51 protein-coding genes and 1 riboswitch (1 of these 52 running past the window's edge) are annotated in these 57,671 nt (G+C 36.1%); of the genes, 13 read left to right on the top strand and 38 right to left on the bottom strand.

Annotated elements, in window-relative coordinates:
* A protein-coding gene (locus tag BM121_RS05140) for a MerR family transcriptional regulator (protein WP_245780738.1) crosses the window boundary here: on the top strand, positions 1 to 651 show its 3' portion. 45 nt of this gene lie to the left of the window's left edge; 651 of the gene's 696 nt are visible here — the last part of the coding sequence; the start codon falls outside the window, past its left edge; the stop codon is at positions 649 to 651.
* 139 nt (positions 652 to 790) lie between these two features.
* Here the strand turns inward: BM121_RS05140 and BM121_RS05145 are convergent, their stop codons facing one another.
* Positions 791 to 2,722, bottom strand: coding sequence for a fructose-1,6-bisphosphatase (locus BM121_RS05145; RefSeq protein ID WP_091482064.1), 1,932 nt, complete (start codon positions 2,720 to 2,722; stop codon positions 791 to 793).
* A 215-nt stretch (positions 2,723 to 2,937) separates the two neighbouring features.
* Here BM121_RS05145 and BM121_RS05150 point away from each other — a divergent pair, with 215 nt between their 5' ends.
* Entirely contained in the window at positions 2,938 to 3,978 is a 1,041-nt protein-coding gene (locus BM121_RS05150) for an NAD(P)/FAD-dependent oxidoreductase (RefSeq protein ID WP_091482065.1), read from the top strand.
* A gap of 193 nt (positions 3,979 to 4,171) precedes the next feature.
* Positions 4,172 to 4,702 (top strand): GNAT family N-acetyltransferase, encoded by a 531-nt coding sequence (locus BM121_RS05155; protein ID WP_091482066.1) that lies wholly within the window; start codon positions 4,172 to 4,174, stop codon positions 4,700 to 4,702.
* 73 nt (positions 4,703 to 4,775) lie between these two features.
* On the opposite strand, the gene BM121_RS05160 is transcribed toward BM121_RS05155, so the two are convergent.
* The 5 genes from BM121_RS05160 to BM121_RS05180 form a co-directional block, all read right to left on the bottom strand.
* Positions 4,776 to 5,402 carry a spore coat protein gene (locus tag BM121_RS05160; RefSeq protein ID WP_091482067.1) on the bottom strand — a complete coding sequence of 209 codons (627 nt, stop codon included), beginning with the start codon at positions 5,400 to 5,402 and terminating at the stop codon, positions 4,776 to 4,778.
* A 213-nt stretch (positions 5,403 to 5,615) separates the two neighbouring features.
* On the bottom strand, positions 5,616 to 6,254 hold the full coding sequence (locus BM121_RS05165; RefSeq protein ID WP_091482068.1) for a hypothetical protein: 639 nt from the start codon (positions 6,252 to 6,254) through the stop codon (positions 5,616 to 5,618).
* A gap of 60 nt (positions 6,255 to 6,314) precedes the next feature.
* Positions 6,315 to 7,040: a gamma-glutamyl-gamma-aminobutyrate hydrolase family protein gene (locus BM121_RS05170; RefSeq protein ID WP_091482069.1), complete on the bottom strand. Its 726-nt coding sequence runs from the start codon at positions 7,038 to 7,040 to the stop codon at positions 6,315 to 6,317.
* 86 nt (positions 7,041 to 7,126) lie between these two features.
* On the bottom strand, positions 7,127 to 8,113 hold the full coding sequence (locus BM121_RS05175; protein WP_091482070.1) for a 3-oxoacyl-[acyl-carrier-protein] synthase III C-terminal domain-containing protein: 987 nt from the start codon (positions 8,111 to 8,113) through the stop codon (positions 7,127 to 7,129).
* 76 nt (positions 8,114 to 8,189) lie between these two features.
* Positions 8,190 to 8,558 (bottom strand): hypothetical protein, encoded by a 369-nt coding sequence (locus BM121_RS05180; protein WP_091482071.1) that lies wholly within the window; start codon positions 8,556 to 8,558, stop codon positions 8,190 to 8,192.
* A 545-nt stretch (positions 8,559 to 9,103) separates the two neighbouring features.
* On the opposite strand from BM121_RS05180, the gene BM121_RS05185 reads away from it, so the two are divergent.
* Positions 9,104 to 10,480: an alkaline phosphatase gene (locus tag BM121_RS05185; protein WP_091482072.1), complete on the top strand. Its 1,377-nt coding sequence runs from the start codon at positions 9,104 to 9,106 to the stop codon at positions 10,478 to 10,480.
* A 120-nt stretch (positions 10,481 to 10,600) separates the two neighbouring features.
* Here BM121_RS05185 and BM121_RS05190 read toward each other — a convergent pair whose 3' ends face one another.
* On the bottom strand, positions 10,601 to 11,566 hold the full coding sequence (locus tag BM121_RS05190) for a bile acid:sodium symporter family protein (RefSeq protein ID WP_091482073.1): 966 nt from the start codon (positions 11,564 to 11,566) through the stop codon (positions 10,601 to 10,603).
* A 335-nt stretch (positions 11,567 to 11,901) separates the two neighbouring features.
* Between BM121_RS05190 and BM121_RS05195 the strand changes: the two genes are divergently transcribed.
* Positions 11,902 to 13,167, top strand: coding sequence for an FAD-binding protein (locus BM121_RS05195; protein ID WP_091482074.1), 1,266 nt, complete (start codon positions 11,902 to 11,904; stop codon positions 13,165 to 13,167).
* Positions 13,168 to 13,296: 129 nt separating this feature from the next.
* Here BM121_RS05195 and BM121_RS05200 read toward each other — a convergent pair whose 3' ends face one another.
* From BM121_RS05200 to BM121_RS05240, 9 genes are all read right to left on the bottom strand, one after another.
* Positions 13,297 to 13,740: a GNAT family N-acetyltransferase gene (locus tag BM121_RS05200; RefSeq protein WP_091482077.1), complete on the bottom strand. Its 444-nt coding sequence runs from the start codon at positions 13,738 to 13,740 to the stop codon at positions 13,297 to 13,299.
* 382 nt (positions 13,741 to 14,122) lie between these two features.
* Positions 14,123 to 14,587: a hypothetical protein gene (locus BM121_RS05205; RefSeq protein WP_091482079.1), complete on the bottom strand. Its 465-nt coding sequence runs from the start codon at positions 14,585 to 14,587 to the stop codon at positions 14,123 to 14,125.
* A gap of 183 nt (positions 14,588 to 14,770) precedes the next feature.
* Positions 14,771 to 15,076 (bottom strand): TIGR04104 family putative zinc finger protein, encoded by a 306-nt coding sequence (locus tag BM121_RS22645; RefSeq protein WP_091482082.1) that lies wholly within the window; start codon positions 15,074 to 15,076, stop codon positions 14,771 to 14,773.
* A 56-nt stretch (positions 15,077 to 15,132) separates the two neighbouring features.
* Positions 15,133 to 15,633: an NUDIX hydrolase gene (locus tag BM121_RS05215; protein WP_091482084.1), complete on the bottom strand. Its 501-nt coding sequence runs from the start codon at positions 15,631 to 15,633 to the stop codon at positions 15,133 to 15,135.
* A gap of 59 nt (positions 15,634 to 15,692) precedes the next feature.
* The gene (locus BM121_RS05220; protein WP_091482086.1) at positions 15,693 to 16,217 is read right to left on the bottom strand and encodes a hypothetical protein; all 525 of its coding nucleotides are present in this window, start codon (positions 16,215 to 16,217) and stop codon (positions 15,693 to 15,695) included.
* Positions 16,218 to 16,585: 368 nt separating this feature from the next.
* Positions 16,586 to 17,125, bottom strand: a complete 540-nt coding sequence (locus tag BM121_RS05225; RefSeq protein WP_091482088.1) for an HAD-IIIA family hydrolase — start codon at positions 17,123 to 17,125, stop codon at positions 16,586 to 16,588.
* Between the two features lie 116 nt (positions 17,126 to 17,241).
* Positions 17,242 to 17,631 (bottom strand): hypothetical protein, encoded by a 390-nt coding sequence (locus BM121_RS05230; RefSeq protein WP_091482091.1) that lies wholly within the window; start codon positions 17,629 to 17,631, stop codon positions 17,242 to 17,244.
* Positions 17,632 to 17,750: 119 nt separating this feature from the next.
* Entirely contained in the window at positions 17,751 to 18,077 is a 327-nt protein-coding gene (locus tag BM121_RS05235; protein WP_091482094.1) for a hypothetical protein, read from the bottom strand.
* 106 nt (positions 18,078 to 18,183) lie between these two features.
* Positions 18,184 to 18,699, bottom strand: a complete 516-nt coding sequence (locus BM121_RS05240) for a hypothetical protein (RefSeq protein ID WP_091482097.1) — start codon at positions 18,697 to 18,699, stop codon at positions 18,184 to 18,186.
* 339 nt (positions 18,700 to 19,038) lie between these two features.
* On the opposite strand from BM121_RS05240, the gene BM121_RS22765 reads away from it, so the two are divergent.
* Positions 19,039 to 19,365 (top strand): four-helix bundle copper-binding protein, encoded by a 327-nt coding sequence (locus tag BM121_RS22765; RefSeq protein ID WP_483866635.1) that lies wholly within the window; start codon positions 19,039 to 19,041, stop codon positions 19,363 to 19,365.
* A 99-nt stretch (positions 19,366 to 19,464) separates the two neighbouring features.
* Here BM121_RS22765 and BM121_RS05250 read toward each other — a convergent pair whose 3' ends face one another.
* Positions 19,465 to 20,907 (bottom strand): Na+/H+ antiporter NhaC family protein, encoded by a 1,443-nt coding sequence (locus BM121_RS05250; protein ID WP_245780749.1) that lies wholly within the window; start codon positions 20,905 to 20,907, stop codon positions 19,465 to 19,467.
* A 381-nt stretch (positions 20,908 to 21,288) separates the two neighbouring features.
* Here BM121_RS05250 and BM121_RS05255 point away from each other — a divergent pair, with 381 nt between their 5' ends.
* Positions 21,289 to 26,088, top strand: a complete 4,800-nt coding sequence (locus tag BM121_RS05255) for a DUF4450 domain-containing protein (protein ID WP_091482107.1) — start codon at positions 21,289 to 21,291, stop codon at positions 26,086 to 26,088.
* 136 nt (positions 26,089 to 26,224) lie between these two features.
* A complete protein-coding gene (gene fosM, locus BM121_RS05260) occupies positions 26,225 to 26,647 on the top strand; it encodes a FosM family fosfomycin resistance protein (protein ID WP_091482109.1) in 423 nt (140 codons plus the stop codon).
* 55 nt (positions 26,648 to 26,702) lie between these two features.
* On the opposite strand, the gene BM121_RS05265 is transcribed toward fosM, so the two are convergent.
* The 5 genes from BM121_RS05265 to BM121_RS05285 form a co-directional block, all read right to left on the bottom strand.
* Positions 26,703 to 27,887, bottom strand: a complete 1,185-nt coding sequence (locus BM121_RS05265; RefSeq protein ID WP_091482112.1) for an MFS transporter — start codon at positions 27,885 to 27,887, stop codon at positions 26,703 to 26,705.
* Between the two features lie 282 nt (positions 27,888 to 28,169).
* Complete coding sequence (locus BM121_RS05270) at positions 28,170 to 28,610, bottom strand: NUDIX hydrolase (RefSeq protein WP_245780739.1); 441 nt, start codon at positions 28,608 to 28,610, stop codon at positions 28,170 to 28,172.
* 99 nt (positions 28,611 to 28,709) lie between these two features.
* On the bottom strand, positions 28,710 to 29,000 hold the full coding sequence (locus BM121_RS05275; protein ID WP_091482114.1) for a hypothetical protein: 291 nt from the start codon (positions 28,998 to 29,000) through the stop codon (positions 28,710 to 28,712).
* Positions 29,001 to 29,254: 254 nt separating this feature from the next.
* Complete coding sequence (locus tag BM121_RS05280; protein WP_091482117.1) at positions 29,255 to 29,854, bottom strand: short chain dehydrogenase; 600 nt, start codon at positions 29,852 to 29,854, stop codon at positions 29,255 to 29,257.
* 60 nt (positions 29,855 to 29,914) lie between these two features.
* A complete protein-coding gene (locus BM121_RS05285; RefSeq protein ID WP_091482119.1) occupies positions 29,915 to 30,214 on the bottom strand; it encodes a hypothetical protein in 300 nt (99 codons plus the stop codon).
* Positions 30,215 to 30,518: 304 nt separating this feature from the next.
* On the opposite strand from BM121_RS05285, the gene BM121_RS05290 reads away from it, so the two are divergent.
* Positions 30,519 to 31,493, top strand: coding sequence for a tetratricopeptide repeat protein (locus tag BM121_RS05290; protein WP_091482121.1), 975 nt, complete (start codon positions 30,519 to 30,521; stop codon positions 31,491 to 31,493).
* Between the two features lie 80 nt (positions 31,494 to 31,573).
* Here BM121_RS05290 and BM121_RS05295 read toward each other — a convergent pair whose 3' ends face one another.
* The 3 genes from BM121_RS05295 to BM121_RS05305 form a co-directional block, all read right to left on the bottom strand.
* Complete coding sequence (locus tag BM121_RS05295) at positions 31,574 to 32,845, bottom strand: acetylornithine deacetylase (protein ID WP_091482124.1); 1,272 nt, start codon at positions 32,843 to 32,845, stop codon at positions 31,574 to 31,576.
* Complete coding sequence (gene tenA / locus BM121_RS05300; RefSeq protein WP_091482127.1) at positions 32,845 to 33,528, bottom strand: thiaminase II; 684 nt, start codon at positions 33,526 to 33,528, stop codon at positions 32,845 to 32,847. The genes BM121_RS05295 and tenA overlap by 1 nt, the downstream gene beginning before the upstream one ends.
* Positions 33,529 to 33,918: 390 nt before the next feature.
* A riboswitch (TPP riboswitch) is annotated at positions 33,919 to 34,016 on the bottom strand.
* 291 nt (positions 34,017 to 34,307) lie between these two features.
* Positions 34,308 to 34,808, bottom strand: coding sequence for a DinB family protein (locus tag BM121_RS05305; protein WP_091482129.1), 501 nt, complete (start codon positions 34,806 to 34,808; stop codon positions 34,308 to 34,310).
* A 387-nt stretch (positions 34,809 to 35,195) separates the two neighbouring features.
* Here BM121_RS05305 and BM121_RS05310 point away from each other — a divergent pair, with 387 nt between their 5' ends.
* The 3 genes from BM121_RS05310 to brnQ all read left to right on the top strand — a co-directional run bounded on the left by BM121_RS05310 (position 35,196) and on the right by brnQ (position 39,340).
* On the top strand, positions 35,196 to 36,179 hold the full coding sequence (locus BM121_RS05310) for a glycoside hydrolase family 43 protein (RefSeq protein ID WP_091482132.1): 984 nt from the start codon (positions 35,196 to 35,198) through the stop codon (positions 36,177 to 36,179).
* 18 nt (positions 36,180 to 36,197) lie between these two features.
* Entirely contained in the window at positions 36,198 to 37,454 is a 1,257-nt protein-coding gene (locus tag BM121_RS05315) for an oligosaccharide MFS transporter (protein ID WP_091482135.1), read from the top strand.
* A 566-nt stretch (positions 37,455 to 38,020) separates the two neighbouring features.
* Positions 38,021 to 39,340, top strand: coding sequence for a branched-chain amino acid transport system II carrier protein (gene brnQ, locus BM121_RS05325; RefSeq protein WP_091482139.1), 1,320 nt, complete (start codon positions 38,021 to 38,023; stop codon positions 39,338 to 39,340).
* A gap of 100 nt (positions 39,341 to 39,440) precedes the next feature.
* Here the strand turns inward: brnQ and BM121_RS05330 are convergent, their stop codons facing one another.
* Both BM121_RS05330 and sppA read right to left on the bottom strand, forming a co-directional pair.
* Positions 39,441 to 39,905: an RDD family protein gene (locus BM121_RS05330; protein WP_091482140.1), complete on the bottom strand. Its 465-nt coding sequence runs from the start codon at positions 39,903 to 39,905 to the stop codon at positions 39,441 to 39,443.
* A 12-nt stretch (positions 39,906 to 39,917) separates the two neighbouring features.
* A complete protein-coding gene (gene sppA, locus BM121_RS05335) occupies positions 39,918 to 40,919 on the bottom strand; it encodes a signal peptide peptidase SppA (protein ID WP_091482142.1) in 1,002 nt (333 codons plus the stop codon).
* 657 nt (positions 40,920 to 41,576) lie between these two features.
* Between sppA and BM121_RS05340 the strand changes: the two genes are divergently transcribed.
* A complete protein-coding gene (locus BM121_RS05340; protein ID WP_091482144.1) occupies positions 41,577 to 42,017 on the top strand; it encodes a YndM family protein in 441 nt (146 codons plus the stop codon).
* Positions 42,018 to 42,244: 227 nt separating this feature from the next.
* On the opposite strand, the gene BM121_RS05345 is transcribed toward BM121_RS05340, so the two are convergent.
* The 11 genes from BM121_RS05345 to BM121_RS05395 form a co-directional block, all read right to left on the bottom strand.
* Positions 42,245 to 42,658 carry a hypothetical protein gene (locus BM121_RS05345; RefSeq protein ID WP_091482146.1) on the bottom strand — a complete coding sequence of 138 codons (414 nt, stop codon included), beginning with the start codon at positions 42,656 to 42,658 and terminating at the stop codon, positions 42,245 to 42,247.
* Positions 42,659 to 42,803: 145 nt separating this feature from the next.
* Positions 42,804 to 48,035 carry a pectate lyase gene (gene pelA / locus BM121_RS05350; RefSeq protein WP_091482148.1) on the bottom strand — a complete coding sequence of 1,744 codons (5,232 nt, stop codon included), beginning with the start codon at positions 48,033 to 48,035 and terminating at the stop codon, positions 42,804 to 42,806.
* A gap of 455 nt (positions 48,036 to 48,490) precedes the next feature.
* Entirely contained in the window at positions 48,491 to 49,360 is an 870-nt protein-coding gene (locus BM121_RS05355) for a DMT family transporter (protein WP_091482150.1), read from the bottom strand.
* Between the two features lie 152 nt (positions 49,361 to 49,512).
* Positions 49,513 to 51,231 carry a CocE/NonD family hydrolase gene (locus BM121_RS05360; protein ID WP_091482152.1) on the bottom strand — a complete coding sequence of 573 codons (1,719 nt, stop codon included), beginning with the start codon at positions 51,229 to 51,231 and terminating at the stop codon, positions 49,513 to 49,515.
* Positions 51,232 to 51,401: 170 nt separating this feature from the next.
* A complete protein-coding gene (locus BM121_RS05365) occupies positions 51,402 to 52,280 on the bottom strand; it encodes a glycine betaine ABC transporter substrate-binding protein (RefSeq protein ID WP_091482154.1) in 879 nt (292 codons plus the stop codon).
* Between the two features lie 56 nt (positions 52,281 to 52,336).
* Positions 52,337 to 53,167 carry an ABC transporter permease gene (locus BM121_RS05370; protein ID WP_091482156.1) on the bottom strand — a complete coding sequence of 277 codons (831 nt, stop codon included), beginning with the start codon at positions 53,165 to 53,167 and terminating at the stop codon, positions 52,337 to 52,339.
* Positions 53,164 to 54,366, bottom strand: a complete 1,203-nt coding sequence (locus tag BM121_RS05375; protein ID WP_091482158.1) for a quaternary amine ABC transporter ATP-binding protein — start codon at positions 54,364 to 54,366, stop codon at positions 53,164 to 53,166. Before BM121_RS05375 ends, BM121_RS05370 begins: the two co-directional genes overlap by 4 nt.
* 35 nt (positions 54,367 to 54,401) lie before the next feature.
* Positions 54,402 to 54,878 carry a thioesterase family protein gene (locus BM121_RS05380; RefSeq protein ID WP_091482160.1) on the bottom strand — a complete coding sequence of 159 codons (477 nt, stop codon included), beginning with the start codon at positions 54,876 to 54,878 and terminating at the stop codon, positions 54,402 to 54,404.
* Between the two features lie 24 nt (positions 54,879 to 54,902).
* Entirely contained in the window at positions 54,903 to 55,844 is a 942-nt protein-coding gene (locus tag BM121_RS05385; RefSeq protein ID WP_091482161.1) for a 3-hydroxyacyl-CoA dehydrogenase NAD-binding domain-containing protein, read from the bottom strand.
* Complete coding sequence (locus BM121_RS05390; RefSeq protein ID WP_091482162.1) at positions 55,841 to 56,737, bottom strand: beta-keto acid cleavage family enzyme; 897 nt, start codon at positions 56,735 to 56,737, stop codon at positions 55,841 to 55,843. The genes BM121_RS05385 and BM121_RS05390 overlap by 4 nt, the downstream gene beginning before the upstream one ends.
* Before the next feature lie 273 nt (positions 56,738 to 57,010).
* The gene (locus BM121_RS05395; protein ID WP_091482163.1) at positions 57,011 to 57,553 is read right to left on the bottom strand and encodes a TetR/AcrR family transcriptional regulator; all 543 of its coding nucleotides are present in this window, start codon (positions 57,551 to 57,553) and stop codon (positions 57,011 to 57,013) included.
* Positions 57,554 to 57,671: the final 118 nt, after the last annotated feature.

A 57,671-nucleotide genomic window follows, 5' to 3' on the forward strand; every position in this document is an offset into this window, starting at 1 on the left:
ACCCTTAGACATTACGAGACTTGGGGAATCGTTCCTCAAACAGAAAGAAAAGAAAATGGTTTTCGGATCTATACTGAAGAGCATGTAGCCTATTTTGAATGCATACGAGCCATGAATACTGGTTTTGGCATGGGGTTTGTGAAAGAAATAATGCCCCTTATTCATGAAAAGAAATTTACCGAGGTTCTATGGTTAGTAAATGAAAAACAAGCAGAGCTACGTAAAGAAAAGGAAAAAACAGAAAAAGTAATAGAAGTATTGAAATTAGAGGATCCTGAAAAAGTTCCACTAAAAAAACAGAAGAATTCCTACACGATTGGTGAGGTAGCAGTAGCCTTGGATCTCCCTACAACCGTTCTACGACATTGGGAAAAGGAAGGATTAATTGAGCCAAAGCGTGATGAAGAAAATGGCTACAGAAGTTATTCAAAGAAGGATATCAGTAAACTATTAATTATTCGAACACTGAGGAAAGCATATTTTTCTATCCAAATCATCAGAGAAATGATTAAAGAATTTGATAACAATAACATTACTAAAGCTAAAAAAGTTGCCAAAGACTCGATTATTTATATGGACTATTTAGTGGAAGAGCAATTAAAGGGATTATATTATTTATATAAACTTTTTAAACAATTGAATAAGACTTAACCGTTCTTACTATTGTTCAAATCCCACAGGATAAATATAAAAAAGAAAAGAGCTGTCAAACCAAAAACCTCTTAAACATTGCATTTACAACATTTAAGAGGTTTTTGTAATGATCTCTTCTATTGGACTGAAATTTAGATTATTTCATATACCGGTATTCCATCAAACGCTTCAGCATGTCAATTTCCTCTAACAAGTCCTGTCCAACATTTGTTTCTTTTACTTTTTTTCGTTCGAGTTCTTTGTCTACTACTCTTCTAACGGATAAAACATCTGCACCATCTAATAGTACATTTTTCTTTGAATTAAAATGCTGATGAGAAACAAGCTGCATACCAAACGAATTATATAACAACGTGTAACCAGCAATACCAGTTGTGGATTGATATGCTTTGGAGAATCCACCGTCAATCACAATCATTTTGCTGTTTGCTTTGATTGGATTCTCTCCCTCCACTTCTTTAACCGGGGTATGTCCATTAATAATATGTCCTTGATCAGGATCAAGTCCGAATTCTTCCAACATTTTACGACATACTTCCTCATCTTCTCTCAAATAAAAATAAGGATTTTTTTGCTCTTTATGTGCTTCCTTATCATGAATGAAATAGCGCTCAAATGTTGTCATCGCACGTTTTCCAAAGAGCGATGAGTATTCACCTGTCCATAGATACCAAATCATATCTGTTGCCAGATCATCTGTCTGTTCCAAATTCGCAAAAGCATAGCGTAAGTATTTTTCGAATTTATCCAGTAATGCACGGCCTTTATATGATTTCCCTTCAATCTCCATTTGTTCCATATTACCCGCTTTATCAACCGGAATACAGCCATGAATTAATAAATTGCCATTGTATCTTAAATACAGACTCCCTTTTTTCATCAGAAATTTCATGTGTCTTGATAATTTCTCTGAATACTGGACCGAAAGTAAGAGTTTATCAATAACCTCTTCTTCTTCCTGTGACAGTTTGGCGGGATTCTCCGGATCCACTGTAGCAAAGCAAGTATTGTCAAGTGGATATGTTTCACCGTAAACCGTTACTTGGTTATTCTGATAATCTACTTGCTCTAATATAAGTCTATCCGACATGTTAAAGAATGGGCGGCGCTTAATAATCGGGCTTTCCAACTTAAATTGAATGATCGCTATCGCCTGATGGATTTTGGTAATTTGTAATGCCTCATCCCCAGATAATGGTTTATCAGGATGTTCCTTTGGTCTAAAAGCTGGATTATCATCATAGTATTTCTCTGCTAAATTAAGTAATGGCCTAAGATTGATACCATAAACATCTTCAATAATATCAAGGTTATCATAGCGTGCACAAATACGAATGATATTGGCAAGGCAGACCTTTGAACCTGCATAGGCACCAATCCATAAAACATCATGATTCCCCCATTGGATATCGAGAGAATGATAGTTTATCAGCGTATCCATAATTTTATCTGGATCAGGTCCACGATCATATATATCCCCTACTACATGAAGATGGTCTACTACCAGCTGCTGTATCGTATAAGCTAGCCCTGTAATTAATTTATCAGCTTGGCCTAGCGTAATAATTTGCTGGATAATTTTTTCATAATATGGTTTTTTGTTAGAATATTTATCTGATTTATAAAGTAATTCTTCGATGACATAGACAAATTGTTCAGGCAATGCTTTACGCAACTTCGAGCGAGTATATTTAGAAGATGCGTAAGGAATCAACTGAATCATATCGCAAATGATTTTCTCATACCAGTTATTTAATTCCTGTTTATTATTAAAATTATTTTTCACTAATTTCAATTTCTCTTCAGGGTAATATACTAAGGTCGCAAATTCATCTATTTCTTCTTGTGTCAGCTTATCCTTAAAAATGTCGGTTATTTTTTCTTTCACCTTGCCTGATCCATTTCTAAGTACATGTTGGAATGCATTATATTCACCATGCAAATCACTGACAAAGTGCTCCGTTCCCTTCGGCAAGTTAAGAATCGCCTCCAGATTAATAATTTCGGTTACCACTTTTTCTTCACTATCATATTTTTCAGCAAGTAAATCCAGGTATTTCGTATTCAATGTGAATATATCCCCTCTCAGTGATTTATATATAGTAAAACATAGCATTATTGTAACAATTAATGCAACATATATCTAATTATTAAGTTTTTTAATGCAACGTTTTTATAAAAAACTGCTACACTAAAATTATTTCTCGGGAAATATCGGCACCAATCCTCATCTATTTCGTTACAACGTTGATTTACGCTATAATAGCCTTCAGGAGGGATTACATGTCGACATTTACTGTCATTGGCGGTGGAATTGCCGGTGCTTCCATAGCTTATCATCTTGCCAAAACCGGTAATACTGTTACCGTCTTTGATCGCTCAGACAATGGACAGGCAACATCTGCTTCAGCAGGTATCATCTGCCCGTGGGTAAGCCAGCGCAGAAATAAAAAATGGTACAGACTTGTACAAGAAGGCGCCCGTTATTATCCAGATTTTATTCAAGAACTCGAGGAGACGACCAAGCAGTCTACAGGATACATAAGAAGTGGAGCAATATGCCTTTTTAAAGATGACCGTATTCAACAACTTGCATATGAGCGAATTTCGGCAAAACAGGAGGCTTCACCAGAGATGGGAGAAGTTCGAAAACTGACAAAAGCAGAAGTGAAGGAAATGCACCCTCATCTTACAACTGCCTACCCTGCCGTCTTTGTAGAAGGAGGCGGTCAAATAAGTGGAGATAGTCTGCTTTCCGCTTTAAAAGAAGGAATTCGTCTGCATGGCGGGAAGTGGATACAGCAGGACGTAAAGCCAGAAGATGGAGAAGGAACAGTTATCTATACAGCAGGTGCATGGGCTAGTGAATGTTATCAATTACCTTTAGTGCGTCATCAGCGCGCAGAACTATTGCACCTCAAGTTAGAGAATGAATACCATAAAAACGAAACTCCTGTTGTAATGGGGCTAGGGCCAATGTATATTGTAGGAACTGATACAAAACAATTTGCGATTGGGACAACGCACGAGGATACCACAGACTTTACCGTTGCCCCTTCCGAAGAGAATCAGCAATACCTACATAATGAAGCCACACGTTATTTTCCAGAAACAAATATTCAGGATCAATTTATGGCAGTAGGATTACGTCCCTTCACTAGGGATTCATTACCATATATCGGATGGACTAAAGATCATGTTTTTGCGGTGAATGGGCTAGGTTCTTCCGGATTAACGGCAGCACCCGTAATCGGGAGAGAAGTTGCAGCATATTTAACCGACAAGGAAACGGTTTTGAATTTGGATGATTATGCTTATTTTTAAATAAGTACAGTACTGACTTTGGAAAGATTCAAGTGTTCACGAGATATTAGATTCTGAGCGAAATCTTGTGAACAAACATATATTTCGCGAACAACATGCCGAGCTATTAAATCATTTAGAAGGGACTGAATAATGCGCAGATATCAATATTTTTCAGCCATTTGTTAATAAAGAAAAATGGGAGGTGAAAGTATTGATTCAACATTTACAAACTGAAAGATTACATTTAAGGAAAATGACTACTAACGATGCTGCTAGTTTGTTTACGATTTGGTCAGATCCAGAAGTGACGGAATTTATGAATATTAGCAATTTTACAACTCAAGACCAGACTGAAGAAATGATCACTTTTCTTGACCAGTTGGCACAAGATCATAAAGCTATCCGCTTTTCCATCATAGAAAAGATGACCGGCGAAATAATAGGATCTTGTGGTTATAACTCCCTTGATTTTGAAAATGAGAAGGCTGAAATAGGCTATGAGATAGCAAGGGATCACTGGGGTAAAGGCTATGCTCCAGAGGCTATTTCATCGCTTATCGATTACGCCTTTAATACATTGCACTTCCATCGAATCGAAGCCAAGGTGGGGCCGGAAAATGTTAACTCAATCAAAGTACTGGATAAGTTAGGTTTTATTCATGAAGGGACATTAAGACAGTGTGAGAAGTCTAAGGATAGTTTTATTGATCTGAACATGTATTCAAGGTTAAAAACAGATTAAGTATATTTTCATCACAAAAAGAAACCCTCAAAGCCGTTGATAACCAACGTTTTTGAGGGTTTCTATATTAATCTTAGTGCATACCTTGTTGTGGAGCTTTTGCATAAGCTTGTAACATAGTATTCATATCTTGAGTGTTTAGTTTTGGCAGTTGATAATAACCATGTTTGTTTTGATAAAGAAATAGCTCATAGCTCATTTCGATCATGTTCGGTACACTGTCAGCAACGATACGGCGCAACACTGGATTGTTCATCTCAACCGCTGCCATAGTAAGTCCAGAAGCTATTGATTTTGTGTGTCCTAACATAAAGGATGAAAAACATTCGTCGTTAAACTCATTTACAGACTGCTTTGGTTTTTTTGGTTGCCCAGGCTTCGTTCCGTACATAACCTCGTTATTTTCCTGCATTTTATATTGCTGAGTTGGCACTTGTGGATCCTGCCCAGTTTGGAAGCTTTCTACGATTGTGTTATACATTTGCGTAATAAAAGAAGATTGACGTTGAGATATGTCTTTTAATTCCTGATCCTGAATATGTTGATCATATAGCTTGTACTGTTCCAACATACCAATTAAGCCACCAATTAATTCATGGGAATCCATCATCTCGTGAGCGCCATGATTCTGACTAGTCCCTTGGTTCGCCATGTTTTGTGGCATTTGCGTATTGTTTTGCATCTGGTTTTGATTTTGCACTATAGTAACCTCCTGTATTTTAAATTCAAGTATATATTTTCCTGTAAGGGAACATTTATGTATAAAAATTTAGCTTAAAAACAAAAAACTCGTAAATGTAGTTTTTCAACTTTTACGAGAATTAATGAATGATGCTTTAGTTATTAACGTTAGGAGATATACACCTTGCTAGTCGCTGGATGGCAGAGTGCTATTTTTTCATACCAGACTTTTTTACACTTCTTCTATTATCTTTTCAAGGCTGGTTCTGGAATAACAACCATCTATTCCAGGTTTTGTAATTAAATAATGCAAAATTTCCGTATTATCTAGTGATACTGTTGTTTTTAAACCATGAATAATCATACTTACGTATTCTTTAGAAGGTGTAATGAAAGGCACATCTAAATCCCAGTCAGCTGTAAACGTTAAGATGGGGTAACCTTGCTCTTCACCTAAAAACAAGATCGTTCCGTACCACGAGTCTCGAAATGTCTTGAATCCGCTCTTCATCACTTCATCTAAATCGATATTTAGGTCAGCACCGTTATTTTCCTGTTTGACTACATCCATAAACTGCTCTACTGTTATTAAATACTTTGTACTGTATGTAAGGAACTGCTCATCTTTGCTCAATCCAATAAAAGCTACACCTTGTTTTTGCCAGCGCTGTGACTTTTTTGCGAAGTATAGAGGATGTCGCATGATATGTGTTCCCGCTGCTATTGGAAGGGATTGATCTCTACACCCGATCTCTCTTTTTTCAGAACCTTGCGGGCGCCCACCTTTTATATAACATAAAAACCTATCCCTACTTAAATTAGATCCATAACTGGCATACCAAACATAGGATACTTCTTTTGACGTAGACAATGTACATTCACCTCCACCCTATTTATACCATAAAGCAAAGACAATGGAAGCATAATAAGCTTAGTTTTTGCACGCCCTAATAAACGAATCAAATAGTCGTTGCATAGTTGGATCTTCACTGGCCATCTCTTCTGGATGCCACTGCACCCCCATTATCATTGATGATTTTTTGTCTACTCCTTCGACAGCTTCAATGGTACCATCTGGAGCAACAGCTACTTGTTTAAGATTGGATGCAAGTTGGTTAATCGCCTGATGATGTATGCTATTTACTTGAATATTCAAACTATCGAGAATTTGATATAACCTACTTGTTTCATCGATTTGAATATAGTGGGTTGGCTCAGGTCTCCCTGCTTGCTGATTATGATTAATCGCATTAGGATTACTCGTTTCGATATCTTGAATAACGGTACCACCTAATGCTACATTTAACATCGTTACACCTCGGCAAAGCCCTAAAATGGGTTTACTCTGTAATTGTGCATATTTAACCAATTCTATTTCTGTAACATCACGTTTTTTATTGGTATTTTGAATTTTGGGAGATGGATTAGCTCCAAACGAATGGGGATCGATATCTTCCCCACTGCTCAATATAATTCCGTTACAACTACTCACCCATACCTCCGCCATCGCTTCTGGACCAGTGGGGATGATAATCGGTACCCCACCCGCTTGTATTACAGACTGTATATGCTTCTCATGTAGATTATAACTAGGAATATTATTGTGAATAACCATAGAGCTAGTAATTCCAATAACAGGCCGAATAGATGGTCTCATGGTTTACACTACCTTTCCATACCTGATAATATATTTATCTTCAACATCTTTTTTATTTTACAAAAAGAGCGGTAAAAATATAATGCTTAATATTGGAATAACATAGTAATAAATTGATGTCCTGCTCCAACAGTCCAGAAAATGACATAATCTCCTCTTTTAATCTTTTCATTTTTTAAACCTTCTTGAAAAGCAATTAATGGACTACTTGTTCCTGTATAACCATACTCATTACCTACTAATATTACTTTTTCATCATTCAGCTTAAAATGTCCTTGCAGTTTTAATTTATCACTTAACGCGAATTGCGAAATACATACGGCAGATATATCAGAAATGGTTAATTGATTCTTTTCTAGAATATGTTCGATTTGTTCGATCATAATTTCTGGACCATAGCTAGCATCAAATGGTGCAAAATTAATATATTTTTGTTCAGGAATTTGTTGATGGAAGTGTTTCAATCCTTTTTCAGGGAACATAATTTTATCTACGTTTTGTGTATCAATCGTATATACTGCATCGATAAAACCTGTTTGCTCCTCTGTTCTTTCTAAAATGACTGCACAAGCAGCATCTCCATATGTTGCATAAGTAATTTCTTCTTCAGGATTAGCAAGCAGTGACAAATGATCTGAACCGACAACTAATGCACGATTAATAGTTGGGTTGCCCATCATATATCGACAAGTTTGTTCAATCGATACAACCATTCCAGCACAATTGGCATTGGTGTCCAGACTAATAGCATGCCTGTTTGCATCAATCGCTTTATGCACAAACATCGTATTGCTAGGAAAAGTATATTCAGGAACTTGCGAAGAAAAAACAATATAATCAATATCTTCCCCTGTTAAGCTTGATTTTTCTAGTACATTTTTTGATGCTTCCATTGCCATCGTTAATGAATTTTCTTCTCTATTATTAATGATATATCGCTTTTCTTTTCCCATTTTCTCCAAAAAAGAAGTAATATCTCTTCCTTTTTGTTTGAAATGTTCTATGTAAGGCTCATTTGTAACTAGATTTGTAGGATGGTACGTGGCAACCTTTTTTATTTTTATATTACTCATGTCATCTATCCTTTCCGTCTGTTTTCTATGTAAAAATAACGAAAAGCCCCTTTAAAGAGGGCTTTTCGTCTCATTTTTATGCTCCAACTATTTCGAAATTTGGTAGATCAACCGTTTTAGCTATTCGGTTAAGTTGCATTTTAATTACCACATTGTTATCAATTAAAAATTCTATTTTTTTAAAACCAGATTTTTTATATAATTCAAACGATTGAGTTAATTTTGGTGTCATCTCTTGATTGATAACCTTCATATCTTTGCAATCTACTTCTAAAACATAGTCAATGGTTGAAATCGAACCTATCTGTTTTTGATAATCTTGATGAAATTTCTCCGCTTGTTCTGGTGTGAATCCCCCCACTACATTCATATAAACGGTTTTACTTGTGGCTTTAATATCAATAATATAACCACCATTTTCTGTCATGTTTTCTATTTTTGCCATCTTTACCTCTTCCTTTCTGGATGTATCGGCGGAGAATCTAAGTAACTCCCCCGTTGATAGATTTAGTTTAATTGCATGAACGCAAACAGAAACAAGAATTATAAAATGAATCAAAATACCCACTAAACATTTGCTGTCCGTTGCGTTTTTCTACTCACAAGTAGCTATTATACAATATATCAAGGGAACCCGCAAAAGAAATGAACGACTTTTTATCCAGGATAAATGATCTACTTTTATTTGATAGAGGTTATCGTTGCAAATAGCATGGATGACCATAAAAAAATGGTAGAAAAATGGTAGGATCAATATGTGAAGTAAACCTCTTCATCAACCCATTTACCACAAATAATGATGAAAAGTTTCGAAGTTATGACTAGTCAATAAGATGGATAGTCGCGAAATTTTCCATAGAATAAGGTAATTAATCATAGATTTTAAGCCCGTATTTTCTTTATCTAACGTTTACCATCAGTTAATAGTCTATCAACATTCTTCTAGTATGGTTGTACTTGTAATCAAAATTATGAAGGAGTTGGTAGAGAATGTTTAAAAAGATTGGTGCTGTAGCACTTAGTACAGGTCTAGTTTTATCTGCTATGAGTGTTCCTGCTTTTGCTGAAAAGCCTGAATCACCAGGAAAAGGACACGGACATGCATATGGTCTTGGTAATGGTAATGGTAAGGACGAAAAGAAAATCGAAAATATCATTTACATGATTCCAGATGGATTTAGTACAGACTATGCTTCTAATTACCGTGTCTACAAAGGAGAAGACGCTGTTTGGGACGCTCATCTAAAAGGATTGTTTACTACTCATTCCGCAAACGCTGATGTTACAGATTCAGCAGCTGCTGGTACGGCAATGGCTAGTGGCGTAAAAACAAACAATGGCGTAATCGGTCTTGATTCAGAAGGAAATGATGTAACAACCATTTTAGATGCATCCGAAGAAGCAGGAAAAGCATCTGGATTAGTAGCTACATCCACGATAACTCATGCTACACCAGCATCATTTGCTACAAGTGTAGAAAATCGAAATAATCAAACGGAGATTGCAAGACAATATATTTCTGGTGAAGTAGATGTCCTTCTAGGTGGAGGAAAAAATATGTTTTTACCAGAAGCAGAAGGTGGCAATCAAGAGGAGTCAAACCTAATAGAGGAAGCACAAGATGCTGGGGTTACGTACGTGGAAACAAGTGAAGAATTACAAAACAATGCAGATATTGATGTAGAAGAAGAGAGATTGCTTGGCCTTTTTGCTGATGATGCCCTTTCTCCTGAATTACATCGTGATCAAACAGTAGAACCTAGTTTAGCAGAAATGACTGAAACGTCCATCGAAGTTTTAGAACAGGATAAAGATGGATTTTTCCTTATGGTCGAAGGAAGTCAAATTGATTGGGCTGGACATGCCAATGATTCAGCATGGGCTATGTCTGATGTAGCGGCATTTGAAAAAGCTGTTGAAGAAGCAATAGATTTTGCTGAACAAGATGGCAATACATTAGTAATTGTTGCTGGTGATCATGATACTGGTGGTATGACAACAGGTTCTGGTGCGTACTCAGGATTAAATGCTGATATTTTAAACAATGTAACAGCAACTGGAGACTCCATGGCTGCCCAGTTAAATGAAGATCGCTCCAATGCAAAAGAAATTGTCGAAGAATACACTAATGTAACGTTAACCGAAGAAGAAGTACAATCCATTCAGGATGCTAGTGATGCAGCATTTGCTATTAATACAGTAGTAAGTGACCATGCTGGTATTGGTTGGACAACTACCAATCATACTGGAGCAGATATTCCTATTTATGCGTATGGTCCACAAGCTGAAAAGTTTGCAGGATTCCATGATAATACAGATCTTCCTAAAACCTTGGCAGACATTCTAAGAGTGAATTTAGACAACTAATTTTGAAAAATCCCCCTTTTTCAAAATAGGATCATAACAAGAGCCTACTGTTGAGGTAGGCTCTTGTTTTTTTGATCACAGATAGAAACTTCCACTCCGAAATCTGACCCATCATTCTATTTATGCACTATGACTCTTATCGATAGCACTTTTATTTTCCTTCTCTTGCTGCTTTCTGAAAATAGTCGCTACAATTGGTCCCGAAATGTTATGCCACACACTAAAGATCGCACTTGGTACCGCTGATAATGGATTAAAGTGCGCAGCTGCAAGTGTTGCACCAAGTCCTGAATTTTGCATTCCCACTTCAATGGACACGGCTTTTTGTTGCTTCGGATCCATTTTCATTACTTTTCCTAGCCCATAACCAACTAGATAACCTAGCGCATTATGTAACACAACAATTAAGAAAATGATTAATCCTGTCTCCGCAATTTGTACATGGTTGACACTTACTACTGCCGTAACAATTGCCACGATACCAATTACCGATACTAACGGAATTGCCTTTACTCCCGCTTCCACTTTGTCCTTCAATAACGCTTGAACGATTAAGCCTAACACGATCGGCACTAATACGATTTGCACAATCGATACGAATAAAGACCCTGCAGATACTTCTAACCACTGACTAGCAAATAGATAAATAAGTGCTGGTGTCAAAAATGGTGCCAGAATCGTAGAAACCGCAGTAATCGAAACGGATAATGCTGTATCCCCTTTGGACAAATATGTCATGACATTGGATGAAGTACCGCCTGGACAACAGCCAACTAAAATAACACCGACTGCTACCTCTGTTGAAACAGGTAATAGCGTTACTAGTGCAAAGGCAAGCAATGGCATAATCATGAACTGCCCTACTACTCCAATCGCCACTTCTTTCGGACGTTTAAACGCTTCTTTAAAATCACTAGTAGATAGTGTAAGCCCCATACCAAACATAATGATTCCTAATAAAGGGGTGATATAGTCTGCTAACCACGTGAATCCTGAAGGTAGCAGAAATGATAAGACCGCAAATAGCACGACCCAAATGGCAAATGTATTTCCTACAAAACTACTAACTCTCTCTAATGCTTTCATATTACTCCCCCTCCTAGATACATATTTAGAAATTATATAATATTTTCAGAATTTTTTAAATAACATTTTAGGAATTTTTGTTTATCATATATTATCCATCAGTTATTTTACAATAATGAAAATCATACCTAACCAATCGTTTCACGAATAAAATAAACCGTGATACAAAGATTGGTAGCAATTATTGTCGTCTAACAAGCGTTTATTTTTATTAAAAATCATTTAATACATCTTTCTACATAATTATGATAAAATAAACTTGTTTAGTCTGAAAGCGTTCTTATTACATTCGATACCATAGAATACTTATCATCAATTAAAGGGGGATACTTAGAGTGGAGCAACAAAAAAACTGGGCAGGTAATTATACATATAGTACAGCAAACTGGCATGAACCTGAAAACGTTGTACAAATTCAAAATCTCGTAAAACAGTGTGATAAAGTAAGAGTAGTAGGTTCACGTCACTCATTTAATGGAATAGCAGATTCTAGCGAAAATATGGTTTCCTTACAAAAATTGAACAGAGTAATAGCATTAGATAGCGAAAACCAAACAATTACAGTTGAAGGCGGAATTATCTACAGTGATCTAAGTCACTTCCTTCAAGAAAATGGCTTCGCACTTGAGAATATGGCTTCATTGCCTCATATTTCAATTGCAGGTGCATGTGCAACAGCAACACACGGGTCAGGAGATCAAAACAGTTGTTTATCTAATTCAGTACGTGCGATGGAAGTCGTAACTGCAGATGGTGAATTGGTCGAATTTTCCCGAGATAAAAATGAAGAACAATTGAAAGGTGCAGTAGTAGGACTCGGTGGAATAGGAATAGTAACAAAGATGACATTGGACATCGTTCCATCCTTTCAAATCAGTCAATATGTGTTCGAAAATTTACCTTTGTCACAACTAGAACACCATTTCGATGACATTTTCTCAAGCGCATACAGTGTTAGTTTATTTACAAACTGGGAAAGCGACACGATTAATCAAGTTTGGTTAAAAAAACTATATACAGATGAAAATCAAACGAAGATACCTACAGATTTATATGGTGCACAGCCAGCGACAGCCAATTCTCACCCTATCGCTGGAATTGAAGCTGTAAATTGTACCGAACAGATGGGTGTACCGGGTCCGTGGTTTGATAGACTGCCACATTTTCGTATTGACTTCACACCAAGCAGTGGAGATGAATTACAAACAGAATATATCATTCCAAGAAAACATGCATATGAGGCGTTAAAAGAAATTAGTACAATTCGTGAGCAGATTGCACCGCTTCTCCATGTTAATGAAATCCGAAGCATTGCCAAAGATGATCTATGGATGAGCCCATGTTATAAGCAGGATTCGATTGGGATTCATCTTACATGGAAAGATGACTGGGAATCCGTACAAAAAGTGCTGCCAAAAATTGAAGAAATACTTGCACCTTATCAAGCTCGTCCGCATTGGGGCAAACTATTTACCATGCCAAAAGAAAAGATACAACCGCTCTATGAAAAACGAACGGACTTTCAGCAATTACTTCAGCACTATGATCCAAAAGGTAAATTCCGTAATGAGTTTTTAGATACTTATGTTTTTGGAGAATAAATGATAAAGTGCCTGTCATTATCGCGAGGATAATCGCAATAGTGACAGGCACTCTTCATAATACTTCGTTTGTTATTGAATAAAGAGTACCCCATTCTAGAGCATTGCCATATCATACATGAAACACTATTATAAATCTTTCTTTAGAACTATTCTGTTATTACTTATTAGATAATCATTCTTTTTGTAAAATGTTTCGGCAAGTCCCTCCTTTGAAGTTAACAGATAGAGGCTTTTAGTATCTCTTTTCTTTAGTTCAGTCTCTAAATATTTAAGTAGTTTAGTTCCATATCCCTTACCTTGAATTTCATTATTTACACAAAGTTCTGCTAAATAATATGTTAGCCCATGGTAAGACTTCTTTGTATTCCCTGCTATAAAACCAATTAACTTATCCCCATTGTAAAGTGAAAAACCTAGAAATTTAGGTGTATTGATCAAATCAGTAAGTCTTTCTTTAGCAATTTCATAACTCCAAGTTTCATTCCAAGGCTCACTATTAAAAACACTTATATATAAATCAATACATTGATTCAATTTGTCAATTGTCATTGTTTCTATTCGTTCTGGCATTATTATTCCTCCATTTGATGCATTGGCTTATTTTTATATCAATCATTTATTCAACATCAAATATACTTTCTCGATAGTACTGTCTCTTCTTTTTTCAACATAATATTCCATGCATTCTTCGAGGTATTCAAAATAAAAAAGGTGATCATTTGATAACCACCATGTTTAACTCTTGCATTCATAACATAAGTACCACTCTTCACCATTTGATTATTTTCTGGGAATTAGTTAGAGTTTACACTTTCTTTTTCTACCTTTATTTTCAGTAAAAGCACTCGGTCATCTTGTTTAACCATCCTGTTTATTGCTTCCTCATCTTTTAGATCAACTGGGCTAATCGAATTACCTTTTATTTCTCGATAAGCCGCTAATATTTTTGTTTCTACAACTTTAACTCTACTTCTTCTTTTCCAATGGCATATTCCAAGCTGCTTCCAATAGAAGTCATAGGTTTTAGATCAATTTTCGATGGTTGTGTACTTGCTCCCGGTCCATACAGGAATACTAAAGCGTCCTCTGAATTTTCATTTATCATTCCAAAACCCAAAGGCCCCTCGTCAACATCTTCTGGGCTATTACCGTAAGACAACTGAGTTAATGGTTGGGAATCTTTTTTTCCATCAATGTATCTTTCGACCCAAAGGGTTACCCACCTTTTATCCGCACTAGGTAAATAAAAGTAAAAGTTAAATAAAACTCCTAAACTTAAATCCCTAAAAGTTTTCTCATATTCAGAATTTTGGTTTATTGAGATCGTAGGTGCATCGACCTCGTCCTTATCAGAACAGCCAACATTAATTAGAACAAAGAAAAAAAGCATAATTAAAAACAAATAAGACCTTTTCAAAGAGTTCCACCTTCCTTATTCTTTTCTACTATCACTGCCCTGGATGTAAATTACTTATTCTCTACGAAAATTTCGATTACCCCTGTTCAACCATCCTGCTTTTAGACATCAATAAGAAAAAGAGCAAACCCTGTCTCTTATGGGTGGCAGTCGCTTGTTATAGTATTTGAAACTAAAATACATTTATCTTGCAACTCTCACATATCTAACAAAAAATGGTGCTATAAAAATGGTGAATGATCCGATCACCAAAAATACAATTAAACTAATACCGTTTGAGGTATCGTATTTCATCAAGAAATAAAATACAAGTATTGGAATGAACCTAAAAAACATTTCTAAAATATAAGATAGAATAGTAATCTTATATTCTTCACCACAATCGGAACATTCAATCTCTGGTCGTATAAACAAATTTCTAGTAGACTTTTGAACTTCTCGCCAGCTAAATTGTTTTTTGCATTTAGTACAGTACCTCTCTACCTTCATAATCTCCTCCTTTTTAAGTGTTTATTTCACCATAAAAATCCACTCTTGGAAAAATATTATCCAATAATCGGTAGTTGTTTTTTCGATAATAAATCATCGACAAGCATCTTATGTTCAGTAAATATATTCTCTGGTAGTTTTTTAAGTGAATAAAATTTATTCTGTATTGATTCCTCGTTACTTTCAATTAGCTCCCCACTATACTTTTTACAAATAAATGATATTAAAACCAGTGATACTTGGTCACCATTAGAAAAAGTCTTGTCATATTGAGGACCAGAATAAATCCCAAACAATTCAACTTCTTCTAATCTAAGTCCCGTTTCTTCGTAAACTTCCCTTTTAGCTGTATCTTGAACGTTTTCACCCAATTCCATAAATCCGCCTGGAAATCCCCATTGGCCATTATCAGAACGTTTTTGCATCAACACTCGATTTTCTTTATCAAATACAAATGCCCCAGCAACAACCATAATAACCTTCTCGTTTCCTACCATTGAATTAAAAAAACTTTTGACTATAACCTCTTTTAAATTAAAACTACCAATTATATCCATAAAAAAAGCGCACAATCCCTACTTAATTGAAGTAGCGTCCCGCTAGTGTAATAAGGTACTTATTCAATATTTAAAGAAAAAGAATAGCTTGCAGTACCTTGTTCCCATTGTACTAACACATCATAAATAACTTTGCCTTTACCAGTAAGAACTACTTTATCAGAATTGCTAATAATATTGTTGTCGTCATCCCATATTCTCACGATATAACTATCTGGCTGTTTTTCGAAGTCGAGTTCGACATTGCTGTCAGCTGTTACTTCCGTTGGATTATGATTTTTAACCAACTCTGGTGGTGCAAGAGAATCTGCATGAATTTCAGCCGATGTCCCATCTCCGCTTTCATAATTCCAATTGTAAGTACCAAGTGCTGGTCTAACAATTTCTTCTCCAACATAGACAGTTAAACCAGGGGGCTTTGGCCTAGTAGTTTTCGGAGGTTGCTCAGTAGTTTCCTTATTACTAGTCTTTATAGGCTTATTATCATTATCAGAATTACTGTTGGTTTCATCTACTTCAGAACATCCCAATATTGATAAAAAAGTTATAAAAGCAAAAATAGATAAAACTAATTTAAACTTCATCAAATCCCTCCTTATTTATTAGTCAACAAAAATATAAATAAGTTACATTACGAAATTTCTTAATTAACTCCACTGCCTTTTACTAAAAAAAAGCGAATACTCTTGTTCAGCATTCACACACATTCTTTAATGTGTAACACTTCACAAAGTGTCATTGCTTAAATCTAATCATGAAGGTGGAGTCATTCTAATTTTTACTTACTATTCTTGTTGATCACCCCTGTACTTAGATTTAATCAATTATCTTTACCCTTATAAAAATTCGAAGCAATCACTGAAATCACTCCAATTATAAAAACAGAAAAATACGATCATTTGTGGATCGCTATGTTTAACTCTTGCACCTGTTAATTGAAGAACTAGAACTATTATGTTGGTGACATTAATAAATTAACAGCTTCATTAAAATTCTTTGAAATAAAATCAGGTCTTATTTCACCCCATCGACCAAAAAATTGATTGTTTATGTATTTATAATAGGTTTCTTTTCCACTACCTGTTTGAACTAAAATTTTCATGCATCCAACTTCATCTGCTGCTATTAAATCCGTCCACCTATCCCCTATGACCACACATTTCTTTAAATCCAAATTATTATCGTTAGCTGCCTTTTTAAGCATTCCTGAAGCAGGCTTTCTACATTCACAACCTTCATGATGTTGGTGAGGACAAAGATATATTTTATCAAAACCAAAATCTCTTAGTTCTTTATCAAAACTATCAAATGTAACTTCTCCCATAGAAATTCCAGGTTGGTTAGTAAAAGAACAAATTAGAGCACCAGATTCTTTTAATTGATGTATTGACTTTGATACATTTGGAAATAGTTCAAATTCTCCTGGGTAAATCACCTTATCGCTACCTCCGATAGTACCATCCCTATCAAGGAAAACTGCTTGTATGTAAATATCTTTACACCTCCTAGCTCAATGGTTAATCAAGACTGCTATAAAACTATTCTACTCTATTATTAAGCTAAACAATTACTTGCTTAAAGCTATCGATAAGCACGATATTAATGGCATTATCCTTCTCTCAATCCTAAATATCGTATTTCCTTATCATTCACTTTTACTATATAAATACCACTTTTTTCAACAGGTTCGTATATTTTAGTTCCAACTGTCAATTTAGTTGCAGTAAAATTCTCAAACTCGTCACTATTGTTAGTTTGTTCTTTAATCTCACCGACTTCCTCGCCTAAAGTTAATTCTTTCTCATTTACCCATTCAAGATCTTCTGCATTACTATATACAATACCATTTAGGACAAATATATCTGCATTCTCATTCTTTGTTAAAATTTCTTCAGCAGTTGGGTTACCAATATGAATTTCCGAGTTTTCAGTTGTTTGATTATTACAAGCTACTAATATAATTGATAATAAAACGAAAGATAACTCTCTTTTAAACATACAAAAACCCCTTTACAAATTAGACGATTTACAAAAGACTTAACCTTCAACTTATTCAACCCTTCCGCCAGTTAGGATTGCTGGTCGTTCAGCAATCGTCCTAGATTGGTTAAAGCTCACTAAAAGTAATCTAACAATAATATATATACAGATACACTGAGAACGAAGATTGTAGAAAAAAGTAATAACATTAAATATTCTTTTTTACCGATAACTAGCATTTCAACAACCCGAACAGCACTAGATAATCCTAAGGTAAAGAGCATAGCAAAAATTAATAAAGTCGGAGAATCAGTTGACGGATTTGAACTTACTAATCCCGAAATAGATATGAATAACACTCGAACTGCAAAATAAATCATTAAGATACTTAAAAAAATATCTAAAGCTAAAAATAACTTATTTCTCTCTCTATACTTTCTTTGAATCTCTCCTACTATTTTCAACTTTACCAGTCCCCCTATTTTAAAAATTAAATTCCTCCATAGGCATACGATTAAACAAGTTAAAGATAGAAAATATGAAATTTCACTGATTAAATTAATAATTCCCTTACATTGAATTAGCAATTTTAATTAACTCTGCTTTCAATTCCTCATTGTTTTCACTAAAATACATCAGTTGTAAAGCATATTCTTTTTCTTCATAAAACCAATATAATTCTGCTCCATTGATTTCTTTATTAACCTTGAACAATCCTGTGATCCCATCTTTAATTTCGATTTCGTTATAACCATTCGTATCAGAATATTTGCTATAATATCTATCAAAATTTGCAATAGTATAATTCACATTTGGAATGGCTGCTTGAGTAATAGAACCTTCCTGCCATTTAGCACCTTCTTCTATTGAAGGATATCTGATAGATGTTACTACTCTTTCCTCACTGTTTTCCCAGCCAGTTATAACCACCTTTGTTTTTTCGTTCTCAAATGGGAAATAAGAAGGATACTTCATTTCATAAGGCAATGCTTCTTCTGCTATTTCTTTTTCTACTGGTTTATATCTGGTGTTTATATCTTCCTGCTCTACTTCGAGGTTCCTAGTATCCAATGCTCCATTAGACACGCAAGCACTCATAATAGGCAATATGAACATGACCAATATAATTCGTTTAAACAAAATCACACCCCGTTAAAATATAAATTCACTTACACTAAACTGTCAGTTCAATATCTTCTTGTATCATCTTAACATAATATTCCAATACTTTATTCTAATTTTAAGACATAAAAATAAGACGAGCGCTATGTTTTGTTTCTGTGAGTTCATCTCTAAAAATAACTGATTTTCAAAAAATAGATGGATGCCTAATACATAGGCAAGCATCCAAACATAATATGAAATTGTGTCAGTTTTAAAATTAGAGGAGGAAATGATATGCATCATAATATGGAACAAAGCCATATGTCACATTACGAAGTTTTAGAAGCTGTTCAACATTGTGAAGCTACTTGCGAATACACGGAGCATTCCATTCTACAAATGGAAGGTTCAAGCCATAGAAGTGAGCAACTAAGTTTACTTAGGGACTGTGCTGATATATGTACGTTAACAGCTAAATATCTGGCCCGTTGTAGCTATTTTGCAAAATCTATCGCTTCATTATGTGCACAAATTTGTGAAGTATGTGGAAACCATTGTTTACGTCACCCTGACGAAATCTCACAAAGGTGCGGCCAAATATGTTTACATTGTGCGCAAGTATGCCAAAAATTTGCAATGTCTGCATAAAATCTACTTACAGGAATAACGTCTTAAAAATGAAACGTTATTCCTGTTTTATATGAAATACATCTAAAGCTTTGTAGACAAATCGATCTTCATTAAAGATCAGATGATAAACGGAACAACAAAGAAAAGTAGAGCTGCAACCATTCCTGCCAGTAAATTATACGGCGACATTGCCTTGACATATTTCATGTGTTCTGCCTCTGCAATTCCTGCAGACATTGCCGTCATCCCCGATACTGGAGAAGTAACATCTCCAAAAGTACCTCCAGATAATACAGCAGCAAGTGCAATTGGTATAACGCTACCAGTCGATACAGCTAATGTAAACGCAATAGGTACCATCAGTGCCCAACTCCCCCATGAAGATCCAATAAAGTATGATACAGCACCTGTCACAATAAAAAGTAAACCTGGTACAAGTAAAGGACTTAAATTCCCTGCTAATGTATTTTCAATTAACTGACCAAGCCCTAGATCTTGTGATACATCAGATATCGGCCAGGCTACTGCTAATATTGCAATGGTAACTATTAGCTGATTACCACCTTTTATAAATCGATCAACCAATGTTTCTATCTTAATACCTTGCACTCTATATAATAATGAAGTCATAACCGTTGTAATTAATAACGCAATCAACATGGAGTGAGATGGTTCTTCACTACTCCACATTAAGAAAAAACTTAGTGGAATTAATACAGCTAAAGGAAGTATTAGGTTCATCAATCTTGGTTTTAAAATTGGTTTCTCATCCATATCATGATTATGTTCCATTCCCCCCTTTACTGCATTCCCTGTTTGGTCTTTAGCTGATTCCCCTTTTTCATGATATTTCTCGGACATTTCATCATGGTGAGCAGGTTTATCTGGCGAATGATTCACTTTTATTAATTCTTTCATCCCGCTAAAATTAAATCTAGGCATGATTGATAAAATGGCAATTCCTATCGCAGTATAACTAAAAAATTGAAAAGGTATGGATTGAATAAATAATGCTAATGCTGATCCCTCTATCCCTGATGCTTGCATTCCTTTTTCTACAACACCTAATACATAACCGATAAATGTAGTCGCTAAAGGAATTAAAATGATAACAGGACTAGCAGAATTGTTAAGCATATAAGCTAATCTTTCACTTGAAACATGATATTTTTGAGAAAGAGATTTCACAATTGATCCCGTAGCAACTACACGAAAACCGCAATCTATAAAGGTAATCGGTAGTAACCCCCATAGCACGCCAAATACTCTTTTAGAATTTGTAATATATTTTTTCATCCAGTTTCCAAATGCTTGGATTCCACCAGATATTTGAATAAGGGCTACTAACCCACTAAATATGTATAAAAACAGTAATACATTTATGTTTCCGGTATCAGTTAATACTCCAACAATATAGTCTACTGTTTTTGAAACAGACATAAACAAAGACTCGGTTAATAAAAAACTCCCTATCCATAAACCTATTAGTAGGGAAGGGATAACTTGTTTTGTCCATATTGCAATAATTATTGCGACTAAAGATGGGACGACTGAATACATAAGTTCCACTAAAATCACTTCCTCCCTTAAGATATAAATAGTTTTTCGCGAAAATGTTAATTTTATGCTAGTTCCAATTTATTAAAGACCTAGCAGATAAATTTTCATTCGACAAAACATTTCATAGACAATGGATAACTTTTGTGATAGTTTTTATGTTACCGGTATCATAACAGATCATTGGAGGTGAATAGAACGTACTTAAATCTAAATCAGATATTCTTATTGGTAATATCCAGTGGATCATGAGGAAAATCCAGAGTTATAATTTTTCTTTTCTAAGTAGTTTATGGAGGTTAAATTTGAAAGCGATTCCATTTCATTGTAGTGACGTTCTTTTTAAATGTTAAGGACACAATTCATGCGAAAAGGGGTTAAAGAATGACTAAGAAACAGCTAAAAGCACTATTTATTTTATTTTGTCTGACATTCACTTTTTCTATGTTTTTAAGTCTGAATAAATCAGTTACTGCAGAGACTGAGACAAGCTTATCCACTCCATTGAAATTTGATTTCGGTTGTGAATCGAGTCCCGTTACAGAAGGCTACCATCAAATATCGAATCAAACAATATATGATAGCTCCACAGGATATGGACTGGATAAAAATACAGATTGTAGGGACAGAGGAGCTCCCGACGACCTTCGTAGAGATTTCACAAACGGTGGTGGCTATTCCTTTAAGGTTGATATCCAGAATGGTGGCTACTATGTAAAGGTCATATCTGGAGATCACATAGCCGCCAACAAAACAGATGTGACAATTGAAGGGGTACAGCAGGAGAGAATACAGGCAACCACCAATCAATTTGCAGTAGAAATCTATCAGACCGAGGTAGAAGACGACCAGTTGGATATACAATTCGGTGAAGATGGACGCGTCAATGGTGTTGAAGTTATCTCCACCGAAGAAACGACTCCTCCAGTGTGGTCTGAGCAAACAAAACTCACATTATCCAATATTAAGAAAGACAGTGTTGATATGCAGTGGGCTACCCCAAGTGACAATGTAGCTGTCACTCAATATAACATTTATAAAAATGATACTTTGTTGGAAGTTGTAGAAGCAGACTCAACGCAAACAGAACAGGAACTAACCTCCTATCATTTAGAGGGGACAGACATTGATTTAACTGATGCGACGCTACGTGTAGAAGCTGGTGATGCTGCGGATAACTGGACAAACAATGGACCATCCGCCAGTACACAACTTGAAGCAAGTTCAATCAATATTGAGGGGCCTGATCGAATAAACATAGCTGAAAATGATAGTAGTGAAACTTCCTATCAGGCTGATGTTGTCGATCAGTATGGCTATGAACTTCCAGATGAATCAGTATCATGGGAAATCGAAGGTGATGTACCAAAGGGTGTCCATCTAAATCAAGAAGGAGTACTTACGGTTGATCATTCTCCATCTTCACCGAAAACGATTAGCTTAAAGGCTTCCACACAATCAAATCCCGACGTATCCTTGGAGAAAGAAATTATTATATATCGGCCTGAGGAAACTAGAGTTACAGTACTAGGACAAAAAGGTATAGCACAGCCTGAAGATGGTACCCAAACTTTTTCTTATCATTCCAATGTGATGGATCAATTTGGAAGCATCATGCAAAATGCTGAAATGAAATGGGAAATTGCAGGTGACTCTCCTAAAGGTGTCGATATGAGCACGGATGGAAAACTAACCATTTCTAGTACTGCTTCGGAGCAAATGGTTACTGTAAAAGCAACGTCCATTGAAAATGAGAAAGTATCAAAACAAGAAAACATTCACATCAGCAAAAAACAGTATAAATATTTGCCAATAGATGGCGGATTTTCCATAAATAATGGTGGAGAATCTTATAATCGGCCACTTTATGGTCCTCATAATTCTCCAAGAATTATTGCATTGGTCGGGGATAAACCTGATGGTCTGCTATTCCATAACAGAGGAAATAGTGCTCAACAAAAGTTAGGTCATATTTTCCTAGGTTTAAAAAACGGAAAATGGTTTGCTGACTTTGAATCGATCACTTCGCGTTATGTTTCAGGTCATCAGGAATACGAGCTTCGTGATCCGTCATTCGAAGGAACGATCCTATTAACCTACGTTCGCCCTGAAAATTTTGAAGGCTTACTAGTAAAAGTCACATTGCCTGATGATTACACAAACGACTTAGTTATTGCCTCTGGCGGACGTGACCAAGGAAGTTATGGATCTCAGGATTACGACTCCATGAAATTCACGCCATCAGATGCTTCGGGAACAGATGTAAAAATAGAAAAGAACCATTTTTCTATTGAGGGTGGAGGTCCAACTCTTTATGGAACAGCCAATATACCTCTTCATTTAAAAAGGGTGGATGCTTCTGCTTATAGTGAAGGACCAGATGCTCTTCTTGAAACAAAAGCTGATTCTCAGCCCATGGCAATTGGAACAACGGAAGGAAACTATGATAATGAAGTATTTTTCAATATCACTACAGATGATCTAGAATCTTCTGAGATAAAGAACTACTTAGCTGAGCCAGAAAAGGTTTTAGAGGATAGCATGGACCACTACCAGGAACTATCCCAGTCGGTTACAATCGATACTCCTAATCCTTATTTGAATGCAGCCCTTCCAGCCGCAACGTTGGCATTAGATGCCTCATGGAGTAGCCCTACCTTTATGCATGGGCCTATCAACTGGTTTGTTGCATTGCCAGGTTGGAGATCAACTTATGGGGCAACAACAGCGGGATGGGAAGACCGTGCCTTTGAAAATGCTGCTGCCTATTTTGATAAACAGGCATCCAATGGTAGAATTCCATCCAAGCTTAGTGGAGATTCTCATTACAACATGGGTGAAGTATTAGTTGATATGATGATGTACAACTGGGAATGGACAGGTGATTTAGATATGATGGCCAATGGCGGCTATGATTTTATTGCTAATCATCTAAATTGGATGGATGAGTATATGGAAACGGATGACGAAGGGTTATACGAAAGCCATCTAAATGCATGGAATACTGATAATAAATGGAACAATGGCGGTGGAGCAACGATTGCAAGTGTATATGCTTGGCGCGCCAATAAGGAAATGGTCGACATCGCAAAACGATTAGAGAAAGACCCAACTATCTTCGAGCAACGCGCAACAAAGATTGAACAAGCTATGGAAGACAAGTTGTGGGTAGAGGATATCGGAGTTTTTGGCGAATATAAAGATGTGGTTGGTTTGCAACGGGTACATGAATCTCCTGACCTCTCCAGTATCTATACACCAATTGATTTAGGATTCACTGATCCATTCCAAAGCTACCAAATGCTACAATTTACAGAACATGCTATAAAAAATGAGACAGGTACAACACCTAGGGATGGCCGATTGCCATGGACTTCTAATTGGTTACCTAACGTATATTCAAGTAGAGGCCTATACACTGCTGAATCTACTAATCTAATGCTTAATTACTATCGTCTTGGACTCGTGGAACAAGCAAAGGACTTGCAAGCCGGCATTGATGCTAACCTGTTTAAAGGTCCTGGACCTGGTGTTCTCTCGTATGTTCAAAATCAAGATGGTTCACAATCCGGTCACGTAGACTTTACCGATGTAACTTCCATGTATGTAAGGACAACTGTGGAAGGATTATTCGGAATTAAAATGGATGTACCAAATAAAAAAGCAACTATTCAGCCTGCATTCCCTCGTGATTGGGAACATGCTTCAATCGAAACAGATTACTTGGGATATGACTACAACTTTGCGGACGACAAGGAAACAATTATAATTAATAGTGAAAAGGCGTTGGAATATAACGTGAATCTCATAGCCCCCAGTACGAAGATAAAGTCTGTCAAGGTAGATGGGAAAGATGTCGATTACTCGCTGAATCCAGGCATAGGTCACACTTGGCTAGAGATTGAAACATCTGAAAGTAATAATGCAAAGATCGAGGTTATTTATAACCATGGGAAATCAAATTCTATGCCAGAGGTGAATGCTAGCTCTGTTGGGGCTATTGACGAGGAATATTCTTTCTCTATAAAAAATGGGAATATTATTCGTTTGCATGACCCTCAGGGAATCCTTGATATGGATCAAGCAACTGTAAAGAAATCAAAAGCGTCTGTTATTTTAAATAACAAGCCTGGTACCCACACCTTTTTCGTTTTAGTTGAGTCCGGTAATAGCGAAATGTGGTTACCTGTTGATATCACGCTCAAGCATTCCTTAGAAATTGTAGATGAAGATTTAGTTGTCAAAGACGGAGAAGCATTTGCTAAGTTTGCGATAGATAATAGTAGTCAGCAAAATATTAATCTAAAGGGAACGGTAAACATCGCGGGAACAACTTTTGATTTGCATACTACGATAAAGGCTAATGATAAATCTGATCTTATTACCTTTGAAATCAAAGACCCATCAAAGCTGACGCCTGGGAAAAATCTCTTAACTTTTGAAGGTGAGGATAATTCTGAGACAGAACTATCTACAAATCTGGAAAATTGGGAATTGAATGAACAGCTTTCTAGTGCGTATGAGAATTCTTTCAACACCCACACTATAGATTTAAGTGATCTTGTAAATCAAGATTTAGAATATCTACATCAGAATAAATATTCTCCTCAGCCTGATTTGTTTTATTGGGATAATATCCCGAGTACTGTTACGGAATATGGACTGAATTGGTGGCAATACCGGGATGGACAAGATAAGATTCAACCGAATTTGACCCAATTAGATTATGAAAGTAAGAATTTTGCATCGGATATAGGGATCCCATTCTCCATTACCAAGGAGGATGAAAATGCAGTATTTACATCCCTTTACGATAATTTCCCTGACAGTATTGAAATCCCCGTTAATGTTAAGGGAAATAAGCTTTACTTCTTTGTGGTAGCAGCAACGAATCACATGCAAAGCCGCATAGAGAATGCAAAAGTTACAGTAAATCTTAGTGATGGTGAACAGAAAATACTGCCTCTTGTTAATCCAGAAAATTTAGATGACTGGTTAAAGGAGAATACATCTAGTTCCTATGCACAAAGTGGATTCATCCAAGATCTAGGTGACGGTGCCCATGGAAATATATTAAGTATAGACCTTGGAGAATCAGAGCAAATAGAAAGTGTGGAGCTTGAGACACTTAGTAACGAAGTGTTAACTGGACTTCTTGGCTTGACTGTTCTTGAACAGAAATAGTATAGAGAAGATGATTTCTGTATCCACAGGAGTCATCTTCTTTCATTTTTAGATGCATAAGAAGTCCAAACAGTAACAAACGATAGTAATGCTTTTAATTTATAAAAAAGTTATAATATAACTCGGGGTGATAAAAATGTCTATAAAAGGACTAAATCATTTTTTGTTTTCAGTTTCTCACTTGGAAAAATCTATTGATTTCTATCAAAAAGTATTTGATGCTAAGTTGTTAGTTAAAGGCAGGAACACAGCATACTTCGATTTGAATGGTATGTGGATTGCTCTTAATGCAGAAAAAGATATACCACGTAATGAAATACATAAATCATACACACATATCGCCTTTTCAATAGAAGAAGCTGATTTTGATGAGATGTACAACAGACTCAAGGAATTGAATGTAAACATATTGCCGGGTCGTCCAAGGGACAAAAGAGATAAGAAATCTATTTATTTCACCGACCCTGATGGTCATAAATTTGAGCTTCATACAGGTACTTTAGAGGATAGATTGGATTACTATAAACAAGAAAAAACGCATATGGAATTTTTTGATTAAATTTTAAAAAAAGATCATACATGCTAGCATGTATGATCTACAATAGTATTGATATTTATACTTTTTTAGGAAAAACTGGAAGTAACGTACCGATTAAAGCTATACCTGCACATACAAAAAACATCATTGAAAAACCAGTTATCGCCATACCACTCACAGTTAGAAAAATAATAATATCAAATCCTGAATCTAATATCGATAATAGGGAGATAGTAGTCGCCCTAACATTAGAAGGAATGATTTCATTAGAAAGTTGCGAGTAAACAGGGTATCTAATAGCACTTACAAGTTTGAGGATTAATAGGATGCCTAAAAGTATCCCCAAATAGGAAGTAAAAGTTGCAATTCCTATCAGTCCTAGCACAGCCAGTAAGCCAGTAATAAACAGAAGGTGTACACGGCTTATTCTTTCTGTCATCCAACCAATTGTACGAGATGCAGTAAACCCTATTAAAGCAGCGCTTGCATAAACAATACCTATCGAATAAACAGGAAGACCTGCATCTACCAAAAGCTTCTGATCAAACTTTTCAAAAATTGCAGTCGCAGGTATGAATACAAGAGTTATATTCATAAACATCCATAAAACTTGAGGGTGTTTCTTTATTGTAAAGAATCCTTCTTTAAGTTGTGTTCTAATATCATTTTGATATGTGCCTTGATTGGGTGGATTTTTAATAAACAATAATAAAGTAAATTGCAAGGACATAAAAAATAAACTCAAAACAATTAATAGCTTAAATTGTCCATCAGATAAGTCTTTTGCCAGAATCGCACCTATTATTACTACAATGATGGTAACTAGGAATTTAGCTGAATCAATTTGTCCCATTGCCCTATCCATTTTGTTCTCTTCATTAGATAAAATTAATGATTCATATATTAGAGCTTCATCTGAACCACTAAAAAAAGTAGCAGCAAATCCAGTTAATAAGCTACTCAAAAAGAACACCCAAGGTTCATAAGCCCATAATAATAATGCATGACTACCAATTCCTAATAATGAGCCGATTAAGAAAGACATCTTAGCTCCAAATCGGTCTGCAAATATTCCTGTAGGCACTTCACCTATGAGTACTCCTAAACTAAAGAAAACCATAACCAATAGGATGAGCCTTTCATCTAATCCACGAGAAAAATAAAACAGAGTCAAAACTGGAGTAATAAATAGGATACTACCAAATATTTTAGACCAAAATAAAAACTTAATATTATGTTCCGCTAAAGTATTTTTCTTCATTGTACCTCCTGCTAATAAAATCAATTACGGATTGTTAAGCAGGAGTAAAGCATGCTAGATTATTAGATTTTAACTTGCTCTCACCCCTGCTATCATTGTGGAGTTAACAGTTAAAGTTTTTGACATATGAAATTCCTCCCTCATTATTCTATTATTCATTATATAATAATTCTTTCCATTCCATAACCTATAACAATTCATTTGCCAATTTTATAATGATAAAAGTAAGACCATCAGTGGAGGGTTTACCGAGGGTTAACATCGTGATAAATTTTTCTATAATTATTCTTGTATGAGCGTCATTAAACTTTCAGGTACAATCCTTAATTGACCATTTTCAAATTCGCTTAGAGGTTTCCAGAATAGCTTGAATGATGTTCCATCATCTTCTTTTCCTTCAAAGGAATTAATCTTGTAAAGTGAATCGTCAACAAATGATGCATCATAAACCATAACAACTTCATGTCCAATATCACCGTTATATGTAAAAATATTTTCAATGGTTCCTAAATATTTAAGATTAGTAATTTCTTTCTCTATCTCTTCTTGAACTTCTCTAATTAGTGCATCAGAGCTTAATTCTCCATATTCAATACCACCACCAATTGGACGATAAAAGTATTGTTTCTTTATAGAATCATAGCCTTCTGCAACAAGAATTGAGTCATTATTGCTAAATAAACAAATAACTATTGGTCTTATTAGCCCTTTTTTCATTTTCATTGGAACCTCCTATACTCAAAATATAAAAATGATCCCAGGCAATGTCCCTGTTTTGCCATAAGCTTACTGCAAATATTTTGCAGCTGTTATCTTAATAAGTCATATGGGTTCATCTGTTCTTTTTTTCTTAAATATGCCTACTAAGAGCATAGTTAATCCAATGATAAAGCCTATCGGAAACAATATTATAATTGTTCCAGGTATTACCCATCCGTTCTCAGAGACAAAAGCAAATGTTAAACCAATAGCAAAAGATAAGAATGGTGAGATTGCCACCATAAGAGTAATACCCCATACAATGTATTTTCTTTTTTTAGACTTATTTTCGCTTAGAATATAAGCTACAAGTGCTCCAAAAATAGCTATTCCATATCCTACAACAAATGCCATCTTACCACTCCTTTTCACTATTTTAACATAATATTCCATTATTTCGTTTTAATTTTAAGACATAAAAAAAGACGATCATTTGAGGATCGCCATGTTTGAAAAATATCTTTAAGTCTAATATTAAGAAGTATACGTTTCTACATTAGTCGGACATCTGATTCGTTATTTACTTAAACTCCTAAGAAATCCACTTCAACTTTGCCAAATAACGGAATAAATGTCCGTGTTAAAGCTATGTAATAGTGAAATGCATATTAATAAACTTTATACACTTGCCCTGTCTGAGCACCTTCAACACTTTTCACAAATGCATTCGCAACTTTATCAGCTGGTACTGGATTAAACCCTTTAAAAAATGCACCAAATTTATCTATGGATTCTTCTAGGACATTGGGACTTACAGTGTTAATTCGTATATTACGTTTCAATTCAATCGCTGCAGATTTGACAAAACCAGCTACCGCTCCATTAGCCATAGCTGCTGAACTACCTTTTAAAATAGGATCATCCATCATAATTCCTGTAGTTAAGGTAAAACTTCCGCCCTCATTGATATAATGTTGTCCAACTAATACTAGATTCACTTGGCCCTTTAGTTTACTATTAATAGCTATCTCATTTATTTCCGGTGTTAGCTCACTTAAATCACTAAAACGAGATGCTCCTGTTGCGCTTATAACAGCATCAATGTTTGGAATATCTTTATACATTTTTTCAATACTCTCTACAGACGTAAGGTCTACTTTATAATCTCCATTTGATTTACTAGCAATGATAACTTCATGATCCAGTTTCAACTTTTCAGCCACAGATTTTCCTATTGTCCCAGTACCACCAATTAAAAGAATTTTCATACAATCACTCCTTTTATAAAAATATGAACATTTTTCCTTTTTTTAAAAACCCAACCGTTTCTATACATTATCAAGATAAAAAACAGCAATTATTGTTAAAATCATAATAACAACTCCTATCCACTCTTTGACACTGGTTTTGATATCCATTTTTTTGTTATACCAATTCATTTTTATTAATTCTAAAATTAGTAAAAACACCAATACAGGCATAAATAAAATTCTATACACTTGAAAAGAGTCCGAAAGATTGATAGTTAAAAGTAAGGCTGTCAGCCAAAATATAAGCATACACACATTCTTTGCTACTTTATATTTTTTTTCGTTAAAAAGATATTCAATAACATTTTCCTTTATCAACATCCTTCCCCCTTATGACTTAAGTATAAAAGAGCGATTACTTGTTGTTTTTAGCCATTTTCAATATAGGAAATTAATTGCAAACAGCATATATATCGCGAAAATAGGCATAAAAACCTCATCATCCATACTAACATATAATTCCATTTTTTACAGAAGGGAAAATTACTCCACTGAATGATTCTTTTTATTCTTGACCCCAATTGGTTAATAATCACTACTTTAAACCTAGTTACTTGAAGTAGCATATCACTTACAATAGTTAAAGATGCTTCATAATTAATAACAACGAGGAAGTGAAATAATGAGTAAAAAATTTTGGTCTTTATTTATGTTTTCATTTATTATGCTTTCAGGCTGTAGCCTTTTAAGTGACACAGATCCTGAATTTTCGAGAGAAAAGTATGATGACTGGTATGAACAAGAACAATATGAATTAGCTTTAGAAGAAGTAAATCAACGATTGGAAAAATACCCCGAAGATCCATTACTGCATAATGAGAAAGGTTATGTTCTAAATTTAATGGGGCAACATGAAGAAGCATTACAACCGCTAGATCAAGCAATTGAACTAGATGACCAAATGGATAGTGCATTCAATAACAAGGCTCTGTCATTAAATGAACTAGGCGACTATGAACAAGCCATTGTTGCTGCACAAAAAGCGATTGATATTAGTGATAAGGAGCCTGAACAATTTATCAATATGGGAAATGCTCATTCCTTGCTGGAAAGGGATGAAAAAGCTCTAGAATATTATAATAAAGCTTTAGAGATTGATGATAGCGCTCCTAATGCTCTATACGGAAAAGGAATTTCACTTTACTTCTTAGCCGAATATGAGAAAGGAATTCCTTATTTAGAACGGTACATAAAGGCATATCCCGAAGATATCGACGGATTATGGTATCTTGTCTACTCTCATGATTTATTAGAGGAATATAGTGATACGATTCCTTATTTAGACAAGATTATTGAGCTTGAATCAGAACAACCATTAGATGCTTTAGATTATAAAGGCCTGATGCTTACATATGCGGGGAATTTTAAAGAAGCTGAAGAAGTCTACAACAATATTATCGAGCAATATCCAAATGAAGCACTTGGATATTACGGAAAAAGTATAGCACTTGTGCAACAAGGAGAAGTTGATCAAGGGTTGGAGGAATTGGATAAATCCATAGAATTAAATGATACATTTAAAGATACAGCATACAATGATCCACTATTTTCTCCTATTTATGAAGATGAAACATTTATTGAGTTAACGGAATATTAATTGAAATGACTGTCCGTAGTTAGTCACTTCATCACCGAAAAGTACCAACCAACAAAAGGATTGGTACTTTTTTATGCTTTTTACTGTTTCCTTGCATTACACCACGTTGGAATAAACGTTAGCATAGTCTTCGTAAATGTAATTAATTCACTCCATTCTATTTTTTCATCAACAGAATGTGCTTCATTTAATTTTCCAGGGCCATAAATCGCTGTTGGAATACCAGCATCATCAAACCAGCCCGCATCTGTCACAGTTTTCGACATCCCAATTGAAGTGGTTTCCTGTTCGACTGTGTTATGTGATTGCTGCAGGAGCTTAATTGCTGAATGCTCTGGATCTATCTCCGCAGATGGAAAGATTTCACCGCGATCCTCTATCATTGATTTGCCACCCCATTCAAAAAGAAGCGGATTTTCCTGAAACCATGGATCATCTTTAACAGATTGTTTTAAGTAGTCCTCTACTTCTTTGGCAACTTCCCGATAATCTTCTCCCGGATAAAAATGAACCGTTATCCATAGACGACATTCATCAGCTACAAATGCCGGGTGACGTCCACCTTCAATGACCGCCGGATTAATCGTAGTTGTACCTTTTTTAAACCCTGGATACTGTTTGGTTTCCGCCCATTCCTGTTCCAACGCACGCAAGCTGTCGATAATTTGGGGCATTTTTTCGATCGCACTAGCTCCATTACCTGTTTCATTTAATTCTGCGCGCATCCCATCATGGAACACTTCTTTGCTTTTTACTGTTACCCATCCAGTAATTACACCACCTTGACCATGGATTTCCCGATTACTTCCATCAACAACCATCGCAAAATCTGCATCATATCCTTTTTCAATACAAGAAAGTGTACCCGCTTCACCAACTTCCTCGCCGATCACCGTTTGCAGCTGCAAATCACCTTTTAAGTCTATCCCTTCTTCATGTAACAGCTTTACTGCGAATAAAGAACAAGCAACAGCTCCTTTCATATCAGAGACGCCACGACCATACAGATATCCTGCTTTTTCAGTGAGAGAAAAAGGGGATACGGTCCAACTGGAATCATCCCCTACTTCTGCTACATCAATATGTCCGTTAATGATCAGACTATTGTAAGTGTCAGATTGCGTCCCTTTTTTGATACCGACAAGGTTAGGATCATTCGGAAATACATCCCAACGTTCAGTTTGAAAGTCTAACGCTTCTAAATACTCAGCAATATACGCCTGAATTTCAGAGGTGTTTCTAGCAGGTGGACTTACGGTCGGAAAACTAATAAGATCTGCTAGAATTTGCTTTAATTCGTCTTTTCGTTCCTCTACTAAATTTGCTAAATTAGTTATTTGAGGGTCACTCATCATATATTCACCGGCCAATCTTCTTTATTTTCAACCATATCCCAAAACATATATTCAAGCTGACTAGTCCTCACTACAATTTCCTCAAGTTTAGCTAACTCTTGTTCTGGCTTTCCTTCCGCGATCTGATTCATCAACTGTTTTGTCTCCTGAGCTAATTCTGTAAACTCATCGGAACTATACATTTCCACCCAGCTACTGTAAAAATTATCATCATCTAAGGCACCCGGTACTTTCGCTAGTGACTTGCCGATAAAATTATAGCTCCATTCACACGCAAGCACTGATGCCACAACATTCTCCACACCTCCACGCTGAGACAAGTTCAACATATAACTTGTATATGCCGTTGTAATCGCAGACGGTTCTGTTGATTCTAGTTCTTCTTTAGAAATACCGAAATCTGCTGCAAACTTACGGTGCAAGTCCATTTCCACATCTAATACACCATGTAACAGCTTGGCAAAAGTCGTCATTTTCTCCAAATCGTCCGCTTTTGCACTTCCAATCGCAAAAAGTCTTGCATAATCAATCAGGTAGACATAGTCTTGCTTTAACCAATGTTTAAACTTCTCCTGATCTAATGTCCCATCACCTAATCCCTTAACAAACGGATGTTCAAGATACGAATTCCAAATCGGTTCCACTTTTCTCCATAGACGATCTGTAAACAATGCGCTCATTTTGCACGCTCCTTTTTATTAATTTGGGTATCATAGTTCGTATTTCTCCTGTAGTAGTGAATAAATCCTAAAAGTTGATAGTAAACTCACGTAAGTTGCCAGTAAATCCTAAAAGTTGATAGTAAAATCACATAAGTTGCCAGTAAATCTTAAAAGTTGATAGTAAAATCACATAAGTTGCCAGTAAATCTTAGAAGTTGATAGTAAAATCACGTAAGTTGCCAGTAAATCTAGAAGTTGATAGTAAAATCACGTAAGTTGCCAGTAAATCTTAAAAGTTGATAGTAAAATCACGTAAGTTGCCAGTAAACTCGTAACAATGCCATAACAAAAACCCATCACCAATGTAAGGAGATGGGTTTAGTAATATACAGAATAAGAAAATCTATATGACTACCAATTCCACTTCCCTACGCTAGTTTTAACTAGATCAGGTTCAAAGGGTCGAATTCCTCTCTCAGCATCTACATGCTCCCCTAGTCGAATGATTGAGTTATTTAGTTTCAGTTTTAGTATACTAGCAAATATTTGGAAAATCAAATACAGCAAAGCATAGTTAATATACAGAGATCTACTCTGCTTGAATCAAAAAAATTACTTCTCCGTTAGGTAATACCTTGCCATAGAATAAAATATTGTTCCAAAAAGAAATAACATAACTATGATCCAGCTTGCAATGCCTGCATAATCTCCGTTAAAAATAAATTCACTTGTTAAATTAACAAACACTATTATCACCATTACAATATAGAGATTTCTTAAATATTTCATTTTGAAACTCATCCTTTCTCTGATGATTTCCCTAAAAACGCTTCTATCTGCTCTTTATGATGGTTATCATGCCAAACGAAAGCACTTATATAATTAAAAAGTGAATGAGGATAGCCTGAGTATTGGTCTATCTTTTCGCCATTTAAGGAAAACGTAGCGAAAAACTCTTCCTCTGATTTTTCTTTTAGTGCTAGAATTAATTGACTCCTTGCCTCGGTCTGCTCTCTTATTAATTGTTCTTTTGTAACACCGGATAGAGCATATTCGGAAGCAGGTTGATTGATGACTTCAAATCTAACACTTTCAATATTTGCTCCAGAAGTCATTTTGGGTATTACATCTTGTAACATGTAACGGTCCCAATAGATAATATGGCTAATAATTTCTGCTGAGGACCATTTTCCTTTTTTAATAGGTTCAAAAAGTAGGTTATCCTCTACTTTCATTAAAGACTGAACCCACTTACTAAACTGCGCAAAATTCTGTATGACTTGTTCTGTTTTCTCCATGTACATTCTCCTTTTTTATCACATTCATATTCACAGCCAAGATGTCCTTCCTATAATACATCGTTATATCTTCTATTATAGCAATTACAGGGGATATTTGGTAATTTATCTTATCGTCCCCAAAAACTATTATTTTTGTTCGTACATATTTTTAAAGCGTTTCCAATAAAACCATACCAATATAATATATTTATCAAGAAACCAAAGAAGTAAGGAACACTTTAAAAACTATCTATTGCAGTGTTTTAATCTAGTACACAACTAACAGATCCCTTGTAATTAACAACATTAATTAAACAACTTTTCAGATTATTCATTTGACACTTATACGTATAAGTAGTATTATTCCTTAATGTGAGTTAGAAAACATTAATGAGAGGTGTACATATGCAAAAAGAAATTATGAATCCAATCGTATTACAACGCGCTGATCCTTTTGTGTATAAACATTCGGACGGTTATTACTATTTTACAGGGTCTCACCCTATATATGATCGCATCGTACTTAGGAGAGCAAAAACATTAAATGACTTGAATGATGCAGAAGAAGTTGCTATTTGGTGGAAACATGAAAGCGGTCCATTAAGTGAACTGATTTGGGCACCTGAAATTCATCGCGCCAATGGTAAATGGTATATTTATTTCGCTGCAGCACCTGATACAAATATTGATGATGATACATTCAATCACAGAATGTACGTTCTTGAAAATGCATCAGAAAATCCAATGGAAGGAAATTGGATTGAAAAAGGTGAAGTCAAAACAGGAATGTCAACGTTCGCATTAGATGCCACAATCTTCTTCCATAATGATGAGCAGTATTACGTATGGGCACAACAAGATTTAAATATTAAAGGGCATTCAAATCTATATATTGCAAAGATGGAGAACCCTTGGACATTAAAAACAAAACCAGTGATGCTAACCAAACCTGAACTTTCATGGGAAATTAAAGGATTTTGGGTAAATGAAGGTCCTGCAGTTTTAATAAAGAATGAAAAGGTGTTCATAACCTATTCTGGAAGTGCTACTGGCGTAGACTATTGTATGGGAATATTGACTGCAAATGAAAATGACGATCTTTTGAATCCGAATTCATGGACAAAAAGCCAAGAACCTGTTTTCCAAAGTTGTTCCGAAAACAAGCAATATGGGCCGGGTCATAACTGTTTTACAGAATCTGAAGACGGAAAAGATACGATTTTAGTTTATCACGCACGCAACTATACTCATTTGGTTGGAGATCCGCTCTATGAACCAAATCGTCAAGCTAGAGCACAAAAAATCGAGTGGAATGAAAAAGGAAATCCTGTTTTCGGTAAACCAGTTCCAGATGAAAGATGGACACCGCAAACACCAGAAGTTTTATAATAAAAGGAGTAGACAACAATGAATAATGTAAAACAGCTAAAATTTTGGAATTTTGGGGGAATGTATTATTTCTATTTCATGATATGGGCGCTCATATTCGCCTTTTTACCTTTTTGGTTAAATAAAACAGCTCAACTTGATACGAGTGTTTCCGGTTTAGTATTCTCCGCTATGGCGATAACTGCTCTAGTTTTGGAACCGATTTATGGAGTCATTCAGGATAAACTAGGACTGAAGAAATATTTATTTGGTTTTGTTGTTTTATGTCTTTTATTTATTGGACCATTTGTTCAGTTTGCTTTTATCCCCTTACTGCAAATTAATGCAATCTTTGGTGCAATTGTTGGTGGGGCATATCTTAGTTTGTGTTTAAATGGCGGTGTCGGTGTCGTAGAGGCATATATTGAGCGTTCCACACGTGAAAACAATTATGAATATGGGCATGTGCGTTTGTTCGGTTCACTTGCAGGTGGTACCGCAGCTTTTATCGGCGGTATTATGTTTGTTAAAAACCCTTATAGTATTTTTTGGGCTTGTACGATATCTGCGATTATACTTGGTGTTCTTTTATGGACTCTTCGCGTAAAGAAAGAGGATAAGACTACAGATCAAGCATCAGAAACAACAGAAGAAGAAGAAACACCTGTAACGAAAGAAAATATTATCAACGTATTTAAAAATCGAAGCTTTTGGGGATTTTGTATTATGATGATCGGTATTGCAACCATGTTTGATGTTTTCGATCAACAGTTCCCAAATTATTTTGCAAGCTTTTTCAATGATTCATCTAGAGGTGAGCTCGTTTTCAGCCGAATAGCTTCTGTACAAGTATTCCTTGAAGCTGGATTTATGATTTTAGCGCCATGGTTTATCAATAAAATTGGTGCTAAAAATGGTCTAATTCTAGCTGGGATAGTATTGTTTATCCGTGTAATAGGATCAGCATTCTTCACGGAAATTTGGATGTTAGCAACCTGGAGACTACTAGCGGCTATTGAGATGCCATTAATGCTCGTTTCTATTATGAAATATATTACTAGTGTATTTGATGTACGTTTATCAGCTACCGTATATATGCTTGGATTTAATTTTGCAAAACAGATCGGTATCTCTATCTTCTCAGTTGTAATGGGTTACTTATACAATCTTGTTGGTTTTCAACAAGGCTATGTCGTATTATCGTTCATTATTTTAGCTTTTGTTATTATTGGAGCAATGATCATGAGAAGTGAGAAACATACTACAGACAATACAAAAAATCTAACTGCTGCCTAGCAATCAGATTTGACGAACATTATCTAAAACAAAAGTGCCAGACCACCTATTTTTTTAGGTTTGTCTGGCATATCTACTTTAAACTACTTTTGGTGAAGTTCATAAATTTTATCAGTATTTGTTCACCTTTCTTAAACCCCCTAAAGTATTTAATAGCAAATGCGCTGCAATTAAAGTTAAAAGAAATGCAATCATAGGTTCTTGCGTTCCCAATACAAAAGTCAAAGAAAAGAACAACAGTGTAGACAAACTAAAAAGAACGATAATATATACTAAAATACTAACAAAAGCAATCATACTTTCCCCCACTCCTTACCTTTATGACAACTTCTGTTTATTTTAACATAATACCCCATAAAAATTGTGATACTCTTATTTAATGATAGTTGCCAGTAGTTCATTAAAAACTCATCTGAGGTTAACTCAACTAGAAACTATCTATCTAAAATTGATTGCTTTTCAGTAGATTACATGATATCCTGTATTTTTTGACGAAGTATGTCGACACAAAGCCTACCATTTAGCTTTTATATGACATTCCACATAATAAATAACGGAGGTTTAGTATGTCATCACGTAATTCAGTAAGTGTCATCACAGTAGGTTTTATGTTATTTGCTCTGTTTTTTGGGGCAGGAAATCTCATTTTCCCACCACAATTAGGACAAGCTGCAGGAGAAAATCTATTTTTAGCAAACCTTGGTTTTATCATTACTGGCGTCGGATTGCCGGTACTTGCTGTCTTAGCTCTAGGCATTTCAGGCAAAAGTAATTTACAATCACTGGCAAGTCAAATTCATCCATTGTACGGTCTCATTTTTACTGTTGCACTGTATTTAACAATTGGTCCGTTATTTGCATTGCCAAGAACAAATACAGTTGCTTATGAGATGGGGATTATGCCGTTTTTGGAGGATAAATCAAGCAATTGGTCACTGCTTATCTTTACTATTATTTTCTTTGGTTTATCTTTATATTTCTCGTTACAATCTAAAAAGCTCGTAGATATTATTGGTAAAATACTAACACCACTACTGTTAATTGTTATTGCGTTATTAATCTTAGCAGCCTTCTTTAATCCCATTGGTACTATTCAAGAACCAACTCAAGCCTATATGGCAAACAGTTTCTTCAAAGGGTTTCAAGAAGGGTATTTAACAATGGATGTATTGGCGGCGTTTGTTTTTGGGATTATCATTATTAATACCATGAAAGACCAAGGCTCCATATCAAAAAAAGAACTTCTGGTTTCTACAATGAAAGCTGCACTTATTGCAGCATTACTTTTAGCTATTGTCTACTCTTCCCTTGCCTATCTTGGAGCAATCAGTGTAAATGGCATTGGATATATGGATAATGGCGGTGCGATTTTAGCGGCAACATCTGCATTCTATTTTGGAGCATACGGGAAAATAATTCTTGGATTTATTGTGGTAGCTGCATGTTTAACTACCAGTATCGGGTTAATTACAGCCTGTGCGTCCTACTTTAATAAAATTGTGCCAAATGTCTCCTATAAAATATGGGCGATAATTTTCACATTGTTTAGTGCGGTCATTTCAAACTTTGGGTTATCTACAATTATCGAATTTTCTGTGCCAGTCTTATCTATGCTTTATCCACTGGCAATGTGCTTAATGGTTTTAACCTTCTTGCATCCTCTTTTCAAAGGAAGAAAAGAAGTATATCAACTAAGTATTCTATTCACATTTATTATAGCCTTATTTGATGGACTGAATGCAGCAGGTATAAACATACAAGTTCTGAACGAATTCTTTACTGCTGTACTTCCTTTATATACTGTTGGATTAGGTTGGATTGTTCCAGCAATTGTGGGTGGTATTCTCGGTCTTGTATTAAGTTTCATAAAAAAAGACGCTTTATAGTGCCATTCAAAGAGGTGAGACACCTAACATTTTAAAAAAAGTGCCTGTCACTTGTAGCGAGTAAAATCGCTTAGGTGACAGGCACTTTTTTTATATATGATTATTCTTCAATCACAACTCGTGTATTACCAATCATGTCATGAATACCTTGCTTCTGTGTCGTAAATGCAACAAACAGGTACAAAAATACGGCGATAAAAAACACGCGGTGAATGAACCTTCCGACTACCTCTCGAAAGATTAGATCACTCCACCTAAGTGATTTACTATCCGCACGAATAACTCTTAAACCAAAAATCATTTTACCTAATGTCTGATTAAAGAACTTGGTCATCAACAAAAAGTACAGATAAAAAACAATAGAACCAATAATCCCTGTAACTGTCCAATATCCAAATTCCATACTAAAACCATCATTCATAAATTTAAATGGCAAAAGCAAGATGCCGTTAATACTGAATACAATAATTAAGTCAACGAGGTATGCCCAAAATCGCATCCAAAATCCTGCATATCGCTTTTTCGTTGTTGTTGTTGAAGGATATTTCATTTGTTCTTCAGTCATTCCGACACCTCCTTATTGTGAATAGAGATACATGGCACGCGGCGCATTATTTTCTCGTAGCAAATCTTTGATACCAATTAAGTCTGATTCTGAGCCAAACATACTTTGAACAGATCCGCCAATCCACTTATTAATGTTCATGCCAGGTTCATATTCAATGACTTGAGCATTTCCTAGTTCCTGGTCTTCCCTCATCATTTCTATCGTATCATCCAACGAACCAAGTTCATCAACGAGTTCAACCTCCTGGGCTTGCGCACCTGTATATACTCGACCATCACCTAATTCACGTACACGGTCCTCTGACATGTCCCTGCCATCCACAATAACTTCAACAAAATCAGCATACATATCATCAATCATTGCTTGTAGTATCTCTCGTTCATCATCTGTCATTTTACGCGACATGGACATGATATCCTTATATTCACCACTCTTGATCGTGTTAAAGTCGATACCCTGTTCATCAGCAAATTCAGCAAAATTGAAGCTTTCCATAATCACACCGATAGAACCAGTCAATGTGGCATTATGCGCAACAATTTTATCAGCTGGCGCCGCAATATAATATCCACCTGATGCAGCGGTATTGCCCATTGATACATAGATTGGTTTTTCGTATTTCTCTTGAATTTCCAATATCTTATCATGAATTTGATCACTTTCTACTACTCCACCACCTGGTGTATTAACACGTAAGATAATACCGTTGACTCGATTATCTTCACCAGCTTTGTCGAGCATATCTAAAAAGCGTTGATGATTATAGGAATTGGTATTAAATACCGTGCTTGGTGTTGTGTCTTGAATAACCCCATCTAAATGAAGTACTGCAATTTTATTGGCACTTGATCCCTTCTCAACCACTTTTTCACCGAATTTATCTTCCGGATCTTGAAAATTAAACATGCTTTCAAAATCAGTAGTTGCCACGCTTGATAAAACCTGAAAACCAATGGAAGCTAAGAAAAGTACCGCTGCAACAATCAATGCGATCCAACGCTTTTGATTCATATGTATTTCCTCCTTTTTCTTTTCCTCTTCTAGATGATTACGTTTGTTACTCCATAGATGTTTCACTAATAACTACATTTTCACTTATATATGATATTTTAAAGTTGATGAATTATACATTGAGTATACCTAAAGCTCCATAGCGATGGATCGTTTGTGCCTATAAAGCGTAACTCTCAAGCACTTAAGCTAAGCAGAAGTACTCGAATTAGAAATTTGATGTTCGTGTTTATTGTTCCTTGGAAAAGTATCATTCTTCCTTGGAAAAATGGGTATTTCCAAGGAACAGCAGCACATTTCCAAGGAAGAGAAAGATAATTCCAAGGAAGCGGAGCACTTTTCCAAGGAAGAGAACGGGAATTCCAAGGAAGAAGTAACAAACAAAAAAATCCTGTTCAGATGAGAAAGAGTATTTAGATATTCCAAACTAATTAGTTATTATTATATATTCTGCCTATTTACGCTCGATAACCAACTAAATCAATGGTAAGCACATTATAACGTTCTTCTCGTTAAGGAATGACTGAATCCTAAATTTGTTGGCAATAAGCTCCAAGCAAATATTATTACTTAGAAAGGTATAATTTTTTAAAAGCAATCAACAATATAAAATGAGAAGACGATTAGCACCGTGATAGACAGAAAGGAGGAATACTTATGAAGCATTTTAGAGCTTTGTTGATAAAGTTTTTAGCTACTCTAGGTCTTCTATATCTTATTCTTGGATTAATGTATGAAATGACCTTCGGAGAAGTTTTACTGTTAACTGCAGTGTTAGGAATAGCTGCTTATCTTATCGGTGACATGCTTATACTGCCAAGAACAAATAATGCGGTAGCAACAGTTGCAGACTTTTTCTTAGCATGGATGATTATTTATTGGTTTGCTGATGGTATGACTGTAGCTGATAATGTTTTTACCGCTTCTTTGATTGCTGCAATAGGAGTAGGTTTGTTTGAAACGTTCTTCCATCGCTATTTGGCTAATCAGACTTTGCCTAATGACACCGACAGCCCCGCAAATAGAAATCTTCAATACCAGACAGAAATATCGGATGAATTAGGAGAAAGACGATCTAAAAATAATAAAGATGAATAAATTTTGTAAACATAAACCTGAAGTTGAACTGCACATCAATTGACCGACAATGTGTGCAGTTTTCTCTATATTAGTTTTTATAGCTTTTGAAAGTGGAAGTAGAGAAATGGAATACGTTGCTTCTCCCCTTTTTAATGGCCTACACATTATTCTTATGTAAGAGCCACTGCAGGTTATTGATCCTATAAAAAAAGTTTGGATAGTGGAAACCAAACTTTTTTCTATATTCATAAACTTAATTCCTTAACTGTTATGGCTTGAGATTGCTTATTCGTTTTACAATTCTCAAACTCTTCTTCTTTGACTAAATCTATTCTCATTGCAGCTTCTAGTTTTTCAGTATCTGGTTGTTTTACCAGCAAGATAAAATCTTCTAAATTTAATTCCTCTAACTTTTGTACCGTCATCTCATCATCGTAGTACACAGAAGAGCGAATCACACGCTGTGCCTTATATTTCCCTTGTTTCACTTCACCTTTTTGTTCTTTTCCAAAAGTTTCATCCAGGTAGTGGTGAATTTGCTTTTTAATTTGATTCATTTCTTTCTCTAATTCTTTTTTCTCGATATTTAATTCATAGTATTTCTTTAATATATCCTCTGATAGTTCAAAGGATTGTTCCATATCAAATGCATCTGTCATCATCATTCCCCCCAGCCTATTATGATTCATTTATATGAAACTGGAGAGGATTTATGTGTGCGTTCAAATGTTAATCCCTAAAGATATAAAATAGCCTTACCCCAATATGGGCTAAGGCTATTTATGACCTAGATAAACAACGTCGTTATTTTGACGAGTTAGCAGATTCGACTCTATATAGATTTCCTTTTTCCAATGTTTCACCTGCGGCATTTTGTGAGTTTTCACCAACCACTTTTAGATAGACGCGGTCTTCGTAATAACCTGTTGAATTCGCTATATCCAGTATTTTTTGTGGCCATTCTCCTGCCCAGCGGTAACCATCTCTTCTTTCCTGCTCAATTTCTAGAATCTCATGCTTGATAACACCATCTCTTCCAGAAAAAATAGGTCGGTTCGTGCCAATTTCATAGAAGCGGTACCAGGTGTTAGTTGTTGAGTCAGAGTAAAAATATTGACCTTCAGGATCAGCAGATACGTATTTTATGCCTTCAACTTTAGCCTCTTCAAACCAGCTTAAGGCACCATCAATTGCGGCCTGCACTTCATTTGAAGGATTAGGCAATGACATGAGATACTGTACAATTCCTACTGACTCTGAACCTGAAATGGATGGATGTTCATAAGAACGAGCTTCCTTTGGTTCATACGTTACAGGATCATGTTGTGCACACCATGCCGTTAATACACCATCTACCGTAATTTGAGATTTCAATATATACTCTACCCCAAGATCTAATGACCCATCTACCTGTTCTGAAATACCTTCCGTAACGATATCTGTATTAAATGGATACTCCTTTTGTGAGACCATGGTTAACACATTCATAACGCGAATCATCGCATTATCATTATACGTTGCATAATCCGAATAGTTGCCTCTTGCAGGGTATGCTTGTGGCCAACCACCAGTATCATATTGAGCTTCAAGTAAATAGTTAATTCCATTCAAAACTGATTCTTTATATCGAGAGTCACCCGTTTCGTTATACATGAGAGCTAGGAAGAGAATTTCATTTGTTGTTGCATTATTATCTATAACACCTAGTTCACCATGTTCAGGATCGTACATTTCGGACTTGGGTTCTTCGCCATCCCAAGGACGATTATATTTATCTTCCATATTTTTATACCATCCGCCATGATCCATTTGCCAAGATAATAATGCATCAGCTTGTTTTATATCATTCGCTCTATCTCCGGTATAATAAGGAGCATTTAGGTATGGAATATTATTAGGATCTTCTTGTATTGGTTTATCTATCGTTCCATCCTCTTTAAATGACTCCTTCGTTTCGATAACCGCTACTGTTTGTTTATCTTTGTTAATTCTAGTTGAGATATTTTCTACAGTTACGTTTGATTCAAGACCAGGGTCAAGATCTTCCCAACTGTTCATTGCCAACTGTAATTCAATATCACTAGAATCGAAGTTTTTGAGCTTACTATTAAATGTTACTTCCACCGTATTCGAGCTTATAACTTCACTTTGTAAGATTTTTATTGGCCCGTCCGGAACTGAACTTCCTTTTGGTACAAGATTAACCGTTACAGGGTCGGATTCATTTCCAGCACGATCGACAGCCGTAATGGTTACTTTATTTAATCCTGATTCAAGATCTATCTCTGAACTAAATACTAAATCATCCGATAATGCTATTTCCTCACCATTTATCTTTAAACTTCCTGCTTCATTAAGCATACCTGTAATCGGGAAAGGATTATACATAACATTATAGTGATTCCCTTTTTCCTCTCCATCAAGGTCATCTACCGTTATAACAGGTTTTTCGTGATCGTAATCAACTTTTAAGATAGTAGGTACCGATTGATTACCATCTGAATCAACTGCCTCCACAGTAAATGTATTTAGTCCTGATTCTAGTTCAACTTTCACACTAAAACTTAAGTCCTCTTCTACAGGAATTTCCTTGTCATCTACATAAACAGTTGCTTCCTTGTCTACTTTACCCGAAATAGTAAAGCTTGACTTATTTACAATTGCATCTTGCTGATCAAGCAAAATCATCGGTGCTGATATCGCTGATAACGGAATGACCCCAATTCTAGTTGGATTCCAACCGTCTGACTTTTGGAACACATTTTGGACAGTGTATTGATTCGCTTCTTCCGGAGTTAATTGCTTTGTCCAAGAATCACGCATTTTTGGATTGGACCCTGGACCTGAACTATTGTATTCTGAATATCTTGCTGTTTCCTCGTTCGCCTGCTCTCCCCAGTTATCCCAACCATCAGAAGCAATGGATGCATCCATTGCTGTATTGATAAAGGAAACAGCTGAATATGGACGCCAAGGTCTACCAAAGCGCACGTCTTCTATTCCTTCATCTGAGGTGATTTCAGAATTTAGGAAGACATAACCAAACGGATTCTCTTGTGGTGTACTTGCAGCTGTTAACATGCTTCCGTCTCGATTGCTATGGATTTGACAATTATCAAAAACCGCTGTCGCTCCACCAAAGATGAAATCAACATCACCTTCAATATAACAGTTTTTATAATACTGGCTTCCAGAGTGGGTATACAACGTATCCTGATAACCTAAAAACATGACGTTCTCAAAGTAGGCGCGATTTCCTGCAACATAAGCAGCTACCGCTTGTCCTGTCCCTTGACCAGAATCATTTTCAATGGTTAAATTTTTTGCAATAAAATCATCTGCATAGATAAAAACGCTTGAACTTTTTGAAGTACCTAATGGATTGCCATCTGGTCCTGTTGTATTTGCGTTATCATCATATACAAGGACGGTACCTTCTTTACTTTCACCTACAAAACTAAGGTTTGTTTTACTCTCTGGTACTGTCAATTTCTCGCGATACTCCCCATCTTTAATGTAGATGACATGACGATTAGAGCTATCATCTGGCGCAGCATCAATAGCTTCTTGCACAGTACTAAAGTCTCCACCTTCTTTTGCTACAACCGTCACTTTAGTAGGTGTAACAGCTAATGGTTCAGAGTCTACACTTTCCCCACTGTCGTTTACAGCGGAAATAACATAATCATAGGTTTCACCATTGGTTATGCCTGCATCTTGATAACTTGTAAGAGACACATCTGAAGCAATGACTTCATATTCACCACTGCCAAATGAACCACGCTTAATGTTATATGCGTCAGCTCCACTAACAGAAGGCCAAGTTAAGACAACCTGTCCATCGCCAGCTGTTGCTTCTATTCCATTTGGAATCGCTGGTACCCCACTTTGCGGAATAGCAACCCCTCTTACAGGATCGGAGTTAGCACTTTGAGAAGTTTCACTCTTAGCAGATACAACATAATAATACGTTTCACCTTCTGTTAAATCAGTATCTGTGTATTCTGTTTCCGTTGCTGCATTTTCAATTACCTCATAGGACATTCCCTTCTCTTTACTTCGTAGGACTTGGTACGTGGTTGCGCCATCCACTGGTTCCCAACTAATAGTTACCTCTTCATTACCATTACTTGCCGACAAATCAGTTGGAGCTTGTAACGGAGCTACAGGTAACGCACTTACTTCACTTGAATCATTACCTTCCCCACCAATATTTTCGGCTGAGACAACATAATAATAACGCTGGTCATTTTCTAATTCCGTATCACGAAATGTCATTTTCTCAATATTTTCAGCGATTGTCTCATAAGGACCTTCTTCCGTTGTACTACGTTTAACATTATAACTCTCTTTATAAGTGTACTTATCTTCCATACCAAGCGCCCATTTTACGGAAGTATCAATCAACTTCCAACCATCTTCTGTCATAACGTCTTCTTGGCCTGCAAATAAAAACGTCGCTACTTGACGAGCTGGAACTGGGTCTCCATTTACATTTTTCGCTCCTTTTTCGTAAGCAAAAATGGTTGCTTTACTATCATCATCTGCTGCAGTGGCAATGGTAATTGCCTCTTCACCAGGTGAACCAAAATTGACTTTTCCAGTCTGATCATAAACGTTAATCGTACCACTTAATCCTGCAGCTAATGGATGCTCGCTATCATGAATAGTAATAGATTCCTGATTCTCGTAGCTTCCAAACATTCCGGATTCCGCTTCACTTAACTGAACATCATCTAGTGCATAAGGTTCTGCATAGACAACAGGAACTGATGAATCCATGAACTTTTTGCCAATATAGGCAGACCCTGATGATTCACCAACAAACACTAAATCATAGGAAAGCGCGTCTTCCCCACTTACTTCGTTATCTTTGATAAATGATACGTCGAAACCTAGTGACTCTAGGTGATTGATTGTTTTGTCATCAGCTGGAATACCTGTCCCAACAAATAAGATCTGTTTTCTGTCACCAGCATTCCAAGTTAAATCAACCTGACTATTTCTCTCAATAGCTGTTAAATCTGTTGGTACTGCTGGTGGATCAGGAATTTCAATTGGTGTGACGCTGACTTGTTCTGAATCCTCGCTTTCTGCGGCAGCATTCACAGCAGAAATCACATAATAATACGTGGTATGATTCTTTAATTCGTTATCGATATAACTGGTTTCTGTTATATCTGTTGCGACAACTTCATATGGTCCTTCATCCTCTGTGCTCCGCTTTATTGTATAGGTTATATTATGATCAACATTATCCATACCTAGCGCCCACATAACGGATTGATCTAGCAATTTCCAGCCTTCTTCCGTCATATATTCTTCTTGGCCAGCGAATAAAAACGTGGCTACTTGACGAGCAGGGACCGGATCTCCATTTACATTTTTCGCACCTTTTTCATATGCGAAAATGGTTGCTTTACTATCATCATCTGCTGCTGTGGCAATGGTGATTGCCTCTTCACCAGGGGCACCATAATTAATTTTACCTGCCTGATCGTAAACTTTGACGGTATCACTTAATCCAGCAGCTAAAGAATGATCACTAGTTTTGATTTCAAGTGAATCTTGATTTTCATAGCTTCCAAATGATCCGGAAGTCGCTTCAGACAGGTAGGCATCATCCAGTGCAAATGGTTCTGCATAAACAACAGGAACAGAAGCATCGATAAATTTATTACCTATATTTGATGAGTTTGATGATTCACCAACAAATACTAAATCATAAGATGCCGCATCTTCTCCAGTTACTTCTTTATCTTCCTTGAATGTAATCGAGAACCCAAGTGATTTAAAATGATTCATGGTCATTTCATCAGCTTGATTACCTGTACCAACATACAATATCTGTTTTCCTAGTCCAGCAATCCAATTTAACTCAACCTGCTGACTGTCATGTGGTTCTGCCGTTAATCCTATTGGTTGAGAGGGTAGGCTTTCTGTAGATTCTGCTGCTGTAACTCCTGAAAAAACATTATTCTGCATAAATGAGAGCAATAAAATTAAAGTTATAAAAGTTTTTAATACTGTCTTCATCCACTTCCTCCTTTTAGCAATTTTTCACAAACACATATGTAATTCTAGATGCACAACGTTACCTCTACTACAGAATTATTCGATATGTTTTTGCCAAAACCACCTCCTCAAAGTTTTAAGGGCCTTTTGAATGGAAGCCCTTTCATTTTAGCCAATGACATATTCTTCGTTCGATAAGTTACATTATATAAAAGGACTTTTTAAAAAAATATAATCAATATCTTAGAATTAAGAAAAAAGATATAGTATTTTCTAAACATCCTATCTACTGAGTATGAAATAAGGAAATGATTATAACTATTTAACTAGAATTTTTAGTTCCATTCAATCATTTGTAGTTTTATTGATTCATTGCCAGGTTAGTAATACTTATTAGTGTGTGTTATTGTCCGTGATCCCCCACTTTGCTTCAGTGGGGGATTACGGACGATTAGCACCGTGATAAATTACTGAGATTATTGATGGTTCCTGCTTTGTGGTCTATTCACAAGATAAATGCCAACTAATATAATCGCGCCACCTATTAATGTGGACAGATGCAATTGTTCATCTAATAAAATCCAGCCAAATAGGACACCGAATAGCGGGGCAAGAAATAAAAACGAACTTACCTTGCCTGGATTCTCTTTCTGCAATAAGAAAAACCAAACTGCAAATTGCACAATCGATGCCATAATAGCTAACCATAATACGATTAAAATCGAGCTTGAAGTAATAACCAGTTCAACTTTTTCAAATAAGGCACTCGCTAATAATAACAAGAGTCCACCAGTTAGCATTTGATAGGCAGTTATTACCCATACATCAAGGGTTGAACCCCATTTATTCATCAACAATGTCGCAATAGCCCAAGAAACCGCACTTAAGAAACCTAAAATAGTACCAATTTGCTGAACATCCAAATCAGCTCCTAAGGTAATAAATACACCTACAAACCCAACGACAACACCTAACCACTGAGTCCAATGATATTTCGTTCCTAAAAACAATGTTCCGAAAATAACGACAAGTAAAGGATTAGTGAATGTTAAAATAGATGACTCACCAGCCGTTATTGTTCTCATACTGATAAAGATAAAGCCCATCACTCCAGCTGTTTGGAATAAGCCAATAATCATAATTTGAACCCATTCTCGTAAAGTGCTTGGGTGATTCCGCTTGAACACACGAACCATTATCCCCATCAAAATACCAGCTAGTGTAAACCGTATCCCTACCAACAGTAAAGGTGATATATAGTTTAATCCGATCTTCCCAATCGCAAACGAAGATCCCATTAAACTTGTTGTTATAACGATTAATAATGCAAACAATCCTTTATGCAATGCTTGTTCCTCTTTTCTATACTCATTTATTGTTTAATTATTTCAAATAATTATCCTAGAAGGATACGATAACACATTGATGTCATCTAAGGTAAAATAATGCTTCAACCTATATTTGGGCAGGCGTTATATTACTCCTGCCCCATTGTTGATTAGTCAGGTATAATCGGCAAAATAACATGTGATGGATATTCTGCTTGATGAAACACAGTTTGTTTTGCCTTTACCATTTCCACTGTATTTAAGGTTGTCTCACCTGTATTAGGATTCACGTCATAGCGTGGAAAATCGCTAGATGCCATATCAATTCGGATTGAATGACCTGGTAAGAATACATTACTTGTCGGAGATAAGTCTATTTCATAACAGATCATTTCACCGCTTAAACTTCCCCCGTTTTGATACTTAGCGCGGACAATACCGTCTGCTAGATTATAAGCTGTTCCATCAGGAAAAACATCGACTAATTTGGCTGTAAAATCCGTATTAACAGCATCTGTGGATGCCCATAACATAACTTTTGCTGAACCTGTCACTTCTAATGACTCTTCCAATGGTGGAGATGTATAAACAACCACATCTTCTCGTTGTTCGATTGCTCTTTGATCGCGTGGACCTGCGTTTCTACCATTATAAAATAATGTTCCCCCGCCCTTAGTCGGTACCGGATTGGCTGGATCATGTGTAAACTGATCGCTCGGCTCATCTGTAGGAGTGGAAGTAGTTAATCTACCAGACCTATTATTTGCTTGACCATCACTATGAAAATAATAGTTTGTATATTCCGTACGCTGTAGGGGCCATTCTTTTTCAGAACGCCATTCATTAACACCCATAACAAATACTTTGACAGGATCTTCGCCGTCTTGAAGTGTATCATTATCTTCTTTTAGCCAATGATTAAACCATTTAATATGAAGTGACGTAAGGTCATCTTTACCATCAATCGAATAAGCGGAACTATTCACTCCAAAGGAACGCTCCCCTAAGTCAGAACCAACCATTCCATGTCCCCATGGACCAATGATTAATTTTTGATTTGGATTGTATGCGCACATCTGTTCATAATTCATTAACGTTTGATTTAAGAAGTTATCATACCAACCAGCAAGATGATAAGCTGGCATATCCAAGAAATCAGAGACATTTTTTGCAACTGTTTGCGTCATTGCCCTTTTATTGAATTCCTGATCAATATATTTACGATAAATGTCGTGGAGCACTGGATGTTTCATAACTGCTGGCAACTCTTTAATTGGCTTATAGTCATGCCATTCTTCTATCTGATTAAGGTCGTTGGTAAGCTCCTTGATCGCTTCCGTATACTCTTCTCTACTTAGCTTCCTTTTTAAATAATCAGGTGCTACAGAATCAAGCATCCAGGTTTCTGATGAAGCCAAAGAAAGTACACCATTTTCCCCAAAAGGCTCCTTAAATATGTTACCTGTCATGGCTGGGAAGATTGCTTTTAGTGCAGAAGGCTGTTCTACTAATGCATATAATTGTGTAAATGCATAATAAGATAAACCAAACATACCTACTTTTCCGTTGGAGTAAGGTAAGCTTGCAGCCCACTCAACAGTGTCATAACCATCTTCTACCTCTTGAGCAAAAGGTTCAAATTCACCTTCTGATGAAAAACGCCCTCGAACATCTTGGATAATGATTATATAGCCTTGCATTGCCGTGCGAATCGGATCAATCCATCTATGTGAAAAGTCTGGGAGATTTTTATTATATGGCAAACGACTTAATAATACAGGATAGTCTCCGCTTGCTTGCGGACGGTAGATATTAGCATATAATGTTACGCCATCTCTTAATGTACATGGAACTTCCTTTTCGACCATTACTTGTTTGATTGTTGTCATATTGACCTTCCTTTCGAACTAATTTGCATAAAAAAGTTAGTACTCGAGGTGAAATAATGAAATTTCACAAATGAGAGAACGAAACGTATAAGTTCTAATAACAGCTTGAATCTCTTAAATACAAACAAGGTCTGTGCTGACTCAGTCAACACAGACGCTTGTTTCTTTACTTATTCACCTAGCATTTTGTCTACTTTATCTTGATTGTTGTCGATCCACTCTTGTGCTACTTCTTTTGCAGGAATTTCTTCTTCTTCAATTTTAAGAATCATTTCTTCGACATCATCAAGTGGGATACTCCAATTACTTAAGAATTCATAAGCATCTGGGGCTTTCTCTTGTAATTCTTTATTTGTAATTACTTGAACAGTCGCCGATTCAAAGATACCTTGAGGGTCTTCTAACATTTTAATATCAAGTTTGTTGAACATGGTGTGTGGTCTCCAGCCATAGAATACAACTGGGTCTTCACTTTCCATTTTACGCATTGCTTGTGCAATCATTCCGCCTTCAGAAGAATTCACTTGTTTCATATCAAGTTCATAATCTTCAATTAATTTGTCGATATTTTGCGTTACACTTGCACCTTCTTCAATACCATACAATTCATTATTCATATCAGCTTCCATGCCTTTAAGGTCTTCGATGGAATTGACATCTTCCATATAACTTGGAACAACTAAGCCAGAATCTGCGTCTTCATAACTAACTGCTGTTTCTTCAATTGTGTCACTATATTTTTCGATATAGACATCATGAACTGGGAACCATCCGTCCATAAATACATCAACATCACCACGTGACAATCCAATGTACGTACTACCTGCATCTGCTTGTGTTTGTTCTACTGTATAACCCATATCTTCTAAAAGGATTTGAGCAATCTCTGTAGGAGGCACGGTACTTGTCCATGGAGTCACGCCTAGTGTAATGGTTGGTTTCTCTTCTGCACCTTCTGCACTTTCACTCGATTCTTCATCTTGTTGGGAACATCCAACGATAAACATTACTAATAATGCTGTCATCATACTTAATACTACTTTTTTCATATTATCGCTCCTTTTCATTTTTAGCTCCGTGATTATTTTCAACCTCAGAGTCGAATTTATAATTTATTTCCAATACCTTGTGTGATACGGTCTAGAATAATCGCGATCACAACAATCGCTAAACCACCGATCAAACCGAGACCAACGTTAACGGTTGAAATACCTGATAATACAATCGAACCAAGTCCTGGTGCACCAATCATCGAAGCAACAACAGCCATCGATAGTGCCAACATGATTGTTTGGTTAATACCAGCCATAATCGTTGGTATAGCAAGTGGTAATTGCACTTTTAATAGTAATTGTTTAGAAGTGGAACCAAATGCTTTGGATGCCTCTACTACTTCTCCAGGCACTTGTAAAATTCCTAATCTAGTCATTCTTACTGCAGGTGGGGCAGCGAATACGAATGTTGCAATAACCGCTGGCACACCACCTAGTCCAAATAATAGAATCGATGGAATTAAATAAACGAAAATAGGTAATGTTTGCATAAAGTCCAATATCGGACGAACAATTTTATCCATCAGACTACTTTTGGCACTTAATATCCCAACAGGGACACCAAATATAACAGAGATAATCGTCGAGACGATCACAATCGCAACAGTTTGCATGGTTTCAAACCATAAATCGACCGAACCGATGTAAATACAACCGATTAAGGTAAACAATGCGGTTCCTTTTCCTGCGAGTTTCCATGCTAATAGTATGAGAACAATGGTGATGACCTCAGGAGGAATCGCAATGATCAGATTAGTGACCCCCTCAATAAAGGTACTAAGCGCAACACTAATCTTGTCAAAGAAACCACTCATGACTGGTAGTAACCAACCATTGACAAATTCATTTGTCCAATCTTCTAATGGGAAGTTGAAATAGTTCATGTTGATTCCACCTCACCTTTCTCTTTCCCAAGCACTAATCCTGATAGTATCGAAACTCGAGAAACAATGCCTAACAGTTTTCCATCTTCCACAATAACAATTGGATATTTTACATCAGCAGCAATACCAATTAAGTCATTTAACGGTGTATCTGGAGGAGTGGAATAAATATTATCGTTCATAAGCACTTCTTCCATTGGAATATTATTCTGATAGGCTTTCACTGCATCATCAATCGTTATCAGACCTTTAAAGTTCTTTTCTTTATCGGTAACAAAGATACTGGAAATGCCTGCTTCCTCCATCTTTCTTACCGCAACACGTGGCCCGTCTTTGTACGATAATAATACTTCTGGTTTTTTCATCACATGGGACGCTTCTAAGACTTTGGAACGATCGACATCTTTGACAAAATTGGAGACATAATCATTAGCTGGATTTTCTAAAATCTCTTCTGATGTTCCTGTTTGCACAATTCTTCCATCCTTCATGATTGCAATACGATCCCCAAGCTTTAAAGCTTCATCTAAATCGTGAGTAATAAATAATACGGTTTTACCTAATTTATTTTGAATTTTTAAAAGTTCATCTTGCATTTCTTTTCGAATAATCGGGTCTAACGCACTGAACGCTTCATCCATCAAAAGGATATCTGTATCATTGGCAAGTGCACGAGCAATTCCTACACGTTGTTGCATCCCACCACTTAATTGACTTGGATAGCTATCTTCATAGCCACTAAGACCAACATCTTTAATGGTATCTTGCGCTCTTTGCTCTCGTTCTTGTTTACTAATACCTTGGAGTTCTAATCCATAAGCTACATTGTTCAAGATTGTTTTATGAGGTAATAACCCAAATTTTTGGAAGACCATACCTAATTTCTTACGTCTTGTATCAATTAGCGTATTTTTATCCATTTTGGTAATGTCTTTTCCATCAATTAATACTTCTCCACCTGTAGGTTCAATCAACCGATTTACTAATCGTATTAATGTTGATTTACCACTTCCAGAAAGGCCCATAATAACGAATATTTCTCCGGGTTTCACTGCAAATGATGCTTGGTTGACACCAACTGTCATTCCCGTTTTTTCAAGGATTTCACTTTTTTGTTCGCCATCTTTTAAACGTTTCAGACCTTGCTGTGGATGAGAGCCAAAGATTTTCGTTACATTATTCACTTCAATCTTATTCATCAACATTCTCCTATCCTTTTGCTATCCTTATCGTCTTACTTTTTTCGTTTAATACCGATCTTTCTTCCCATTTGTTTCGGTGCTTCCAGCTGTTTATGCTCATTCCAGATTGCTTCTACTGTCGATGCAACCGAATCTGGAAAAGGGGCTGGTCGTTCTTGATCGGTATCTATGCCCATTAACATTTGTTCACTTGTTGCAAGCAGATCGTCGTTTACATTTTTCATCAAGAAAATAACGTGTAGACGTTTGGCATCAATATCTAATAGTTGAACATTCACGGTTAGTTGTTCATCTTGATGCGCCTCTTGCAAATAACAAAGATGTGTTTCTAACGTAAAAATTGTATAACTATGCTGTTCACGACCATCTGCATTTAGTCCAATCGTATCCATAAATGCTTCGACAGCTAAACTAAATACTTTCGCATATGCTGCATCATTCATATGGCCGTTATAATCGACCCAATCATGATGCACATGATCTTGGTAATGAAGCGCTTGTTCTGTCATTGTTTATAAACCTCCAGATAGTGATTAAATTTTTGAATGAGGCCAATAATCTTCTACTAAATCTAATAGTTTTACTAAAAATTCATTTCGTTTATCTTCTAATTCAGCAATCGGAACATCACCTGCATGGCTTTCACAGCCATCAATGACTTTTTCTTTTAAATCCTCTGTTAGTTCAGGTGCTTCTAATTTGGTCCATGGCTTTTTAAGTGCTGGTCCAAATTGTTCTAGCATATGGCGCATTCCTTGATCTCCACCTGCTAAATGGAACGTTAGGAATGGTCCCATTTGTGCCCAACGAAGCCCTGCACCATAAATAATTGCTGCATCAACTTCTTCAGTCGTAACAATATCATCATTAACAAGGTGTAGTGCTTCACGCCATAATGCTTCCATTAAACGATCAGCTACATGACCTTCAATTTCTTTCTTAATCACTAATGGTTTCATTTGAATAGATTGATAGAATGCTTTTGCTTTTTCCATCTCTGTAGCATCTGTTGCTTCCCCGCCAACAAGCTCAACAAGCGGCAAAATATAAACTGGGTTAAATGGGTGAGCAACAATCACACGTCCAGGGTGTTGTAAGCCTTCTTGTAATGTTGTTGCCATAATGCCAGATGTACTTGATCCAATAATTGCCTCTGGCTTCGCGTATTGATCAATACTAGTTAAAACATCTTTCTTAATATCTTCACGTTCTGGAACATTTTCTTGGATAAATCCAGCAGACTGAACAGCTTCTTCTATCGTTGAGACGAATGTTAAACGATCTTGAGACGCCCCTTCTGCCATGCCAAGCTTTTCTAAAGCGGGCCACACTTGCCCTACGACATTACGTGTTCGTTCTTCTGCTCCTTCTGCAGGATCAAATGCAATAACATCCAACCCTTGAGCTAAAAACCTTCCTATCCAACCATTCCCTATTACACCTGTGCCAATCACAGCGACTGTATTTTTACTCATGCTTTCTCTCCTCCATAAGGATTTAGTAATCCAAATTGTTGTCTTGCTTCTTGTGGTGTCATTACCTCTGTATCATTGCTATTTAGCATGGTTACTGCTTTATCAACGAGTTGATCATTACGAGCAAGTACACCTTTGGATAGATAAATGTTATCTTCCAAACCAACACGCACATTGCCACCTAACTGTGCAGCCTGTGCAAGAATTGGTAATTGCATACGTCCAATACCAAATGCCGACCAATTGGCATTTTCAGGAAGGCGATCTCTCATATAAAGCATTGTCTCTGCATCTGCGTCCATCCCCCATGGAATTCCCATGCAAAATTGGAACATTGGGTCGCCATCAATTAATCCTTCATTCACTAGTTGTTTCGCAAAACGAAGATGTCCGGTATCGAAACATTCTAATTCAGGTTTCACTCCACTTTGTTGAATCAGTTTTGCTTGTTCTCTTAGCCAATCAGTTGGGCTCATGTAAATCATATCTCCGAAGTTTACCGAACCACAATCTAATGTACACATTTCTGGAAGTAATTCGCCTACTGGCTGATGTCTTTCTGACGGTGTTTGAATATCCGTTCCATTTCCACCAGCTGCTGGCGTGTCTAAACTAGGGATGAAGTCACCGCCACCTCCAGAAGTAATATTGATAATAACGTCTGTTTCTGATTCACGAATGCGATCAACAATTTCACGGTAATGATCGACATTGTGGCTAATTCCACTAGTTTTAGGATCACGAGCATGTACATGGGCAACAGTTGCACCAGCTTTTGCTGATTCGATCGCTGCTTCCGCAATTTCTTTAGGGGTTACCGGAACATGAGAGCTCTTTGCTGTTGTATCTCCTGCACCTGTTACTGCAGCTGTTAGTAATACTTTGTTCTTCATGGGACAGCCTCACTTTCTTTGTTTAGATTACTTTTTATATTTCATCAACTTTTTTATAATTTATATACCATCCGGACGGTTTTTTTATCACAGTTAGAAACTATACCATCTGGACGGTTTATTTTCAACCCAGAATGACTCTAGAAAGGGATTTCATACAGGATTTCGGAGATAAAAAGGGAGTGATCATGACTGTCATATCAGTGTTTTCAGCATTTTCGACAAAAAAGTGCAAAAAAATAAAACACCAGCTTGATAAACTGGTGTTTTTACTTAATCTTCTTCATTTGCCCAATCTTTGAGCTTTTTATAGACAGCTTCTTTCTTTCCGGATTCAATATGATATATGTCGAATAATTCGGATAACCAAATCCCATCAGTAGCCAAACGAATGATGGTCGCTTTAATTGGATCTATTCCGTCATGTTCTATTTCATTCTGCCACTCCGTATATAGTTCACGAATAGGGTCCAATGAATTGGAACTAACTGCTTTTGCCGCCAGTAATCCATAATGCATATCCTTATTTTGATAAGCTTGATTAAAAGTTACATCAACATAGGCACGAACCCATTTCCCTTTGTCTACAGGATCTTCCTCTGCATTATTAGCTATTTTCTTTCTATAGTCGCTCGCTAAGTGTTCTACCATTCCTTGTACGAGTGCTTCTTTAGATGGGTAATGGTAAAGCAAACCACCTTTACTAATACCTGCTTCCTTCGCTGTAGCTTCGAGCGTTAAGTTAAATATACCTTGTTCACCAACGACTTTCGATGCAGCATGAAGGATTTCTACTTTTCTAGAATTTCTGCCCATTCGAGATCTCCTCTTTTTTATTTTATGATATTTACTATACTATCCGGACGGTATACTTTTCAATCATTTTTTGAAAGGATTTTTTTGAAAGGTTGATTTTTGGTTTGATAGTAGCAAT

Source organism: Gracilibacillus orientalis, assembly GCF_900114645.1.
Taxonomy (GTDB): Bacteria; Bacillota; Bacilli; order Bacillales; family Amphibacillaceae; genus Gracilibacillus; species Gracilibacillus orientalis.

What these genes read in the sequence shown, in the direction of transcription:
- BM121_RS05150 (WP_091482065.1), top strand. Translation starts at nt 2,938, where the DNA reads ATGTCGACATTTACTGTCATTGGCGGTGGAATTGCCGGTGCTTCCATA.
- BM121_RS05170 (WP_091482069.1), bottom strand. Translation starts at nt 7,040, where the DNA reads ATGAGACCATCTATTCGGCCTGTTATTGGAATTACTAGCTCTATGGTT.
- BM121_RS05175 (WP_091482070.1), bottom strand. Translation starts at nt 8,113, where the DNA reads ATGAGTAATATAAAAATAAAAAAGGTTGCCACGTACCATCCTACAAAT.
- BM121_RS05180 (WP_091482071.1), bottom strand. Translation starts at nt 8,558, where the DNA reads ATGGCAAAAATAGAAAACATGACAGAAAATGGTGGTTATATTATTGAT.
- BM121_RS05185 (WP_091482072.1), top strand. Translation starts at nt 9,104, where the DNA reads ATGTTTAAAAAGATTGGTGCTGTAGCACTTAGTACAGGTCTAGTTTTA.
- BM121_RS05190 (WP_091482073.1), bottom strand. Translation starts at nt 11,566, where the DNA reads ATGAAAGCATTAGAGAGAGTTAGTAGTTTTGTAGGAAATACATTTGCC.
- BM121_RS05200 (WP_091482077.1), bottom strand. Translation starts at nt 13,740, where the DNA reads ATGCCAGAACGAATAGAAACAATGACAATTGACAAATTGAATCAATGT.
- BM121_RS22645 (WP_091482082.1), bottom strand. Translation starts at nt 15,076, where the DNA reads ATGAAGGTAGAGAGGTACTGTACTAAATGCAAAAAACAATTTAGCTGG.
- BM121_RS05215 (WP_091482084.1), bottom strand. Translation starts at nt 15,633, where the DNA reads ATGGATATAATTGGTAGTTTTAATTTAAAAGAGGTTATAGTCAAAAGT.
- BM121_RS05220 (WP_091482086.1), bottom strand. Translation starts at nt 16,217, where the DNA reads ATGAAGTTTAAATTAGTTTTATCTATTTTTGCTTTTATAACTTTTTTA.
- BM121_RS05230 (WP_091482091.1), bottom strand. Translation starts at nt 17,631, where the DNA reads ATGTTTAAAAGAGAGTTATCTTTCGTTTTATTATCAATTATATTAGTA.
- BM121_RS22765 (WP_483866635.1), top strand. Translation starts at nt 19,039, where the DNA reads ATGTCACATTACGAAGTTTTAGAAGCTGTTCAACATTGTGAAGCTACT.
- BM121_RS05250 (WP_245780749.1), bottom strand. Translation starts at nt 20,907, where the DNA reads ATGTATTCAGTCGTCCCATCTTTAGTCGCAATAATTATTGCAATATGG.
- BM121_RS05255 (WP_091482107.1), top strand. Translation starts at nt 21,289, where the DNA reads ATGACTAAGAAACAGCTAAAAGCACTATTTATTTTATTTTGTCTGACA.
- fosM (WP_091482109.1), top strand. Translation starts at nt 26,225, where the DNA reads ATGTCTATAAAAGGACTAAATCATTTTTTGTTTTCAGTTTCTCACTTG.
- BM121_RS05265 (WP_091482112.1), bottom strand. Translation starts at nt 27,887, where the DNA reads ATGAAGAAAAATACTTTAGCGGAACATAATATTAAGTTTTTATTTTGG.
- BM121_RS05270 (WP_245780739.1), bottom strand. Translation starts at nt 28,610, where the DNA reads ATGAAAATGAAAAAAGGGCTAATAAGACCAATAGTTATTTGTTTATTT.
- BM121_RS05275 (WP_091482114.1), bottom strand. Translation starts at nt 29,000, where the DNA reads ATGGCATTTGTTGTAGGATATGGAATAGCTATTTTTGGAGCACTTGTA.
- BM121_RS05280 (WP_091482117.1), bottom strand. Translation starts at nt 29,854, where the DNA reads ATGAAAATTCTTTTAATTGGTGGTACTGGGACAATAGGAAAATCTGTG.
- BM121_RS05290 (WP_091482121.1), top strand. Translation starts at nt 30,519, where the DNA reads ATGAGTAAAAAATTTTGGTCTTTATTTATGTTTTCATTTATTATGCTT.
- BM121_RS05295 (WP_091482124.1), bottom strand. Translation starts at nt 32,845, where the DNA reads ATGAGTGACCCTCAAATAACTAATTTAGCAAATTTAGTAGAGGAACGA.
- tenA (WP_091482127.1), bottom strand. Translation starts at nt 33,528, where the DNA reads ATGAGCGCATTGTTTACAGATCGTCTATGGAGAAAAGTGGAACCGATT.
- BM121_RS05305 (WP_091482129.1), bottom strand. Translation starts at nt 34,808, where the DNA reads ATGGAGAAAACAGAACAAGTCATACAGAATTTTGCGCAGTTTAGTAAG.
- BM121_RS05310 (WP_091482132.1), top strand. Translation starts at nt 35,196, where the DNA reads ATGCAAAAAGAAATTATGAATCCAATCGTATTACAACGCGCTGATCCT.
- BM121_RS05315 (WP_091482135.1), top strand. Translation starts at nt 36,198, where the DNA reads ATGAATAATGTAAAACAGCTAAAATTTTGGAATTTTGGGGGAATGTAT.
- brnQ (WP_091482139.1), top strand. Translation starts at nt 38,021, where the DNA reads ATGTCATCACGTAATTCAGTAAGTGTCATCACAGTAGGTTTTATGTTA.
- BM121_RS05330 (WP_091482140.1), bottom strand. Translation starts at nt 39,905, where the DNA reads ATGACTGAAGAACAAATGAAATATCCTTCAACAACAACAACGAAAAAG.
- sppA (WP_091482142.1), bottom strand. Translation starts at nt 40,919, where the DNA reads ATGAATCAAAAGCGTTGGATCGCATTGATTGTTGCAGCGGTACTTTTC.
- BM121_RS05340 (WP_091482144.1), top strand. Translation starts at nt 41,577, where the DNA reads ATGAAGCATTTTAGAGCTTTGTTGATAAAGTTTTTAGCTACTCTAGGT.
- BM121_RS05345 (WP_091482146.1), bottom strand. Translation starts at nt 42,658, where the DNA reads ATGACAGATGCATTTGATATGGAACAATCCTTTGAACTATCAGAGGAT.
- pelA (WP_091482148.1), bottom strand. Translation starts at nt 48,035, where the DNA reads ATGAAGACAGTATTAAAAACTTTTATAACTTTAATTTTATTGCTCTCA.
- BM121_RS05360 (WP_091482152.1), bottom strand. Translation starts at nt 51,231, where the DNA reads ATGACAACAATCAAACAAGTAATGGTCGAAAAGGAAGTTCCATGTACA.
- BM121_RS05365 (WP_091482154.1), bottom strand. Translation starts at nt 52,280, where the DNA reads ATGAAAAAAGTAGTATTAAGTATGATGACAGCATTATTAGTAATGTTT.
- BM121_RS05370 (WP_091482156.1), bottom strand. Translation starts at nt 53,167, where the DNA reads ATGAACTATTTCAACTTCCCATTAGAAGATTGGACAAATGAATTTGTC.
- BM121_RS05375 (WP_091482158.1), bottom strand. Translation starts at nt 54,366, where the DNA reads ATGAATAAGATTGAAGTGAATAATGTAACGAAAATCTTTGGCTCTCAT.
- BM121_RS05380 (WP_091482160.1), bottom strand. Translation starts at nt 54,878, where the DNA reads ATGACAGAACAAGCGCTTCATTACCAAGATCATGTGCATCATGATTGG.
- BM121_RS05385 (WP_091482161.1), bottom strand. Translation starts at nt 55,844, where the DNA reads ATGAGTAAAAATACAGTCGCTGTGATTGGCACAGGTGTAATAGGGAAT.
- BM121_RS05390 (WP_091482162.1), bottom strand. Translation starts at nt 56,737, where the DNA reads ATGAAGAACAAAGTATTACTAACAGCTGCAGTAACAGGTGCAGGAGAT.
- BM121_RS05395 (WP_091482163.1), bottom strand. Translation starts at nt 57,553, where the DNA reads ATGGGCAGAAATTCTAGAAAAGTAGAAATCCTTCATGCTGCATCGAAA.